52 protein-coding genes, 2 tRNA genes and 1 pseudogene (2 of these 55 running past the window's edge) are annotated in these 57,370 nt (G+C 56.3%); 26 read left to right on the forward strand and 29 right to left on the reverse strand.

The annotated features are described in order from the left end of the window. On the reverse strand, positions 1 to 287 hold the beginning of the coding sequence (locus ACR0JG_RS13350; protein ID WP_480570345.1) for a riboflavin synthase. 301 nt of this gene lie to the left of the window's left edge; only the first 287 of its 588 coding nucleotides appear in the window; it begins with the start codon at positions 285 to 287; its stop codon lies beyond the left edge, outside the window. Between the two features lie 140 nt (positions 288 to 427). Between ACR0JG_RS13350 and ACR0JG_RS13355 the strand changes: the two genes are divergently transcribed. From ACR0JG_RS13355 to ACR0JG_RS13365, 3 genes are all read left to right on the forward strand, one after another. Continuing rightward, positions 428 to 1,726: a capsule biosynthesis protein gene (locus ACR0JG_RS13355; RefSeq protein WP_480570348.1), complete on the forward strand. Its 1,299-nt coding sequence runs from the start codon at positions 428 to 430 to the stop codon at positions 1,724 to 1,726. An 80-nt stretch (positions 1,727 to 1,806) separates the two neighbouring features. Continuing rightward, positions 1,807 to 2,940, forward strand: coding sequence for a polysaccharide biosynthesis/export family protein (locus tag ACR0JG_RS13360; RefSeq protein WP_480570351.1), 1,134 nt, complete (start codon positions 1,807 to 1,809; stop codon positions 2,938 to 2,940). A gap of 3 nt (positions 2,941 to 2,943) precedes the next feature. Continuing rightward, on the forward strand, positions 2,944 to 4,941 hold the full coding sequence (locus tag ACR0JG_RS13365; protein WP_480570354.1) for a capsular polysaccharide biosynthesis protein: 1,998 nt from the start codon (positions 2,944 to 2,946) through the stop codon (positions 4,939 to 4,941). A gap of 3 nt (positions 4,942 to 4,944) precedes the next feature. Here the strand turns inward: ACR0JG_RS13365 and ribD are convergent, their stop codons facing one another. The 6 genes from ribD to ACR0JG_RS13395 form a co-directional block, all read right to left on the reverse strand. Next, positions 4,945 to 6,045, reverse strand: coding sequence for a bifunctional diaminohydroxyphosphoribosylaminopyrimidine deaminase/5-amino-6-(5-phosphoribosylamino)uracil reductase RibD (gene ribD / locus ACR0JG_RS13370; RefSeq protein WP_480570357.1), 1,101 nt, complete (start codon positions 6,043 to 6,045; stop codon positions 4,945 to 4,947). Continuing rightward, on the reverse strand, positions 6,042 to 6,512 hold the full coding sequence (gene nrdR, locus ACR0JG_RS13375) for a transcriptional regulator NrdR (protein WP_039534475.1): 471 nt from the start codon (positions 6,510 to 6,512) through the stop codon (positions 6,042 to 6,044). The genes ribD and nrdR overlap by 4 nt, the downstream gene beginning before the upstream one ends. A gap of 119 nt (positions 6,513 to 6,631) precedes the next feature. After that, positions 6,632 to 7,042, reverse strand: coding sequence for a secondary thiamine-phosphate synthase enzyme YjbQ (locus ACR0JG_RS13380; protein ID WP_480570360.1), 411 nt, complete (start codon positions 7,040 to 7,042; stop codon positions 6,632 to 6,634). 6 nt (positions 7,043 to 7,048) lie between these two features. Beyond that, the gene (locus ACR0JG_RS13385; protein ID WP_255612048.1) at positions 7,049 to 7,450 is read right to left on the reverse strand and encodes a hypothetical protein; all 402 of its coding nucleotides are present in this window, start codon (positions 7,448 to 7,450) and stop codon (positions 7,049 to 7,051) included. 77 nt (positions 7,451 to 7,527) lie between these two features. Then, positions 7,528 to 8,082, reverse strand: a complete 555-nt coding sequence (locus ACR0JG_RS13390; RefSeq protein ID WP_480570364.1) for a DUF4166 domain-containing protein — start codon at positions 8,080 to 8,082, stop codon at positions 7,528 to 7,530. Further along, positions 8,072 to 8,497, reverse strand: coding sequence for a DCC1-like thiol-disulfide oxidoreductase family protein (locus tag ACR0JG_RS13395; RefSeq protein ID WP_170403336.1), 426 nt, complete (start codon positions 8,495 to 8,497; stop codon positions 8,072 to 8,074). Before ACR0JG_RS13395 ends, ACR0JG_RS13390 begins: the two co-directional genes overlap by 11 nt. A gap of 68 nt (positions 8,498 to 8,565) precedes the next feature. Here ACR0JG_RS13395 and ACR0JG_RS13400 point away from each other — a divergent pair, with 68 nt between their 5' ends. Both ACR0JG_RS13400 and ACR0JG_RS13405 read left to right on the forward strand, forming a co-directional pair. Next, entirely contained in the window at positions 8,566 to 8,688 is a 123-nt protein-coding gene (locus ACR0JG_RS13400; RefSeq protein WP_255612047.1) for a hypothetical protein, read from the forward strand. 148 nt (positions 8,689 to 8,836) lie between these two features. Further along, positions 8,837 to 9,850 (forward strand): helix-turn-helix domain-containing protein, encoded by a 1,014-nt coding sequence (locus ACR0JG_RS13405; RefSeq protein WP_480570368.1) that lies wholly within the window; start codon positions 8,837 to 8,839, stop codon positions 9,848 to 9,850. A 183-nt stretch (positions 9,851 to 10,033) separates the two neighbouring features. On the opposite strand, the gene rpoD is transcribed toward ACR0JG_RS13405, so the two are convergent. From rpoD to ACR0JG_RS13445, 8 genes are all read right to left on the reverse strand, one after another. Further along, positions 10,034 to 12,022, reverse strand: a complete 1,989-nt coding sequence (gene rpoD / locus ACR0JG_RS13410) for an RNA polymerase sigma factor RpoD (protein WP_170396291.1) — start codon at positions 12,020 to 12,022, stop codon at positions 10,034 to 10,036. 114 nt (positions 12,023 to 12,136) lie between these two features. Then, complete coding sequence (gene dnaG, locus ACR0JG_RS13415; protein WP_170635276.1) at positions 12,137 to 14,086, reverse strand: DNA primase; 1,950 nt, start codon at positions 14,084 to 14,086, stop codon at positions 12,137 to 12,139. 80 nt (positions 14,087 to 14,166) lie between these two features. After that, positions 14,167 to 14,463 carry a hypothetical protein gene (locus ACR0JG_RS13420; protein WP_170396287.1) on the reverse strand — a complete coding sequence of 99 codons (297 nt, stop codon included), beginning with the start codon at positions 14,461 to 14,463 and terminating at the stop codon, positions 14,167 to 14,169. 35 nt (positions 14,464 to 14,498) lie between these two features. After that, complete coding sequence (locus ACR0JG_RS13425) at positions 14,499 to 15,044, reverse strand: sarcosine oxidase subunit gamma family protein (RefSeq protein WP_170512814.1); 546 nt, start codon at positions 15,042 to 15,044, stop codon at positions 14,499 to 14,501. Next, positions 15,037 to 17,970 (reverse strand): sarcosine oxidase subunit alpha family protein, encoded by a 2,934-nt coding sequence (locus ACR0JG_RS13430; RefSeq protein WP_480570371.1) that lies wholly within the window; start codon positions 17,968 to 17,970, stop codon positions 15,037 to 15,039. Before ACR0JG_RS13430 ends, ACR0JG_RS13425 begins: the two co-directional genes overlap by 8 nt. Continuing rightward, positions 17,967 to 18,230, reverse strand: a complete 264-nt coding sequence (locus tag ACR0JG_RS13435) for a sarcosine oxidase subunit delta (RefSeq protein WP_170396281.1) — start codon at positions 18,228 to 18,230, stop codon at positions 17,967 to 17,969. Before ACR0JG_RS13435 ends, ACR0JG_RS13430 begins: the two co-directional genes overlap by 4 nt. A gap of 55 nt (positions 18,231 to 18,285) precedes the next feature. After that, positions 18,286 to 19,539, reverse strand: coding sequence for a sarcosine oxidase subunit beta family protein (locus ACR0JG_RS13440; RefSeq protein WP_480570374.1), 1,254 nt, complete (start codon positions 19,537 to 19,539; stop codon positions 18,286 to 18,288). 196 nt (positions 19,540 to 19,735) lie between these two features. Continuing rightward, positions 19,736 to 21,166 carry a Glu/Leu/Phe/Val family dehydrogenase gene (locus ACR0JG_RS13445; RefSeq protein ID WP_170396277.1) on the reverse strand — a complete coding sequence of 477 codons (1,431 nt, stop codon included), beginning with the start codon at positions 21,164 to 21,166 and terminating at the stop codon, positions 19,736 to 19,738. A 424-nt stretch (positions 21,167 to 21,590) separates the two neighbouring features. Between ACR0JG_RS13445 and ACR0JG_RS13450 the strand changes: the two genes are divergently transcribed. From ACR0JG_RS13450 to ACR0JG_RS13460, 3 genes are read left to right on the forward strand one after another with little or no spacing between them, the layout of a single operon-like run. After that, positions 21,591 to 23,318, forward strand: coding sequence for a Tad domain-containing protein (locus ACR0JG_RS13450; protein WP_480570377.1), 1,728 nt, complete (start codon positions 21,591 to 21,593; stop codon positions 23,316 to 23,318). Further along, positions 23,315 to 23,932 carry a hypothetical protein gene (locus ACR0JG_RS13455; RefSeq protein ID WP_170512803.1) on the forward strand — a complete coding sequence of 206 codons (618 nt, stop codon included), beginning with the start codon at positions 23,315 to 23,317 and terminating at the stop codon, positions 23,930 to 23,932. Before ACR0JG_RS13450 ends, ACR0JG_RS13455 begins: the two co-directional genes overlap by 4 nt. Beyond that, positions 23,919 to 24,515, forward strand: coding sequence for a hypothetical protein (locus ACR0JG_RS13460; RefSeq protein ID WP_170396270.1), 597 nt, complete (start codon positions 23,919 to 23,921; stop codon positions 24,513 to 24,515). The genes ACR0JG_RS13455 and ACR0JG_RS13460 overlap by 14 nt, the downstream gene beginning before the upstream one ends. On the opposite strand, the gene ACR0JG_RS13465 is transcribed toward ACR0JG_RS13460, so the two are convergent. Next, on the reverse strand, positions 24,512 to 24,982 hold the full coding sequence (locus ACR0JG_RS13465) for a hypothetical protein (RefSeq protein WP_170422341.1): 471 nt from the start codon (positions 24,980 to 24,982) through the stop codon (positions 24,512 to 24,514). The two genes, ACR0JG_RS13460 and ACR0JG_RS13465, sit on opposite strands and share 4 nt — an antisense overlap. A 159-nt stretch (positions 24,983 to 25,141) precedes the next feature. Here ACR0JG_RS13465 and ACR0JG_RS13470 point away from each other — a divergent pair, with 159 nt between their 5' ends. Then, positions 25,142 to 26,053: a pirin family protein gene (locus ACR0JG_RS13470; protein WP_170733427.1), complete on the forward strand. Its 912-nt coding sequence runs from the start codon at positions 25,142 to 25,144 to the stop codon at positions 26,051 to 26,053. 7 nt (positions 26,054 to 26,060) lie between these two features. Here ACR0JG_RS13470 and ACR0JG_RS13475 read toward each other — a convergent pair whose 3' ends face one another. Beyond that, positions 26,061 to 26,648 carry a TetR/AcrR family transcriptional regulator gene (locus ACR0JG_RS13475; protein ID WP_170422345.1) on the reverse strand — a complete coding sequence of 196 codons (588 nt, stop codon included), beginning with the start codon at positions 26,646 to 26,648 and terminating at the stop codon, positions 26,061 to 26,063. A 100-nt stretch (positions 26,649 to 26,748) separates the two neighbouring features. Here ACR0JG_RS13475 and ACR0JG_RS13480 point away from each other — a divergent pair, with 100 nt between their 5' ends. The 7 genes from ACR0JG_RS13480 to ACR0JG_RS13510 all read left to right on the forward strand — a co-directional run bounded on the left by ACR0JG_RS13480 (position 26,749) and on the right by ACR0JG_RS13510 (position 32,587). After that, positions 26,749 to 26,997, forward strand: coding sequence for a hypothetical protein (locus ACR0JG_RS13480; protein ID WP_170396262.1), 249 nt, complete (start codon positions 26,749 to 26,751; stop codon positions 26,995 to 26,997). A 128-nt stretch (positions 26,998 to 27,125) separates the two neighbouring features. Beyond that, the gene (locus tag ACR0JG_RS13485) at positions 27,126 to 28,412 is read left to right on the forward strand and encodes a homoserine dehydrogenase (protein WP_480570380.1); all 1,287 of its coding nucleotides are present in this window, start codon (positions 27,126 to 27,128) and stop codon (positions 28,410 to 28,412) included. A gap of 71 nt (positions 28,413 to 28,483) precedes the next feature. Beyond that, entirely contained in the window at positions 28,484 to 29,467 is a 984-nt protein-coding gene (gene glpX, locus ACR0JG_RS13490) for a class II fructose-bisphosphatase (RefSeq protein WP_480570383.1), read from the forward strand. Positions 29,468 to 29,557: 90 nt separating this feature from the next. Then, positions 29,558 to 31,300, forward strand: coding sequence for a single-stranded-DNA-specific exonuclease RecJ (gene recJ, locus ACR0JG_RS13495; protein WP_480570386.1), 1,743 nt, complete (start codon positions 29,558 to 29,560; stop codon positions 31,298 to 31,300). A 109-nt stretch (positions 31,301 to 31,409) separates the two neighbouring features. Continuing rightward, a tRNA-Glu gene (locus tag ACR0JG_RS13500) sits at positions 31,410 to 31,484 on the forward strand. A gap of 22 nt (positions 31,485 to 31,506) precedes the next feature. Beyond that, positions 31,507 to 31,581 (forward strand) — tRNA-Glu (locus ACR0JG_RS13505). Positions 31,582 to 31,795: 214 nt separating this feature from the next. Further along, positions 31,796 to 32,587, forward strand: coding sequence for an inositol monophosphatase family protein (locus ACR0JG_RS13510; protein WP_480570389.1), 792 nt, complete (start codon positions 31,796 to 31,798; stop codon positions 32,585 to 32,587). A 4-nt stretch (positions 32,588 to 32,591) separates the two neighbouring features. Here ACR0JG_RS13510 and ACR0JG_RS13515 read toward each other — a convergent pair whose 3' ends face one another. The 5 genes from ACR0JG_RS13515 to ACR0JG_RS13535 are packed head-to-tail and all read right to left on the reverse strand — an operon-like array spanning position 32,592 to position 37,995. Further along, positions 32,592 to 33,158, reverse strand: coding sequence for a histidine phosphatase family protein (locus tag ACR0JG_RS13515; RefSeq protein WP_480570392.1), 567 nt, complete (start codon positions 33,156 to 33,158; stop codon positions 32,592 to 32,594). Continuing rightward, complete coding sequence (locus tag ACR0JG_RS13520) at positions 33,159 to 34,220, reverse strand: ABC transporter ATP-binding protein (protein ID WP_170511858.1); 1,062 nt, start codon at positions 34,218 to 34,220, stop codon at positions 33,159 to 33,161. Positions 34,221 to 34,231: 11 nt separating this feature from the next. After that, a complete protein-coding gene (locus ACR0JG_RS13525) occupies positions 34,232 to 36,445 on the reverse strand; it encodes an ABC transporter permease (RefSeq protein ID WP_480570395.1) in 2,214 nt (737 codons plus the stop codon). After that, the gene (locus tag ACR0JG_RS13530) at positions 36,446 to 37,471 is read right to left on the reverse strand and encodes an ABC transporter substrate-binding protein (protein ID WP_170422361.1); all 1,026 of its coding nucleotides are present in this window, start codon (positions 37,469 to 37,471) and stop codon (positions 36,446 to 36,448) included. Between the two features lie 59 nt (positions 37,472 to 37,530). Continuing rightward, positions 37,531 to 37,995, reverse strand: a complete 465-nt coding sequence (locus ACR0JG_RS13535; RefSeq protein ID WP_170396245.1) for an NUDIX hydrolase — start codon at positions 37,993 to 37,995, stop codon at positions 37,531 to 37,533. A 224-nt stretch (positions 37,996 to 38,219) separates the two neighbouring features. On the opposite strand from ACR0JG_RS13535, the gene ACR0JG_RS13540 reads away from it, so the two are divergent. Genes ACR0JG_RS13540 through ACR0JG_RS13565 form a run of 6 tightly spaced genes read left to right on the forward strand, consistent with a single transcriptional unit; the run spans position 38,220 to position 43,444 of the window. Then, entirely contained in the window at positions 38,220 to 39,074 is an 855-nt protein-coding gene (locus tag ACR0JG_RS13540) for a DeoR/GlpR family DNA-binding transcription regulator (protein WP_170403399.1), read from the forward strand. A 13-nt stretch (positions 39,075 to 39,087) separates the two neighbouring features. After that, positions 39,088 to 40,062 (forward strand): phosphate/phosphite/phosphonate ABC transporter substrate-binding protein, encoded by a 975-nt coding sequence (gene phnD / locus ACR0JG_RS13545; protein WP_170396240.1) that lies wholly within the window; start codon positions 39,088 to 39,090, stop codon positions 40,060 to 40,062. Positions 40,063 to 40,120: 58 nt separating this feature from the next. Then, positions 40,121 to 40,915: a phosphonate ABC transporter ATP-binding protein gene (gene phnC / locus ACR0JG_RS13550; RefSeq protein WP_170396238.1), complete on the forward strand. Its 795-nt coding sequence runs from the start codon at positions 40,121 to 40,123 to the stop codon at positions 40,913 to 40,915. Then, on the forward strand, positions 40,912 to 41,727 hold the full coding sequence (gene phnE / locus ACR0JG_RS13555; RefSeq protein WP_480570398.1) for a phosphonate ABC transporter, permease protein PhnE: 816 nt from the start codon (positions 40,912 to 40,914) through the stop codon (positions 41,725 to 41,727). The genes phnC and phnE (ACR0JG_RS13555) overlap by 4 nt, the downstream gene beginning before the upstream one ends. Next, positions 41,727 to 42,542 carry a phosphonate ABC transporter, permease protein PhnE gene (phnE, locus tag ACR0JG_RS13560; RefSeq protein ID WP_170396234.1) on the forward strand — a complete coding sequence of 272 codons (816 nt, stop codon included), beginning with the start codon at positions 41,727 to 41,729 and terminating at the stop codon, positions 42,540 to 42,542. The genes phnE (ACR0JG_RS13555) and phnE (ACR0JG_RS13560) overlap by 1 nt, the downstream gene beginning before the upstream one ends. Next, positions 42,506 to 43,444 (forward strand): HAD-IIA family hydrolase, encoded by a 939-nt coding sequence (locus tag ACR0JG_RS13565; protein WP_480570401.1) that lies wholly within the window; start codon positions 42,506 to 42,508, stop codon positions 43,442 to 43,444. Before phnE (ACR0JG_RS13560) ends, ACR0JG_RS13565 begins: the two co-directional genes overlap by 37 nt. 71 nt (positions 43,445 to 43,515) lie before the next feature. Here the strand turns inward: ACR0JG_RS13565 and ACR0JG_RS13570 are convergent, their stop codons facing one another. From ACR0JG_RS13570 to ACR0JG_RS13590, 5 genes are all read right to left on the reverse strand, one after another. Beyond that, positions 43,516 to 47,934: a WD40 repeat domain-containing serine/threonine protein kinase gene (locus tag ACR0JG_RS13570; RefSeq protein WP_480570405.1), complete on the reverse strand. Its 4,419-nt coding sequence runs from the start codon at positions 47,932 to 47,934 to the stop codon at positions 43,516 to 43,518. 15 nt (positions 47,935 to 47,949) lie between these two features. Next, positions 47,950 to 48,414, reverse strand: coding sequence for a hypothetical protein (locus ACR0JG_RS13575; RefSeq protein ID WP_170396227.1), 465 nt, complete (start codon positions 48,412 to 48,414; stop codon positions 47,950 to 47,952). Between the two features lie 113 nt (positions 48,415 to 48,527). Beyond that, the gene (locus tag ACR0JG_RS13580; RefSeq protein WP_480570408.1) at positions 48,528 to 49,418 is read right to left on the reverse strand and encodes an adenylate/guanylate cyclase domain-containing protein; all 891 of its coding nucleotides are present in this window, start codon (positions 49,416 to 49,418) and stop codon (positions 48,528 to 48,530) included. Between the two features lie 38 nt (positions 49,419 to 49,456). Next, the gene (locus ACR0JG_RS13585) at positions 49,457 to 50,170 is read right to left on the reverse strand and encodes a response regulator (protein WP_170396223.1); all 714 of its coding nucleotides are present in this window, start codon (positions 50,168 to 50,170) and stop codon (positions 49,457 to 49,459) included. Further along, complete coding sequence (locus ACR0JG_RS13590) at positions 50,163 to 52,394, reverse strand: ATP-binding protein (RefSeq protein WP_480570411.1); 2,232 nt, start codon at positions 52,392 to 52,394, stop codon at positions 50,163 to 50,165. The genes ACR0JG_RS13585 and ACR0JG_RS13590 overlap by 8 nt, the downstream gene beginning before the upstream one ends. 260 nt (positions 52,395 to 52,654) lie before the next feature. Here ACR0JG_RS13590 and ACR0JG_RS13595 point away from each other — a divergent pair, with 260 nt between their 5' ends. The 4 genes from ACR0JG_RS13595 (at position 52,655) to ACR0JG_RS13610 (ending at position 55,891) form a co-directional block, all read left to right on the forward strand. Next, on the forward strand, positions 52,655 to 53,494 hold the full coding sequence (locus tag ACR0JG_RS13595) for an alpha/beta fold hydrolase (RefSeq protein WP_480570414.1): 840 nt from the start codon (positions 52,655 to 52,657) through the stop codon (positions 53,492 to 53,494). Between the two features lie 63 nt (positions 53,495 to 53,557). Next, on the forward strand, positions 53,558 to 54,388 hold the full coding sequence (locus ACR0JG_RS13600; protein WP_170800215.1) for a class I SAM-dependent methyltransferase: 831 nt from the start codon (positions 53,558 to 53,560) through the stop codon (positions 54,386 to 54,388). A gap of 117 nt (positions 54,389 to 54,505) precedes the next feature. Beyond that, positions 54,506 to 54,865, forward strand: coding sequence for a group I truncated hemoglobin (locus ACR0JG_RS13605; RefSeq protein WP_170396214.1), 360 nt, complete (start codon positions 54,506 to 54,508; stop codon positions 54,863 to 54,865). Between the two features lie 3 nt (positions 54,866 to 54,868). Next, positions 54,869 to 55,891, forward strand: a complete 1,023-nt coding sequence (locus ACR0JG_RS13610) for an adenylate/guanylate cyclase domain-containing protein (RefSeq protein ID WP_170396212.1) — start codon at positions 54,869 to 54,871, stop codon at positions 55,889 to 55,891. A 123-nt stretch (positions 55,892 to 56,014) separates the two neighbouring features. Here the strand turns inward: ACR0JG_RS13610 and ACR0JG_RS13615 are convergent. Together ACR0JG_RS13615 and xylA are read right to left on the reverse strand one after the other, a co-directional pair. Next, positions 56,015 to 56,355 (reverse strand): annotated as a pseudogene (locus tag ACR0JG_RS13615) (DDE-type integrase/transposase/recombinase); the annotation flags it as partial. Positions 56,356 to 56,456: 101 nt separating this feature from the next. Continuing rightward, positions 56,457 to 57,370, reverse strand: the 3' portion of a protein-coding gene (gene xylA / locus ACR0JG_RS13620) for a xylose isomerase (RefSeq protein ID WP_480570417.1). The gene runs 394 nt beyond the window's last position; only the last 914 of its 1,308 coding nucleotides appear in the window; its start codon lies off the right edge, out of view — the gene reads right to left on this strand; its stop codon occupies positions 56,457 to 56,459.

The following is a 57,370-nucleotide window of genomic DNA, read 5'->3' on the forward strand; positions in this document are numbered from 1 at the left end:
ATGTGCCCTCCCAATTCATCCCCGACTTTCAAGGCACGTTCCAGATTGACGCGCTTGCCCACCTGCCAACTGTCCAGATTGGTTTTCGAAACCGTCTCAGCGCTGATCTGCACATCATACCAATCATCGCCCAACGCGATGACGGTTAGGCAGACGCCGTCACTTGCGATTGAAGCGCCAATATCAATGCCCGCCGTTTCATAGCTTGTCTTGATCCGTGCCCGCAGGTCTCCCTGCTGGTCCAGTTCGGTAACGGTGCCAATATCGGTGACGATCCCTGTGAACATGTCATTAACCCTCTGAACCTAGCTTCAATAGCCGAGGTAAAGGCACGCAGCTCTACCGGCAAGCCCTGCCTTGCCGTGAAAACGACAAAGAGGCATAATTTTATACAAACGCACCAAAAGTCACCACACGAGCAGACCGCATGATCCCTTTGGCCAACAGCCCTAACCGGCGTGTGTTCCTGTTTCTACAAGGACCGCATGGTCCGTTCTTTAACGCGCTTGGTCGGATGCTGCGGGCTGCGGGTGCTCAGGTCTGGCGGGTCGGCTTCAACGCGGGCGATCAGGCTTTCTGGGGCGACAAATCCAGCTATATTCCGTATCGCGGTGCGCCCGACGACTGGCCGGAAACCTTCAGCGACTTGCTCGCCCACCATGGTGTGACCGATATCGTGCTCTATGGCGACACCCGGCCCGTGCATGCACGCGCAGTTGAGATTGCCAAAGCACGCGGGACCACTGTTCATGTGTTTGAAGAAGGCTACCTGCGCCCTTGGTGGGTGACCTATGAACGAAACGGGTCGAACGGAAACTCACGCCTGATGGAACTGGATGTGGCGCAGATGCAGACGGCGCTGGAACAGTCCGAAGGGCACGCCCCCCCACCGCCTTCCCATTGGGGCGATATGCGCCAGCACATCTTTTACGGTGCCCTCTATCACTGGTTCGTGCTGTTTCTGAATCGCAGATACCGGAATTTCCGACCCCATCGAGAGCTGCCGGTCTCGAAAGAGTTTCGTCTATACTTCAAACGCCTAACACTGATGCCCATTCACAGGTTACAGCGAGTCTGGGCCACGGCTCAGGTCAGGTGGAGCGGTTTTCCCTATCACCTTGTGCTGTTGCAATTGGGGCATGACAGCTCGGTCCAATATCACTCGGATTTTTCCGGTATGTCCGATTTTCTCGAACAAGTGATCGCCGGATTCGCCAAAGGCGCCCCTGCGCATCACCACCTTGTCATCAAGGAACATCCGCTTGAGAACCACCGTGAACCGCTGCGGCTGCGGGCGCGCCAGCTTGCAGCACAGCACGGCATCACAAACCGAATTCACTATGTGCCCGGTGGTAAGCTGGCCAGGCTGCTAGACGATGCAAAATCCGCCGTGACGGTGAATTCCACGGCAGGCCAGCAGGTTCTGTGGCGCGGCATTCCTTTGCGGATTTTTGGGCAGTCGATTTATGACAAGCCCGAATTCGTATCTCGGCAATCGATTGAGGCATTCTTTGCCCAGCCAGATGCCCCGGGCGGCAAGGCCTATCGGGCTTATCGCCAATTTCTTCTGGAAACCTGCCAAGTCCCCGGGGGGTTCTATTCTCGCCAAGGGCGTCGTCAATTGCTGCGGCGAGCGGCTGATATGATGCTATCGGCTCAGGACCCCTATCAAGGGTTGCTCTCCGATAAAGAGGCCACAGCGCCACAGTTGCGCGTTGTTGAATGATCGCGGGCAACCTGCTGCTGGATGTTTCGAAGCGATGCGGGTAACCTTCCCAAAACAAAGATGATTGAGGTAAATCGGCTGTGCAGCGCTTTCCTACCCGATGGATCCGGGGGGTTTCCCTTGTGGCGGCCCTTGGCCTGCTGGCAGCATGCCAGCTTCCCAAATCCGGACCGAACAAAAACGAAATTCTAGCCGGGTCGGTCGAAAACGGGGGTAACGCCTTTGTGGTTGAGGTCGACGACCGTGTTGCGCGGGCCACATCGGTGATTCCGCAATACGGGTTCTCGAAATCCTTCCGCAGCGCGCAAAGCGTCGCATCCGATACCGTACGCCCCGGCGATATTCTGAGCCTCAGCATCTGGGAAAATGTCGAGGATGGGTTGCTAAGTTCCGCAGTCGGTGGCGCCACCGTTCTGGATCAGGTGCAGGTCGACAGCGAAGGTTACATATTTGTCCCTTATGCCGGGCGGCTGCGTGCGGCGGGCAATACGCCCGAACAGCTCCGCACGTTGATTTCCTCGAAGCTGGAAGAACAGACTCCGGATCCGCAAGTCCAAGTGTCGCGTACCCCGGGCGATGGGTCGACCGTTTCTCTGACCGGAACTATCGGCGCGCCGGGAATCTATCCGATTGAGCGACCGACTGGCTCGTTGTCGACCATGCTCGCGCAAGCAGGCGGGGTGGCAGTTGCATCCGATATCGCATTGGTCACTGTGATCAGGGGCAAGCAAAGAGGAACCATCTGGTACGACGATCTGTTCCGCAACCCGGAAACCGATATCGCCCTGCGCGGCGGCGATCGCATTCTGGTCGAACAGGACAGCCGCTCATACATCGCGCTGGGTTCGACCGGCGGGCAATCCCGCGTGGCCTTTGAAAGTCAGGACCTATCCGCCCTTGAGGCGCTGGCACAGGTCGGAGGCCTACAGCCGCTATCCTCAGACCCGACCGGTATTTTTGTTCTGCGTGAGGAACGGCAGGATGTGGCGCGCAATGTCATGGGACGTCCCGAGCTACAGGGTGATCAGCGCATGATCTATCTGCTGAACCTGACCGCGCCCAATGGCCTGTTCATCGCCCGCGATTTCGTGATCCGAGACGATGACACGATATACGTCACCGAGGCCCCATATGCACAGTGGAGCAAATCTGTCTCACTGATTGCCGGAGGTCTGACGCCATTTGCGAATGTGGCGACGCTTACGGGTAACTGATGAATGCTCTCTGAACCGGAGAACACGGCCGGGGGCGAACGCTCCCGGCTTTTTGTTTACAACGGTGGGTTCCTGACACAGTCGCGGCTGCGTCGTATATTGTCTCTGGCCGGGTATGACATCCGGCTTGGTCTGCCACAGCCAGACGATCTGGTCGGGGTCTGGGGCAACAGCCCGACAGCCCATCGGGGCATGGGTATCGCGCAGAAACGCGATGTGCCCGTCCTGAGGGTCGAAGACGCGTTCCTGCGGTCTCTGCACCCTGGACGAAGCGGTGAGGCACCCATGGGTCTGTTGTTGGATCGATCGGGTCTGCATTTTGATCCGAGTGTGCCTTCGGATCTGGAAACTCTGTTAGCCACGCATCCGCTGGATGACACCGCCCTGCTGGATCGCGCGCGAGGCGCAATCGCGCGCATCCGAGAGCTGCATCTGAGCAAATACTCGGCCTTTGACCTTGATCTGACGCCTCCCGATCCTGGCTACGTTCTAGTGATCGACCAGACGCAGGGAGATGCTGCCGTCACCGCAAGCAACGGCGACTATGCACGGTTCCGCGAGATGCTGGTAATCGCGCAAGAGGAAAACCCCGGCGCGCGCATCCTCATCAAAGGCCACCCCGAAACCACGGCAGGCCACCGCAAGGGATACTTTTCCGATCAGGATCTGAGTGACAGAATATCGATCCTCAACAGCCCCATCAGTCCATGGTCGCTGCTTGAAGGGGCCATCGGGGTTTACACGCTGTCCTCGCAGATGGGATTTGAGGCGATATTGGCCGGGCACAAACCTCGCGTGTTCGGGCAACCATTCTACGCTGGGTGGGGGCTGACGCAAGATGATGCACCCCTGCTCCGTCGCCAACGGAATCTTACGCGGGCGCAGCTTTTTGCAGCTGCGATGATCTTGTATCCGCGTTGGTATGATCCCTACCATGATCGCCTGTGCGAATTGGAATGCGTGCTCGATACGCTTGAGGCGCAAACCCGGGCCTGGCGGCAGGACCACAAAGGCTGGACCGCCTCCGGGATGCGGGTATGGAAACGCCGCCACCTGCAACGCATTTTCGGCCAGCACCATAAGGTGCGTTTCGTGGCCGAGCAGCCAGAGAACACCAAACAACCCCATATGGTCTGGGCCAGCCGGGCCGGTGAGACGCTGAATGCAACCCGGATTGAGGATGGCTTTTTACGATCCCGTGGGTTGGGCGCGGAGCTGGTTCCACCGCTGTCGCTGGTGACCGATGATATCGGCATCTACTACGATCCAACGCATCCCAGCCGCCTGGAAGAATGGATCACCACGCGCGAAACCTTGCGCCCTGATCAGAGGCTCCGCGCCGAGCGGCTGACAGCCCGGCTGCTGACCGAGGGCCTAAGCAAGTACAACATCGGCCACCCCGCCCCGGACCTACCGATGGGGCATCGTATTCTGGTGCCAGGTCAGGTAGAAGATGACGCCTCGATCCGGCTGGGAGCAAGCAATATCCGCACCAATCTGGACCTGCTGCGCGCGGCGCGCGAGGCCAATCCCTACGCGGTTTTGATCTATAAACCGCACCCGGATGTCGAAGCTGGTCTGCGCGACGGCAAGATCGAAACCGATCTGGCCGATGTCATTGTAGAAGGCACCGATCCTGCCACCCTGCTTGGACAGGTGGATGAGGTCTGGACTATGACCTCTCTGCTGGGGTTCGAGGCTTTGCTGCGTGGCGTCCGGGTCACCACTCTCGGTGCGCCGTTCTATGCCGGTTGGGGGCTGACGAATGATCTGGGGGCGGTGCCTGCGCGACGTGGCGCGCGGCCTTCGTTGATGGGATTGGTGCACGCAACGCTGATCGACTACCCGCGCTATCTCGATCCGGTGACAGGACAGAACTGCCCCGTCGAAATCGCGGTCGAACGGCTTGCGCAAGGTACGCCATCCCCTACCGGACCCGTAAATCGCATCTTGTCCAAATTTCAGGGCGCACTGGCGACGCATGCGCATTGGTGGCGCTGAAGGCTAGTGCGTCACGCGCGCCCAGCGATGTAGGATATCGCCGCCAACGACCTGTGTTTCGATCAGATCAAATCGGGGGGCAGTATCCAGAGTATCAAGCCTCAGTGCGCCGATCGCGGACAGACCTTCGGCCCCGATGGTCAGCCCCGCTGTAAAACCGACCAACTCATCGACCAGATCGCCCTTTAGCAAAGATGCAGCCAATGCTGATCCGCCTTCGCAAAAGACACGCGTCAATCCGGCCTGCCCAAGCTGTTGCAACAGATCAGCCGCATCCACGTGATGACCATCCAGCGCACAAGGGATCAGACGGGCACCCAACCCCTCCCACGCACGCGCACGCTCGGGGTCTGGGTGGGGGCCGTGACAGAGCCAGACAGGGATATCGGACGCGGTTCGCGCAAGTTGCCCCATCAAGGGCAAATCCAGATGGCGCGAGACCACCACGCGCACCGGCTGATGCTGCACGCCGAGATCACGAACCGTCAGCGACGGGTCATCGGCGCGCGCTGTCCCTGCCCCAACCATCACCGCATCGTGGCGCGCACGCATCGCATGCACCGCGCGGCGAGCATTTAGACCTGTGATCCACTGACTGTGCCCGGTTTCCGTGGCAATCCGTCCATCAAAGCTGCTGGCCATTTTCAAAGTCACAAACGGGCGGCCTTGCTCGGTTTTCAGAAAAAACCCTGCGTGATCGCGGGCCGCCTGTTCCGCCAGAACGCCGGTGGTGACCTCAATCCCGGCCTCGCGCAACATGGCAAACCCTTGCCCAGCGACCCGAGGATCGCTGTCTTCGATCGCCGAGACCACACGGGTAACACCGGCCGCAATCAACGCTTCGGCACAGGGCGGCGTCTTTCCGTAGTGTGAACAGGGTTCAAGCGAGACATAAGCGGTGGCACCTCGCGCGGCCTTACCCGCCTGCGTCAGAGCCATAGGTTCTGCATGCGGACGACCCCCGGGCTGCGTCCAGCCGCGACCAACGATGCGTCCATCGCGCACGACGACACACCCGACGGACGGATTCGGCCAGCAGGTGCCTTGGCCGCGCCGCCCCAATGATAGGGCCAGCGCCATATATCGCTTATCTGTATCGCTCACTCATCCGTCGAAGGTTGCGGCGGGCGCAACTCGTGGACAAACTCCTCGAAATCATCGGCCGCCTGGAAATTCTTGTACACACTCGCAAAGCGAACATATGCGACCGTATCAATCCGGGCCAGCGCTTCCATTACAATTTCACCGATTTTATTCGAAGGGATATCGGTTTCCCCCATACTTTCAAGACGGCGCACGATACCGGAGATCATCTGATCAATCCGATCGGGATCAATGGGCCGCTTCTGCATCGAAATACGGATCGAGCGTTCCAGCTTGTCGCGGTCGAAGTCTTCGCGCTTACCGTTGGTTTTGATGACGACCAGATCACGCAGTTGCACGCGTTCATAGGTGGTGAACCGTCCGCCGCAGGCCGGGCAGAACCGCCGTCTACGGATCGCGACGTGATCCTCTGCCGGGCGTGAATCTTTGACCTGAGTATCGATATTTCCGCAAAACGGGCAGCGCATCCGCCGTCTCCTCGTCCCTAGCTGGCCACTTTTTGTAAGCGCTGCGGCTTACTTATCCACAACTATAGGACAGCCTCTAGAGTTTGGGTAGTCGGAATTTTCCACCCCAATATAAAGCGTCACCCAAAATGCGCAGCGACCTTTCTTTCATGCGGCGCGTTGCGGTGTTCAAACAGATATATCCCCTGCCATGTGCCCAGCGCAGGTACCCCATCTGACACCGGTATCGACAGCGAAACAGGCATCATCGCGGCCTTGATATGGGCTGGCAAGTCGTCCGGCCCCTCATAGGTGTGGCGCAGATAAGCCATCGACGGATGATCCGATTGCGGCACCAGCCGATCAAAGAATGCGCGCAGATCAGTCTGCACCTCGGGGTCGGCGTTTTCCTGAATAAGCAGCGAACAAGAAGTGTGGCGCACAAAGAGCGTCAGCAAACCGTCCGAAACCGGCCTCAGCCAACTGCGCACAGGGGCGGTAATCTCATAGAGCCCCACGCCCTGTGTCTGGATCGAGAATTCTGTCTGCATCGCAGGTCAATTGATAAACGGACGGACGCCGCACCGTGCATTTGCGCCCTGTACCGACATGCTGTCACCCGGCTGGAACCCGGCTGTGACCGAAAAGCTGCCTTTCTGCGGGACATTGGCGGGTTGTTTCAGTGTGAACTGTACCGCCGTCCGGCGTCCCGTTGTCACGCTGGGGCCATAGCCGCGCAGAACGTAGATTTGTTGCTGCCACCCAGCACCCAATTTCCGGCGGGCAAAATCAGCAGCGGCGCACCAATATCCATCAGTATCCTGACGTGTCCTTGGAATGACCTCGAAGTCTGTGCCGCTCATCGGTTCTGTTCGATAACCGTTCGGCGCTGCATCGACAACGCCCGCAGAGCTGGTCATAAGCAGTGCTGCAAATGCGCAAAGTATTGTCTGTTTCATCGTGACCATCTTCCTGTTTCCATGTGAAATATAGACTAGTGCGTCGCCATCGTCAGCAAAGCGAACTAACGATCATGTCAGCTTGACCCACGTGGTTCGTGAACAGGCTCTAACCATCCCTGATAGCGGATCAGGTGTCCCAATCCCGGTGCTGTCGCCGAAATGTCAAAGCGAAACCTCAATTGTGCGTCCTCAGCCTCGGTCGATCCGGAACGTGGCAAAAGAAACCCCGGACACGGAATGCCAAATAAAGCGAGGCGGCGGATCTCAATGGTCAGCCCCTTATCAGTTCGCACCGGCTGCAACCATATTGTCAGCCCGCCGATCTGTTCCCGCACCATGCCACACAGCGGACCAAAAGTGATCCGTGAACGCGTTTTGTGGCCTGCGAAATCCCGTTCCCATTGCCAATATGCGCCGGGCTTTCGGATCGTAAGGGTGACCGGCAAATCTTCGCCCGCAGGTGGAAATCGCCCGATGCGAAGTGCCAGAGCGACCAAAACGCCTCGGCCACGCTGAATGCTGCATCGACCAGAGTAGCGACCTTCCCCGCTGTGCAAATCCCTGACCAATCCAGGCACAGCTTCATCTATACCCAGCGCCTGCAGGAATGGATCACGATCAGAATCCATCTTGGGCAAACCGCGATCGGAGAGAAGGATCAGGAACTAGGCACTCATCCCGCCGCCCAAATAGCGCATATCTGTTACGGGCAATCATCCGGTACAGCGGGTTCTTCAGAAACCTCGGCAGGTATCGACACAAGGACAATACCCGCCACGGAACATATAATGCATGCATCGCAGCGGCAAATGCGTCGAGATTTTGGTGCACCTTTCCTTTGACGATCACCAAATTGGTTTCAAATTCGTCTGTCGGCAGGTTCAGGAGAGTATAAAGCTGCTGCCCAAGCGGTGACTGCGCAGTTGCAAATAGAAATTTCTGATCTCGATCATGGCGCAACATGAAGTGAAAAAACCCTGAACACAGCACGCATTCACCGTCGAAGACGATCAAATCTGTATCGATGGAAAGATCATCAGCCACGAGAGATCAAGAAATAACAAAAGGTTCCCCGTGATGCTGTCACGTCGAATGCGCCGCAGCAATGCGACATGACTGACCAGAAGAATGAGAGGGGCGTGCCGGGGAACCCGTTGAAACGGCTTGGTGGACCGCTCGCTCAGGCTCTGACCTTTTCCCCAAAAGGCGCTGACCCGACAACACCGGTCATGTAGCTATTGGCCAAGGCTACGGACATGGCCATTTCTGCCATATCTTTGTGAGTTGCGGTCAATTCCTGGGTATCAGCACCGAGGCTGGCGCATTGCCACGGTTTGCCGCTAGGGTAACGGTATTACAGTAACGCGTTTTTTGGGCTGGGTGATGGACGTCGACATTTCACGCATTCAATTGCTGACACGGACCCTTGAGGATCACGCAAGCGCGACCGTGGTGGAACAGGTCCTGAGTGACTGCGCATTGACCCGCAGCGATATTGAACCGCCTGCCAAAAGGTACAGCGCCCACAAAGAAGCGCTGTTTGTCCGACACGCCTGCGATGCACTTGGCGATATCACCTTTGGGGCACGGGCGGGTCTGGAATTCAGTTCTTCTTCCAGCATTACGGCCTATATCAGCAAGTACTCTCGTGATCTGAAGCAGGTGATCGAGAATACGGCGCGGTTTCATGGCATTATCGACCCGGCCCTGGCCTTCAATCTGCGCCTTTCAGGTAACGCTGCCTCGCTTGAGGCCGATTGGAAAGACCCGAGCTTTTCCCGCTATCATCGGCGGACCGAGTTCCTGCTGTTTGGCGCGATCGCCCGGATGCGGGCGTTGACTCAGTTGAATCTGAATCCGATTGAGATACGGTTTCAGCACACAGTTGGGCAACACCAAGCCACCTACCAGAAGATCGGAGGTTTCCCAGTTACCTTCGGGGCCGAACGCTTGGAAATCATCTTGTCGCTGCCCTCGCTGGAAACACCGATCCCAACTTACGACCCTAGCCTGCGCGCGCATTTGGTTGAATTTGGCGAACGCCTGCTGGCCGAAAGACAGTCGCCAAGACAGAAAACCCGAACACAGATCGAAGGGTTGATCACAGATGCGATGCCGGGGGGAATCGTACAGGTGGACGACGCCGCCTCCCAGCTCGGCCTAAGCCCTCGAACATTGACTCGCCGCCTAGCTGATGAAGGCACTTCATATCGTGAGATTGTTGAAGATTTACGATGTGACCTGGCGCAGACCTTTATCAAGAACGGTATGCATCTGTCCGAAATCTCGTATTCGCTCGGTTATTCCGATCAGGCTGCGTTTTCCACCGCCTTCAAACGTTGGACGGGTCAGGCCCCGACTGCTTTTCGCAAACGTGTCTCTCATCCGCTTTCATGAAGCTACAACGTGGCCGGGGGTCATCAGCCCAATCACCTCGCCCCGGCCTGTCCATGAGTGGACAGCGGCGATATAAAGATGGCATCGCCGGACTCCTTGCGAATTCCCGCCAATTTGATTTGAAGTTCAGTCATTGTGAGCGGGCGAAAGAAAAAAGCGCCTCGGGATGAGGCGCCTTTCGATTTACTGATCTAGGAAGGACCGCAATTTACGCGACCTACTCGGGTGTTTCAGCTTACGCAGCGCCTTCGCCTCGATCTGGCGGATACGTTCGCGCGTCACGCTGAACTGCTGACCGACCTCTTCCAGCGTGTGGTCGGTGTTCATGCCGATGCCAAAGCGCATCCGCAGAACCCGCTCTTCACGCGGGGTGAGAGAGGCCAGAACCCGTGTGGTGGTTTCCTTGAGGTTTTCCTGAATGGCGCTGTCCAGTGGCAGCACGGCATTCTTGTCTTCGATGAAATCGCCCAGCTGGCTGTCTTCCTCGTCACCGATTGGTGTCTCAAGGCTGATCGGCTCCTTGGCGATTTTCATCACCTTGCGCACCTTCTCAAGCGGCATTTGCAGCTTTTCGGCCAGTTCTTCCGGCGTTGGCTCGCGGCCGATTTCGTGCAGCATCTGACGACCTGTCCGGACCAGCTTGTTGATCGTTTCGATCATATGCACCGGGATACGGATCGTGCGCGCCTGATCCGCGATCGAACGCGTGATCGCCTGACGGATCCACCAGGTCGCATAGGTCGAGAACTTATAGCCCCGGCGGTATTCGAACTTGTCCACCGCCTTCATCAGGCCGATGTTACCTTCCTGAATAAGATCAAGGAATTGCAGGCCGCGGTTCGTGTACTTTTTGGCAATCGAGATCACCAGACGCAGGTTGGCCTCGACCATTTCCTTCTTGGCTTGCCGCGCCTCTTTCTCACCCTTCTGAACCTGCTGCACGATGCGGCGGAATTCAGGGATATCGAGACCGACATATTGCCCGACTTGGGCCATGTCGTTGCGCAGTTCCTCAACCTTTTCGGTCGAGCGTTCGATGAACATCTGCCAGCCCCGGCCCGGCTTCTCAGCCATTTCAGCCAACCAGTTCGGATCCAGCTCGCGCCCACGATAAGCATCAATGAACTCGCGACGGTTGATGCGAGCCTGGTCAGCCAGTTTCACCATCGAGCTGTCCAGTGACATAATCCGGCGATTGATGCCATAAAGCTGGTCGATCAGAGCTTCGATCCGGTTGTTGTGCAGGTGAAGACCATTCACCAGTTCAACAATCTCAGCGCGCAGCTTCTGATAGGTTTCTTCGTCCTTCGCGCTGAAAGTGCCATCCTCATTCAGCGTCGCAGAAATCCGGCTGTCCTGCATTTCGGACAGCATAGCGAAGTCGGTCGAGATGCGTTCCAGCGTGGTAAGAACCTGATCCTTCAGCGCTGCTTCCATCGCGGCCAGGGACATGTTGGCCTGATCGTCGTCATCATCGTCATCATCATTGGCAATCGGGTTGCCGTCAGCGTCAAGCTCCGGCCCCTCATCCTTGGCAGGCTTGGCCGCCTGCACCGATGAGGTATCGACAACCGGCTCTTCAACCTCGCCGTCTTCATCCATCTGGTTGCCGAAAGTGGTTTCCAGATCGATGACGTCCCGCAGCAGAATGTCTTCGGACAAAAGTTCGTCATGCCAGATGGTGATCGCTTGGAAGGTCAGCGGGCTTTCGCACAGACCAGCGATCATGGTGTTCCGACCGGCTTCGATCCGCTTGGCGATAGCAATCTCGCCCTCGCGGCTCAGCAGTTCGACTGAACCCATCTCGCGCAGATACATGCGTACGGGGTCATCGGTGCGATCCAGCTTTTCGGTTGCAGCACCAGCCAGCGCAACCTCGCGCGGACCTTCGGTGGTGACCAGTTCGGTCGAGCCTTTGTTTTCTTCTTCTTCGGCTTCTTCATCTTCGATGATGTTGATGCCCATCTCGGACAGCATCGACATAACATCTTCGATCTGTTCCGAGCTGACCTGATCAGGCGGCAGAACCTGATTGAGCTGGTCGTAGGTGATGTAACCTTTCTCGCGAGCCTCGGCGATCATCTTCTTGACCTGGGCCTGGCTCATGTCCAGCGAGATTTCCTGTTCCTGCTCGTCGGATTTGCGGTCTTCGTTCGTATCCTTGGCGGCCATTCAATGCTCCTGCAGGGATGGGTGATTCGTTTGAACCGAATCATTAGCGCGTAGAAGTGATTCGGCCACCCGTTTACCCGTTTTTCTTTTCCAGTGCCTTACGAAAACACCACTTCATCGATGTTTCCGTTCGAATTTGATGCCAGACGTGATGGCCTCAAACGCGTCTTTCTCATCGCGGTTGATTCGCGCACCATTGTCGGCGATGTCGAAAACGGCCCTGTCTTCGTTCTGGCTGCGGCTTGTACGGTTGCGCTCTTCGGCGGCTTGCGCCAGCCGATATGTCAGCGCCTCATCGGCCAGATCAGACAATTCCTCTGCCGCTTCGGCAATCTCAGCATCCAACCCCTGGAGCGCTTTGATCTTTGCGAGTTCCTCGGCCAGCGTCATCTCGGCCTTTTCAACGTCGCCCGGTTTGTACACACAGGGGATCACTGCGACATGGCGAAGGGCCAGCAGGTTTTCAAGGGGTTCCGGTCCCAAAGTTTGCATGATGTGATCCTGCAGATTGTCCGGATCGTCGATGGCATGGCGCAGGATTGCTCCCCGCAAGGCCGCATGATCAGGGTCGTGGCAATCCATTTCTTCCAGCTGAGTTTCGAATTGCACGACAACTTGTGGATTCAGGATGGCAATCGCGAGAATTGCCGCTTCGCGCAGTTGAATATCCGCATTCTCAGCCGAGGCCAGAAATGACGCCCGTGCGCCTGGCGTGGCAGGCTGTGCCTGCGGCTGCCATTTTCCGCGCGGTTGCCACGGGCGATTTTGCGATTGTCGCTGTGGGCGAAACAATTGCCAGCGCAGGTCCTTAATTTCCTGCCCGTAGTGCGATCGGATCGAGGGGTCGCGGATCAGCTTGATCTTCTCTCGCAGGGATTTATCCAGCGCCGCTTTGCGTTCGGGGCTGTCAAAGACCTTGCCTTCCGTCTCGCGTTGCCAGAGCAGTTTGACCATCGGGATTGCAGCATCCAGCACACCCTGCACCGCCCCCGAACCTTCGGCGCGCAGCAAATCGTCGGGATCCTTGCCTTCGGGCATCAAGGCAAAACGCAAGGATTTGCCCGCTTCCAGCAACGGCAGTGCCAAATCGACCGCTCGCATCGCCGCACGCAGCCCTGCCGTATCGCCATCCAAAGCGATGATCGGCTCGTCAGAGATGCGCCAAAGTAGTTGCAACTGATGCTCGGTAATCGCAGTCCCCAATGGCGCAACCGACGCGCCAAACCCGGCCTCAGCCAAAGCGATCACGTCCATATAGCCCTCGGCCACAACCAAAGGCTGCCCCTTGCCTGCCGCCTGTCGTGCGGGGCCATGGTTGTAGAGGCTGCGGCCTTTGTCGAACAGATCGGTCTCGGGCGAGTTCAGGTATTTGGCGTTGTCATTGGGATCCATCGCCCGGCCACCAAACGCAATGCACCGCCCGCGCGGGTCGCGGATCGGGTACATGATGCGGTTGCGGAACGTATCATAGGGTTTCTTACCTTTGTTCGACGGCTTGGCCAGCCCGGCCCCAAGGATCAGGTCCTCGGAGACACTCTTACCGGTTAGATGATCCCACAGAGCCTGCCAGCCCTCGGGTGCGAAACCGATTTCCCAACGGTCCAGCGCCTTCGCGTCAAGACCGCGACGTGTCAAATAATCACGTGCCGCCGCCCCTGCCCCAGTCTTGAGTTGCAAACGAAAGAACTGCACAGCCTGTTCCATCACCTCGGCCAGCTGTGAACGGCGGTCCTGCTTTTCCTGCGCCTTGGGATCACGCGCGGGCATCGGCATCCCGGCCTCGCGCGCCAGAATTTCCACGGCTTCTATGAAAGAGACATTCTCGGTCTCTTTCACAAAACTGATCGCGTCCCCTTTGGCGTGGCAGCCAAAGCAATAATAGAATCCCTTTTGGTCATCGACGTGGAACGAGGCGGTCTTTTCGTGATGAAAGGGGCAAGGCGCCCACATATCCCCCTTGCCCTGATTGGATTTGCGCTGGTCCCACATGACCTTACGCCCAACAACCTGAGACAGGCTGAGGCGCGTGCGCAGTTCATCCAGAAATCCGGGGGGCAAAGACATGGGTCAAACCTGCCAGAAATGAAAACGCGCGCCAAGGGGATGGCGCGCGGTTGTCCACAGAGAAATGATCTGACTGTGGATTATTGTTGTAAACACAACTCCAGCCACGCAGCTCCGAGATCCTTCTTACGCACGTCGCGCATCTTCTGCTCATATACCCAAGGCGTGATCAGCGGAACAGCGGCATTGTAGTTCTCGGGCCAGGTAGGACCACTGTCGGCCACCGCCTGCGCCACATCGCGTTCCTTGACCCGGTCAAGTCGTGCTTTCTGTATCGCTGCAACAACGTCGGCCTGATACTTGCAGCTCTGTTCCTTGGTTTCCTGTGCAACCACTGGCGTGGCCAGCACGGCCGCAACGATAGCGATACGCAACATGGGGATCTCCCGGGATTCGTTTCTTTCAGCGCAGCTTACCCGCGCGCGGCGGTGCCTTCCATCGCCCTTTTCAAATCGTGAACCAATGTCTCAGCCATTGAACGGAAGACCATGATCTGAAACGCGTTCTCTCCAACGCGCGTGATCGAAGCAGTCATGTGGAAGAGCAGGGTGCGGGCGGTATGGCCGCGCTTGAAATGCACCTTGCGCAGATCAACCGGCACTACGCGCGCCAGTACGTCTTCGACATCAGCACCCTCTAACCGGACCACAGCCCAGGCATCTGATTGGTCCACAATGGCAGCATTCTCGGTCAGGGTCGCATCAGGAGACGGTCCGATCAGCATCGCATGCGCCGGGCCGAACCAGATCGCCCGCGCGCCAGCCTTACCCGTTGCGCGGTTGGCCGATGGATAGGCCATCCCGTGCGCTGCTTTCAAAGCTTCGGATAGCGCCTTTTGCTTACCCTTGAAAGGTGAGATCGAATGGATCGCGCCCGCATCCTCTTCGCTGAGCGTTACAGAGCCGAAGGTCAAAGGCAGCAACCCGTCGCAGGGTGTTTTGGCGGTCAGATTATCCACGGACGCGCCCTCCTTCGGGGTCAAAGAAAACCGGGTTCACCACTTCACACAGGGTTGTCACGCCGCGCAGATGATCGACCATTTTCACGATTTCTCCATACCTCTCAGGCCCGTCCGCCAAGAAGCCCAAGCCCAACATCGTTTCCAGCGTCGGGGAATAACACACGGAGGTCAGATAGCCCTGATCATTGATGCGCACCGGCTCGGCCTCTTCCCGGTAAAGATGCGCACCCGCCAGCAATTCCTTGCTTTCGCCAATGGGTTTGAGCCCGACCAACCGCTCGCGCCCCGGCTCTTCAAGGCCCGGACGTTGCGACATCGTTTTGCCGATGCAATCCTTCTTCTGCGACACCATCCGACCCATGCCGATATCATAGGCAGTTGTCCGTCCGTGGATCTCGGAATGCGTAATAAAGCCCTTTTCGATCCGAAGAACGTTCAGTGCCTCCATCCCATACAGACCACCGCCCAGTGTCTCAGCCCGGTCGGTCAAAACATCGAACAGGCTCGCGCCATAGCGCGCAGGCACGGCGATTTCATATGCATGCTCGCCCGAGAACGAGATCCGGAACAAACGCCCCTGCACACCCAGCACCGAGATCGATCCGCAAGCCATGAAGGGCCAGCTTTCTTCATCAAGAGGTGTGTCCAGCAGATCGTTCAACAGTTCACGCGATTTTGGTCCGGCCACGGCAAACTGTGCCCACTGTTCAGTGACCGAGATGAACGAGACATCCAGATCAGGGCGCAGTCCCTGATGAACGAACTCCAGATGCTTCATTACATCGCCAGCACCTGCTGTGGTGGTGGTCATCAGGTAATGCGTCTCTCCCAGCCGCGCGGTGGTGCCATCATCCATGACGAATCCATCCTCACGCAACATCAGACCATATCGCGTTCGGCCAACTTTGAGGGTCGAGAACATGTTCGTATAAACGAAGTCCAGAAACGCCCCCGCATCCGGCCCCTGTATGTCAATCTTGCCAAGCGTCGAGACATCGCACACCCCGACGGCCTGACGCACCATGTTGACCTCACGGTCACAGGATTGCCGCCACGTGGTTTCTTCACCCTTTGGGAAATAGCTGGGGCGATACCACAGCCCGGCCTCAACCAACGGAGCTTTCCGCGCTACGGTCGCTTTGTGCGAAGTGATAAAACGTTGCGGTTTGAAACCCTTGCCTTCAGCCCCAGCGCCCAGCGCGGCAATGGCGATAGGAGAATACGGAGGGCGGAACGTCGTGGTTCCGGTTTCGGGTATCGCGCGCCCGGTGACGTCCGCAAGAATGGCCAACGCCGCCACGTTCGAATTCTTGCCCTGATCCGTCGCCATACCTTGCGTCGTATAGCGCTTCATGTGCTCGACTGACCGGAAGTTCTCAGTCGCGGCCTGTTTGACATCTTTCACTGTAACATCGTTCTGGAAATCCAGCCACGCGCGCCCTTTGCCGGGAACGGCCCAAAGCTGCGTGATCTCGTATGGCGTATCCTCGGCCTGCGGTGGCACAGTCTTCGAGGCCTTGTAGCCAAGATCGCCAAGCACGCATTTGGCTGCCTCAATCCCTTCACGAAGGCAGGCTGTAGTTGAGAAAGATCCGTTGCACGCACCCGCTGTCACCATGCCCGGCACGGCCCCCGGCGTTGGCACAAAGGCTTCGATCTCACGCTTCCAGATCGGGCGGCTATTCATGTGACAGGTTAGATGAACCGAAGGATTCCAGCCCCCTGTCATGGCAAGGCAATCCGTGTGTATCCGTTCTTCTCCACTGGCGCGGCGCACTGTAATCGCCTCCAGCCCCTTACGGCCCGAACTGTTACAAACTTGCGCCCCGCGTAGAACCTCGTAGTCGTCAGACAAGGGCGCGTCATGGCGGCTATCGATCACAGCCGCCACATGGACACCAGCATCCAACAAATCACGAGCAGTGCGATGGATATCGTCAGTATTTCCGAAGATCGTCACATTGCGGCCCGGGCTGACACCCCATCGGTTTAGATACGCCCGCACCGCGCCAGCGGTCATGATCCCCGGGCGATCATTGTTGCGGAATGCGACCGGGCGCTCCAGCGCGCCTGCCGCCAGAACTGACCGCTTGGCCACGATCCGCCAATAGGTTTCCAACGGCGCCCCGTTGGGGCGGTGATCCGTGTGGTGAAAAACGCGTTCCAACGCCGCAAAGGTACCTTGGTCATAGGCGCCTGCGATAGTGGTCCGGGTCATGATGCGGACATTGTCCATCGCGGCTAACTCGGCCAGCACTTCGTCAACCCAAACGGGACCCGGTTTTCCGTCGACCTCATAGGTCTCGGCCAGCAGACGCCCACCCACGCGACTGTTTTCGTCGGCCAGAATGACGTCCGCGCCGGCACGACCAGCGACCAGTGCGGCCATCAGCCCCGCAGGCCCTGCCCCGATAATCAGCAGATCGCAAAAGGCATAAGCGCTTTCGTACTTGTCGGCATTGTCTTCGCCCGACAGTGCACCCAATCCGGCGGCACGTCGAATGATCGGCTCGTATAGCTTTTCCCAGAAGCTTTTCGGCCACATGAAGGTTTTGTAGTAAAAACCCGCGCCCAAAAACGGGGAAGCCAGATCGTTGATCCCCATCAAATCGACACTCAGGCTGGGCCAGCGATTCTGGCTGCGCGCTTCAAGTCCCGGATAGATCTCTTGCATCGTGGCGCGAATATTTGGTTCTTGACCTGCGCCTGCCCCCACGGTCATCAGCGCATTCGGCTCTTCGCTGCCTGCGCTCAGCACACCCCTAGGCCGGTGGTACTTGAACGAACGCCCCATCAGTCGTACGCCATTCGCCAAAAGCGCTGAGGTCAGGGTGTCGCCCGCATAGCCGCTATAGCTGGCACCATCGAAAACAAACGGAATCGACTGCGTACGATCGATAAGACCCTTTCCATCGATCCTCATGCCCGCTCCTCCGATGCCGGCTGCGCGTCGATCATCTCATGCGTGACCGTGTTTCGTGTGACCACGATCCATGCACCGCACCCGCCTTCGTGATACCAAAGCTCTCGTGTCGGCCCTGCCGGGTTTTCCCGTTGGTAGACAAAATCATCCCAAGCCGCCTCACCGGCATCCGGGGCCGGTCGGTCCAGATCCACTGCCGCCCCGCGATAGTAGAATTCGCGCCGATCCCGTTCGCCGCAATATGGACAGGTGATCCTCATAGCCGCGCGCCCTTCTTGATCTTTTCAATAATACCCAAATCCAACATCGCGCCCCTCAATGCAGATTGTGCTGAGAGCCCTTGCCCTCTTCATCGATAATCCCGCGCCCGGTGCGGAAACGATCCAGTCGGAAGCCGGTGGCATTCTCGTGATACCGATCCGTCGCAATCAGATGCGCAAACACATTCCCCGAACCTGGAACCGCCTTGAAGCCACCATAGTTCCAGCCGCAATTGAGATAGAGCCCATCAATATCCGTTCGGTCTATGATCGGAGAGCCATCGGGCGACATATCCATGATCCCGCCCCAGGATCGCAGCACCCGTGCCTTGCCGATCATCGGCATCAGCGCCATCCCGGCCTCCATCACGCTTTCGACGGTGGGCAAATTACCTCGCGCCGCATAGGAGGTGTAAAAATCCAGATCACCGCCAAAGACCAGACCGCCCTTATCTGACTGGCTGATATAGAAATGCCCCATGCCAAACGTCACCACATGATCGATGCAGGGCTTCAGACCCTCGGTCACGAAGGCCTGCAAGACATGGCTTTCAATCGGCAGCCTCATTCCAGCCATCGCCGCCACCTGACCTGAACGCCCGGCAGCAACCATCGCCACCTTCTTGGCCCGGATCGGCCCGCGCGAGGTCTGAACACCGCGCACCACGCCATTCTCGATATCAATACCGGTCACTTCGCAGTTCTGGATCAGATCCACGCCGCGCTGGTCCGCTCCGCGCGCATAGCCCCAGGCCACTGCATCGTGTCGCGCTGTACCTCCGCGCGGGTGGTAGAGACCGCCATACAGAGGGAACCTAAGGTCATCGAAATTCAGAAAGGGCACCATCCGCCTCAATTCATCGCGATTGAGCAGGATAGCATCGTCACCCTGACTGATCATCATGTTGCCCCGGCGCGCAGCGGCATCACGCTGCCCGTCCGAATGGAACAGGTTGATGATCCCGCGTTGCGAATGCATGACATTGTAGTTCAGATCCAGCTCAAGACCTTCCCACAGCTTCAATGAGTGCGAGTAGAACTCGGAATTGCCCTGCAAAAAATAGTTCGCGCGCACAATGGTGGTGTTGCGCCCGACATTGCCCCCACCGATATAGCCCTTTTCCAGAACAGCGATATTGGTCAGACCATGTTCCTTGGCCAGATAATAGGCCGTGCTCAACCCATGGCCTCCGCCGCCGATAATGACGATGTCATATTCGGATTTCGGTTCAGGCTCGCGCCAGTGCGGCGTCCAGCCTTTGTTGCCGGTCAGGCCCTCTTTCAGGACACGTAAGCCGGAGAAACGCATTCAGAACTCCCTACAGGTGTGTCGGCATCAAACCAACTTCACCCAGCAGTAACAACGCCGGAATCTGGTTCCACTCCTGTTTTCGACGAAAACTTGTCGCTGGGCGACCAATCCACACACTCTGACGACTTCGACCTAAATGAAAAATGGCCAACCCGATGGTTGGCCACTCAAGAATCTTCTGTTGTCTGTGCGCTCAGAGGCCCTTGGCGCGATAGCTTTTTGAGACGCGGTCGATCGCAACGATATAGGCCGCCGTGCGCAGATCGTCGACATCCGCGCGATCATGCCAGACTTCGCTCATCGACTGATAGGCAATGCGCATCGTGTCATCGAGCCCCGAACGCACCAGCTCCAACTCGCCAGCGCCCTTTAGGTACTTGGCCTTGAAATCCGGAGACATCGACCAAGCGTCACCCAGATACCGATCCAACCGTTCCAGTTCGCTGACGATCAACTCATGCCGAGCTTCTTCCTGACGCCGCTGCATCCGGCCAAAACGGATGTGGCTGAGGTTTTTGACCCATTCGAAATAGGACACGGTCACACCACCCGCGTTTGCATACATGTCAGGAATGATCACCGTGCCTTTCTTGCGCATGATCTCATCAGCACCCGCCGTGACAGGCCCGTTGGCGGCCTCGATGATCAGTGGTGCCTTAATACGTTCGGCGTTGGATAGGTTTATTACCCCCTCCAGCGCCGCCGGAATCAGGATGTCACACTCGGCTTCAAGTACCGCGCCGCCCTCGGCGGAATGCGTGGCGTCGGGATAGTCCTTCACGCCGCCATGCTTGACGATCCACTGCCGCACGGCTTCTACGTCGATGCCATCGGGATTGTACAGAGCGCCATCCCATTCGATGATGCCGACCACACGCGACCCGTCTTCCTCGCTGAGGAACTTGGCTGCGTGATAGCCCACGTTACCCAATCCCTGCACGACGACGCGCTTTCCGTCCAGCGTGCCTGACAAGTTCGCCTTCTTGACGTCTTCCGGGTTTCGGAAGAATTCGCGCAACGCGTATTGGATGCCGCGCCCGGTTGCTTCGACCCTGCCCGCGATGCCCCCCGCGTTCAGCGGTTTACCTGTCACACAGGCTCGCGCGTTGATATCGGTCGTATTCATCCGCGCATATTGGTCAGCCATCCACGCCATTTCGCGCTCGCCTGTTCCCATATCGGGCGCAGGCACGTTCTGTGAGGGGTTGATCAGATCGCGCTTTGCCAGCTCATAGGCAAAACGACGCGTGATCTGTTCCATCTCATGTTCTTCATACTGGCGAGGATCAATGCAAAGGCCCCCTTTCGAGCCACCAAAGGGCGCTTCGACCAGTGCACACTTGTAAGTCATGAGCGCAGCGAGCGCTTCGACCTCATCCTGGTTCACCGCCAAGGCATAGCGAATGCCACCCTTTACCGGCTCCATATGTTCCGAATGAACCGAACGATATCCGGTAAAGGTGTGGATCTGCCCCCGCAGACGCACCCCGAACCGAACGGTGTAGGTGGCATTACAAACCCGTATCTTCTCTTCTAGCCCGGGCGGCAAATCCATCAGAGACGCCGCTCTGTTGAACATCAAATCAACACTCTCACGAAAGCTGGGTTCTTTAATGCCGGTCATAAAATCCTCCGTGCCGGTAGACGAGATACGTCACGACTTTTTGTCGCACTGCTTGCCCAATACCGCAATCAGTAACTGCACGTATTTTCATCAGTTTGTGAACTTTACTTTTGAGCTCCATTGGTGAGTCGGGCGTTAACGAAAGCCGCGCGATTGTCCAAAGGCGCGAAACAAAACCACCAATAACACCGGGAATAAAGCTGAATCTCGTTAAAAACGAGCAGCATAGTGTCCACTGCGCCCAAATCTCGCCACGATCCGTGGGTAAATTATTAAAGTTGCGAAGTGCTGGCATCAGTGTGTCTGATCGACCGAGGAACCAATTATGCGCAAGTTTGATTTGAAGGCCCAATTCAACCGTCTCTGCCGCGAAAACAGTTGTTCGCGGCACTTGCGGCACTTTGTTTCTTCGACAGAAGGCACGATGACGATCCTTGCGCTTTTCCTGATCATGATTGTCTTCACCGTGGCCGGGTTCGCGGTCGACGTCATGAGGTATGATCGCGAAAGGGTAAGGCTACAATACGCACTGGACCGCGCGGTCCTTGCCGCAGCTGACCTGGACCAAGAGCTTTGCCCACGGGTCGTTGTGAATGATTACATTCGCAAAGAAGGTTTCGATACGAACATCATCAAAAATATCAAGGTTGAGCCCGAGACATGCACGACAAACGACGACGGAACCGTGACTCAGGTTGCAGAACTTGAAGGAAAACGGAAAGTCGAAGCCAGCGCCGACATGAGCATTGAGACACACTTCATGAAATGGAGTGGCGTCGATTACATTGATACAACCGCCACCAGCATCGCCGAAGAATCGATTGGTAACGTCGAAATTTCATTGGTTCTGGACGTCTCGGGTTCGATGCGCGGGACAAAGCTGACCAACCTCAAAAGTGCCGCTGAGGACTTTATCGATGAGATGATCCTGAAATCTGAGGATGGTAGATTGTCGATCTCAATCGTGCCCTACTCGGAACAGGTGTCGGTGCCTGACTATCTTATGAATGCTTTGAACACGATCGGGGCTAACGAAAGGGCCAATTGCATCGATTTCCAGGCTTCGGACTACACAACGACCGATTTCAACTATTACGACATCGTGGACGACGAAGGAAACATCATCACAAAAGGGGATTATGTCCCGCAAACTCTTCATTTCAAGGATAATGGCTCCAGCGACAAAAGGTTCAACGACACGTTGGTAACCAGCAATACGTGCCGTCTTGAAACCACCACAGATCGGCGAGAGATGACGGTAATCCAGAATGATCCTGACATTCTGAAAGGTCAGATCCAGAATCTTGTGGCAAGCGGCTGGACTTCGATCGATGTGGGCCTCAAGTGGGGTCTAACTTTGCTTGACGATAGTATCCAACCGCTGATCGCTCAGATTGCGGACAGTTCAGAAATTCCGGACTCGTTCGCAATTCGGCCAGCCCCTAACAAGACCACGGACACCCTCAAGGTTCTGGTGCTGATGACGGATGGTGAAAACACTTATCAGCACAAAGTGAATCCGCCTTATAATGACGGCCCCTCGGACATCTATTGGAATGAAGATGCCGAAACTTATTCTATCTACGATGAAGAGTATGACCGCTGGGCTTGGCCTAATGTCGCCACAACTGTACGGGACAGTTCGTACAGGCGCTGGACCCGCGACAAATACCAAGATCATGCCCATGGCAATGGGACTTATATGCGCTACCGCTGTACGGATTACTACGACGGCACCTGCTATTCGATGGATCGATCGCAAACACGCGAGGACTCCGAAGGGCTTTCAACAGATTCCGATCCGGTAGAACTGGAATGGCCCGATGTCTGGGCGCATACTGAAAAATACGCAATTCGGAATATGTTGCGTCACGCTTATGGCTGGGATCGCGGCGAAGAATTTGCAGCTGACTCCACGACCGAAATTGGTCCTTCGACCAAAAATCCAAATGTTGTAGATCTCTGCGAAGAAGCTGAAGAAGATAATGTCATCATCTTCTCGATCGCTTTTGAGGCACCCTACGGTGTTAAGCAGATGCTGAAAGACTGCGCGATCAAACCTGCCCGTTACTATGAAGCGACCGGCAATCAGATTGAACGCGTCTTCGATTCAATCAGCACCTCCATTCAAAACCTGAGGCTGACCCAATGACAAAGACACTGCGGAATCGGCTTCGGAGATTTCGAAAGAATGAGGATGGAAACTCGTCTATCGAGTTTATCTTCTGGTTTCCATTCTTCCTGTATGTCGCTTATTCAGGCATGGATCTGGGATTGCAGTCCTTCCACCATGCCGATCTTGAACGATCTCTGGATATGACAATTCGGGAGGTTCGGCTTAATCGCCTTCCTGACGGGGAAGATGAATGGGATCACGCGCTGCTGAAGAAAATGATCTGTGACGAAGCGCTGATAACCAATTGCTCGGAAAACCTCGCGCTCGAGATGAAGTCCATTGATCCGCGGGTCGGCAATCAGTTGGATCCAACCCCCTACTGCGTCGACACTCCGGAGACAATTCGTAAGCCGGACGAAGTTGTTTTTGAACAAGGGACTTCAAATGAGCTTATGATTATCCGCGCCTGTCTTGAGGTTTCACCTGTTTTTGGGCTTTCGATGCTGAGCGGCATTGCGAAGCAGGACAACGACGGCCAATGGGAACTGCAGGCGACGACCGTATTTGTTCATGAACCATTTGGTGGTTCATCAGCTGATCCTGACGATTCATCTGACACAACAGTGGATGTGGCCGATGCCTCGAATTAACAAAGAGAATCGCAACCTTCCCAAGGCACTGCTGAACCGCTTTCTCAAACGAGAAGACGGCGCCTTATCGGTCGAGGCAATGCTGATATTGCCGCTGCTGTTCTGGTCAATGTTTGCGTCTTACACCTATTATGACAGCTATCGCCAAAGCGCGATCAACATCAAAGGAGCCTACGCAGTTGCGGATGTGCTCTCACGCGAAGCTGAAGATGTTAACGCCGCGTATATCAACACCATGTACGACCTTCTGGAAAACATGGTTGATACCAGAGCACCAGTCTCGATGCGTGTGACCTATCTGACCTATGATGGTGATAACGATCTCCACGATGTTCTATGGTCCTGCGTGCGGGGCACTGGATATCAGAAATGGACCGACGCAGAGATCGTGAAAATCAAACAACGGCTTCCGGTAATGCCTGATAACGGCTCAATGATACTGGTCGAAACCAACAATACATACAAAGCGCCATTCCAGATGGCATTCAAATTTGCTGACTTTGAAATGGATAATCTGGTCTTCACACACCCGCGTGTTTTCGACCAGATCGTCAATACCGACCCTGCTTGCTTGGGTGTCTAACTCTTTTCAGCAAGCATCGCCGACAGCATTTCCGACATGTATTTGGTCTCGGCGGCGGCTGTCATGCCGCCTATGCCAATCCTTCGTCCGACACGCCACCAAAGACCGGGCGCCCACTGGTTTGAGCTTCGTGCATGAGTGATTACCAAGAAGCCATTTGATGGCTTAAATGCGAACACGCCCCGGTCTACGCCTTCGACATCCTCGATATTGCAGATCACCTGCCCCGAGCCTGTGCGCAATTGGGACTGGGTCAGCTCGATCCTGTCTTCGGTCGCGTACCACATGCGACGGGCTAACCAGAACGCAGCTGCCCCGGAAACCAGTAAGAAGACCTGCCAGCCAAACTCAGGCGGCGATGCCAACGCGACGTAAATGACCAACGCCCCGACCGTGACCAGCATCCCTACCCCAGTCCAGCGCCGCGGTGCCGAGGCCGCGACCGTAGCCAGCACTTCTTCTTGCATATTGTTCTCCTGATTGTCCGCCCGCTTTAACCGCTTTGATACGCAAAGGACAGCACCGCGTCACCTGTCTGAGCATCTTCGCACAGCTTCAGTGTTCCTGCGCAAATTGACTGCCTCAGGCCGACGCATAAGTTCCGGTCAAAGGATCAGGAGGCTTTTATGTCACTCAGACCAACTTTGGAATTCCGCAAGGCGGTCCCGACGATGGAAGGCGCGGGCGTCAAACTGCACCGGGCGTTCGGGTTTCAGGACCCGTCGGAACTGGACCCGTTTCTGCTGTTCGATGATTTCCGGAATGACAACCCATTGGACTATATGGCCGGTTTTCCGTGGCATCCGCATCGGGGCATCGAAACGATCACTTATGTCCTGTCCGGCACAGTCGAACACAGCGACTCGCTGGGCAATAGCGGCACGCTGGGTGCCGGAGATGTCCAGTGGATGACCGCCGGGTCGGGTATCCTACATCAGGAAATGCCCAAGGGGTCGGCCAGCGGTCAGATGCATGGGTTCCAGCTGTGGGGCAATCTGCCATCAGATCAGAAAATGGCCACCCCGCGCTATCAGGACGTTCAAAGCACTGATATTCCGGAAATCATCGATGATGATGGGACAAAGGTCCGTGTGATTGTCGGTACATTCTGGGGACGTACGGGCCCAGTGGACGGTATCGCTGCCGATCCGCAATACCTGGATATCAGCATACCGGCAGGGGTGAAAAAAACCATTCCGATCGACACATACCGCCGGGCCTTCGCCTATATCTTTGAAGGCAGTGCTGCCTTTGCTGATGCGTCTCAGCCAACCGGTGTTCTTTTGGAAAAAGAAGTTGCCGGGCAAGAGGTCAACATCCGCGACATGTCAGGCGACAGGACGTTGGTTCGGTTCGGAACCGGAGATGAAATCACGGTTCAGGCCGGGCCCGAAGGTGTACGGTTTCTTTTGATCTCGGGCGCTCCGATCGATGAACCCGTTGCGTGGCATGGCCCGATCGTAATGAACACGCAGGCAGAATTGCAGCAAGCGTTTCGGGAATTGCGGAACGGAACGTTCATCCGCCCGGCCCACTAAGGGCTGGTCAGGCGGTAACCGCTTTGCGGACCATGTCCCAGTACACCTGCTCGACCTCATCCAGCGACAGGCGGCCACCGCTGCGATACCAAGTGATCACACCATTCAGCATGGCAATCACCGCTAATGTGGCGATCTTAGTATCGGTGACCGAAAATTGACCCGATTGCTGCCCGTTACGCAGAATATGCTCTAACGAGTCCTCGTAACGGCGGCGCAGGGCCTCGATTTCGGCAAAATTTTCGGGGTTCAGATTGCGCAGCTCCATGTAAGCGATGAACACCTCGTCGGGACGCTGCAGGTGAAAACGGATGTGGAACCCGACAAACTGACGCAACGCATCTTGTGGATTATCAAACCGGTCGAGATCGTCATAGGCGGCCATCAGATCCTGCATGTGATCGCGCATCAGCCGAAACAGCAGGCTCTGCTTGTCGGGCGTGTAATTATAGAGTGCCCCAGCCTGCACCCCCACCTCGCCTGCGATCTGCCGCATTGAAACCGCAGCATAGCCATGACGGGCAAACAGCCCCAGTGCGGCCTCGCGAATACGGGGGCCGGTGATATCGGAATGAGAACCTTGTGTACGCGCCATGCTTCGATCGTATCTGAACAGACGTTCAGATAGAACCCCGCTTGAACCATTCCGACAAAACGTGCATCACGGGATACACGCTGCGACCCGAAGGACTACGATGAAGCTTTTGCTGCCCATTCTCTTTGTGCTGGCCACCGCCGGCTGCGCAAATATCCCTGAGTTGGAAGGCAGCGAAACCGCCGCATTGCGCAAGGCACCCTACCCCAAGCTTATTGCTTTAGATCCCGCCCTCGGCCCTCCGACCGATCCAATCAGCGAAGCGGAAGAGGTAGAAGAAGACCTGACAGCACGCAGCGAAGCGTTGGCGGAAAAGGCCGAAGCGCTGCAGAATGCCGAGATTAACTAGGATTTCGGCCACGCCACTAGCTCCAAAAGATTAGACGGATTGCACCCCTGCCTCGAACCCGCTAAGGCAGCCCGCAAAGGACACTTCGCCATCGCGGGCGGTATTGCGAGCAGAAAGGACCCAAGGGAATGACACAGGCGCTGAGGCTTGGAATTGCCGGATTGGGAACCGTTGGCGTGGGTGTGGTCAAAATTGTGCGTCGTCATGCCGATTTGTTGCACGCCCGCACCGGGCATCGCATCGAGATCACCGCAGTTTCGGCCCGTGATGCCAGCAAGGACCGTGGCGTAAACCTCTCGGATTATGCATGGGAAACCGATCCCGTTGCATTAGCCAAACGCGAAGACATCGATGTTTTTGTCGAACTGATGGGCGGGGAGAACGGCCCCGCGAAAGCTTCGGTCGAGGCGGCGCTGACCAGTGGCAAGGATGTCGTCACCGCAAACAAGGCGCTGCTGGCGATTCACGGGCAGGAATTGGCGGAATTGGCCGAAGCCGCAGGGCGTGTAATTCGCTTCGAAGCGGCTGTCGCGGGTGGTATCCCGGTAATCAAATCTCTGACCGAAGGACTGGCGGGTAACGAGATCACGCGTGTCATGGGCGTCATGAACGGTACCTGCAACTATATTCTGACCCGGATGCAATCGCAGGAGTTGGGCTATAACGCCCTGTTCGAGGAATGCGCGCAGCTTGGCTATCTTGAAGCCGATCCGAATCTGGATGTTGGCGGCATCGACGCGGCGCACAAACTGGCGCTGCTGTCTTCGATTGCCTTTGGCACCAAGCCGAATTTCGATGGGATCGAGATCGAGGGCATTCAGCATATTAGCCTCGATGACATCCATCAGGCCCACGACATGGGGTATCGCATCAAGCTGTTGGGTGTAGCACAGCGAACGGCGCGCGGACTGGAACAGCGGATGCAACCCTGTCTAGTGCCGAGCAATTCTCCGCTAGGTCAGTTGGAAGGCGGGACCAACATGGTTGTGCTGGATGGGGACGCAGTTGAACAAATCGTTCTGCGTGGCCCCGGTGCCGGTGAAGGTCCCACTGCCAGCGCAGTGATGGGCGACGTTTGCGATCTGGCGCGAGGCTTGCATATGCCGACATTTGGCCGCCCCGCGACGACCCTGCAAGACGCAGCCTCCGCCGTTACTGGCCTCCCTGCACCTTACTATCTGCGGCTAGGCCTTCTGGACAAGCCCGGCGCGCTGGCAAAGGTCGCGGCGATTCTGGGCGATGCTGGCGTCTCGATCGACCGGATGCGGCAGTATGGGCACACAGAAAGCACAGCGCCCGTGCTGATCGTGACCCACAAAACCACGCGGGCGACGCTGGACCATGCACTGGATGGCCTGCGCGCCACCGATGTGGTGGCCGGAGAACCCGTCGCCCTGCGTATCGAACAAGTCTGACCCCTTGCGGCCTATGCTGCGCGCAGGCTATGCCGGATAAAACGCCTTAGCTGACCAAAGGATATGCGAAGATGAACGCTGCCAAGATCGATTTCAACGACCGCCTGCTGTCTCTGGGCCTTGCACGGGTGGCAGAACAGGCCGCGCTGGCGTCCGCCTCTCTGGTTGGCCGGGGTGATGAGAAAGCTGCCGATCAGGCTGCCGTCAACGCTATGCGTGAACAACTGAACCTTCTGGACATTGAGGGTGTCGTTGTCATTGGTGAGGGCGAGCGTGATGAAGCGCCAATGCTCTATATCGGCGAAGAGGTTGGCACTGGTAACGGCCCGGGCGTAGACATTGCGCTGGACCCGCTTGAAGGCACAACCCTGACCGCCAAGGATATGCCCAACGCGCTGACCGTCATTGCCATGGGCCCGCGCGGCTCAATGCTACACGCTCCGGACGTATACATGGACAAACTGGCCATTGGTCCGGGCTTTCCCGAAGGTGTCGTAAGCTTGGACATGAGCCCGCGCGAGCGAGTTGAAGCGCTGGCCAAGGCCAAAGGCTGTGAACCTGCGGATATTACCGTATGCATATTGGAGCGTCCCCGCCACGAAGCGATGATTGCTGAAGTCCGCGATACCGGTGCGTCGATCCGCCTGATCACAGATGGCGACGTCGCAGGTGTGATGCATTGCGCCGAAAGCGAAGTGACCGGCATCGACATGTATATGGGTCAAGGTGGTGCGCCCGAGGGTGTGCTTGCCGCAGCCGCGCTGAAATGCATGGGTGGACAAATCTATGGCCGCCTGTTGTTCCGTAATGACGACGAACGTGGCCGGGCGGCCAAGGCGGGCATCACCGATCTGGACCGTGTTTATGCGCGCGACGAGATGGTAACGGCGGATGTCATCTTTGCCGCTACTGGGGTCACCGGAGGCTCACTGCTGCCGCGCATCAAGCGGGAACCGGGTTGGGTTGAAACAACGACGCTGCTCATGCGATCAAAAACGGGCTCGGTGCGGCGGATGTCCTACCGCACGCCGATGTGGCCACACAACGAAGCATAGCGGCTTGCGCCAGCGCCTTCAGCAAGAGTATTCATAAAAGACCAAGAGGCCGGATCCGCAGGGGTCCGGCCTTAGTGCATGAGGTGAGATGTGGCATTTCTGGGCGTAGAGCAATCTCTGACGGGGCGACGCTGGATCGGACCGGGGATTGAGGTCGAGCGGTCAGCAGAAATGATGGCGCAGCAGACAGATCTGCCTCGCGCCGTCTGTCAGGTTTTGGCACGGCGTGGTGTTCCGGTGATGGAGGCCGCCGGTTTCCTGGAGCCTAAGTTGAAGGAACTGCTGCCCGACCCGCGATCGATGAAAGATATGGAAGTCGCTGCGGCCCGGTTTCTACAATCTGTGCGCAAGCGCCAAAAGATCGCAGTTTTTGCTGACTATGATGTGGACGGGGGCAGTTCGGCTGCGTTGTTGTTGGTGTGGCTGCGCCAGATGGGGCTTACCGCGACGCTTTATGTGCCCGACCGGATTGATGAAGGCTATGGGCCAAATGTGCCTGCAATGCAGGAACTTGCGGCTAGCCATGACCTGATCATCTGCGTGGATTGCGGAACGCTGAGCCACGAACCTATCGCGGCGGCGAAGGGTGCGGATGTGATCGTTTTGGATCACCATTTGGGAGCAGAAACCCTGCCGGATTGCGTCGCCGTGGTGAACCCGAACCGACAGGACGAAAGCGGCGATCTGGGCTATCTCTGCGCTGCTGCGGTGGTGTTCCTGATGCTGGTCGAGGCGGGTCGTCAGTTGCGTGAGGCCGGGGCCAAGGGGCCGGATCTGATGGCAATGCTCGATCTGGTGGCGCTGGCCACGGTGGCGGACGTTGCGCCGTTGATCGACGCCAACCGGGCGCTGGTTCGACAGGGCCTGAAAGTGATGACCCAAAGGCAAAGGCCCGGCTTGGTCGCGTTGTCAGACGTGGCGCGCATGGATACCGCGCCCAACAGCTATCATCTGGGGTTTCTGCTGGGGCCGCGCGTCAATGCTGGCGGTCGCATTGGTCAGGCTGATCTTGGCGCGCGGCTGCTGAGCACGGACTCGATCACTGAGGCCGAAGCCTTATCCGAGCGGCTGGATGCCCTGAATTCGGAACGGCGCGAGATCGAAAACGCGGTCCGCGCGGCGGCTTTGGCGCAAGCCGAGGACCGTGGGTTGGATGCGCCGCTGGTCTGGGCCGCAGGCGACGGTTGGCATCCCGGGGTGGTAGGTATCGTTGCTTCGCGGCTGAAAGAGTCGGCAAACCGGCCCGCTATCGTGATCGGGTTCGACGGGGATGAGGGCAAAGGTTCAGGCAGGTCGATCTCGTGCGTTGATCTGGGCGCGTCGATCCAGCGACTGGCTGCCGAAGGGCTGCTGGTCAAGGGTGGTGGCCACAAGATGGCGGCCGGTCTCACGGTGATGCGTGATCAGTTGGAGCCTGCAATGTCGCGCCTGTCCGAGCTTCTGGCCAAGCAGGGTGCAGGCCAAGGCGGTCCCGCCGACTTGAAACTGGACGGGGCGCTGATGCCCGGGGCCGCGACAGTCGATCTGATCGAACAGGTAGAGAAAGCGGGTCCTTTCGGGGCCGGTGCCCCTGCCCCGCGCTATGCGCTGCCTGATCTGCAAGTGCGCTTTGCTAAACGCGTGGGCGAAACACATTTGAAGCTGTCACTTTCAGATGGAATGTCTGGCGGACTGGATGCCATCGCCTTTGGCGCGTTCGACGGCCCGTTGGGGGATCGCCTGTCTAATCACGGCGGCGCGCGGTTCCATTTCGCGGGTCGGCTTGAGGTGAATACCTGGGGCGGACGACAGAGCGTGCAGCTGCGGCTGGAAGACGCGGCAGAAGCTGTCTGACAACCGTTTCAACGCCGCTCAGGAACGGCCAAAAAAGTTTCACAGCCTTGCGTTTTTCGTCTTGCGGGGGGGGAAGGTAAACCGTAAAAGGCCCTCCACAAGCCAGCGTGGCCCGTTCGTCTATCGGTTAGGACGCCAGGTTTTCAACCTGGAAAGAGGGGTTCGATTCCCCTACGGGCTACCACTTGTGCTTGTCTGGTCTAAATGGCCCGTTCGTCTATCGGTTAGGACGCCAGGTTTTCAACCTGGAAAGAGGGGTTCGATTCCCCTACGGGCTACCATTTTCTTCAATGCTACAATCGTTCCCGGCGACGTATTCTTACGGCATCGTGTTTAGCACGAAACCTGCGCGCCCCGTTTTGAAGACGCGAAATGCGGTTGAAGGCACGCCTGTCAATGGCGGCCCCGGACCGAGTTCACCAGCATTTGGTATTTGCCATTCCATCACCAAGCCTGCACAGTTTTGGCCAACAACAGATATGATTTGGATTCCCAATGGATTACCTCAAAGAACGCAAAGACTTCGCGATCGCGATCTGCAAGGAAGCTGGCACAATCGCCTCCAGATATTTCTCCGACCGGGGCGGTTTGATCGTCGATCAAAAAGGCGCACAGGATTGGGTCAGCGAGGCAGACCGGAATGTCGAAACCTTCATCCGCCAGAGGATCGCCGAGGCTTGGCCCAACGATGGCATATTTGGCGAAGAGCATGGTGAAACACAAGGTTCAAGCGGATTTGACTGGGTGATCGATCCAATTGATGGCACCACGAATTTCGTCAATGGCATTCCGGCCTGGACCATCGTTCTGGCGGGCGTCGCTGAGGAAAATACCGAGATCGGTGTAATCCATGACCCAAATATCAATGAGACCTTCGTAGCCTCGCGCGGAGGCGGGGCAACACTGAATGATGCGCCAATGAGGGTCTCTTCGGGTGTTGCGCTGCATCAAGGAACGGTGGCAGTGGGTTATTCGAACCGGGTGGATAACCGTAACATTGTTCCAATCGTCGCGAACCTGATCGAGCGTGGGGCCATGTTTCACAGAAACGCCAGTGGCGCGCTGTCACTGGCCTATGTCGCAGCGGGCCGGCTGCTTGGCTATGTCGAAGAACATATGAACGCCTGGGATTGTCTGGCTGGTCAATTGATGATTGCGGAAGCAGGCGGCGTGGTCGAAGATCAGGACGCAGGCGCAATGACCCGCAACGGCGGTCGGGTGATCGCTGGTACTCCGGATGTGTTTGATACTTTGCGTGAAATCTCGGAGAACGCGTGGCAGGCCTGACAATCTAGTCGATTGAGCGCCATCCGCTCAGCGGTTTAAGGTCCGTTAGATCGGCTTGCCAATAATGGCCTTGCCCGGGCTGATCATACCTCCGATCAATGGGGCGGCCCGACAAGGAGCACCACAGAAGGGTCCCGACGGCCCCATGGGTAACGATGGCGAGGTCACTGCCATCATGCGTTTCGATAATTGAAGTTACTGCTTGGTTTATACGCCGCCGGGCGGCAACGGCAGTTTCCCAGCCGCGAAAACTGGTGTTGGGGTGGGCAAAGAATGCGTCAGCGGCAGCTTCGAACCGGTCACGCGGCAGAAAACCGGTGGCGCTTCGATCATTCTCGCCAAGTGCGGCATCTTGTTTTATCCGCAGGCTTCGGGGCGCGGCCAGGATGTCGGCCGTCTCGCGGGCCTTTTGCTCGGTGCTGGCCCATAGGTGGGTAACTTCTGCAAAAATTCCGCTGGTTGCGAAGGCCGCAGCGCGGCGGCGGCCTTCCGCGCTAAGCCCCCAGTCCTGAATGGGGGTGTTCGGGTCAATGATGACCTCGGGGTGCGTGATGATTAGAAGACAGGGCATCTATTCGGGCAAAAGCACCGGACCTTTCTCGGCGAAGGCCATCTGTACTTCTGTACCCGGCTCTAGCGGCGCATCAACATCGTCATGGACTGCAAAGACCTGGCCGAACGCACCGGTCAGAGTGTACTCCATTCGGACACCCACATAGGTGGCTTTGGAGACGGTCGCCGCAACTCCTTGCGCGGCCCCGATCACAAGTCGAGAAGGCCGGATGGCGACGGTCGCAGGCCCTTCGGTCAAGCCACGGGATGCCAAGGTATGGCGGTAGCCTTCGATCTCGATGGTGGCCATGTCGCCGTCGACCGAGATGATCTGGCAGGCAAGCAGATTTGCCTCACCAATAAAATCAGCAACAAAGCGATCATTTGGGGCGTCGTAAAGCTGGCGGGGCGTGCCAATCTGGGCAATCGCGGCATTCCGCATCACGACGATTTCGTCGGACACCGCCAGAGCCTCTTCCTGATCGTGTGTTACGTAGACGACGGTCAGGCCAAGGTCTTGCTGAATGGCCCGGATGTCCTCACGCACCTGGCGGCGTAGTTTCGCGTCGAGGTTCGAGAGCGGTTCATCAAACAACAGCACCTGTGGTTCCAACACCAAAGCCCGCGCTACAGCGACGCGCTGCTGTTGGCCACCAGACAGTTCTGACGGGAGACGGCCGTCAAAACCTTTCAGGCCAACCAGCTCTAAACCGTCCAATGCGCGGCGGCGGGCCTCGTCTTTAGCAAAGCCCGAGAACGTGAGGCCATACATCACGTTCTCAAGCACGCTCATATGAGGAAACAGCGCGTAGGACTGGAACACCATGGATACGTCGCGGTCCGTCGCGGGCAGTTTGGTCACATCGCGATCCCCGATGGTGATCTTTCCCGAGGTGGCCATTTCGAGCCCCGCGATCATCCTCAACGTCGTCGTCTTGCCGCAGCCCGACGGGCCCAACAGCGTGACCAGCTTTCCGGCTTCGACATGCAGGTTAATGTTGTCTACGGCAACGACATCCTTGCCAAACATCTTTGTCACGGACTCGAACCGAACCGGCGCGGCTTTGGACTGCAGGCTCATGTCAAACTCTCCTAAACATTGGTCCGCGACTGCGTCATTCGTCGCCCGATCTTGGTCCGGCCCACGATCAACTGCATCAGGGCAACCACTGACAGCATCACAAAGATCAGTGTGGTGGAATAGGCGATGGCGAGACCATAGTCGTTATTCTCGACCCGCCCGATGATATAGCTGGTCGCCATGTCATATTCCGCGCTGACCAGAAAAATCACCGCCGAAATCGCCGTCATGGCCCGCACGAAACTGTAGACAAGGGCGGCAAGAATTGCCGGGCGTAGCAGAGGCAGGATGATCCGGCGGAAAGTCTGCCAGGAATTTGCGCCCAGCGTCAGCGAGGATTCGTCCAGGCTGCGATCCAGTTGCGACATGCTGGCGATGCCGGCCCGGACACCGACCGGCATGTTGCGGAAGATGAAGCTGACAACAAGGATGACACCCGTGCCCGTGATCTCGATCGGTGGCACGTTGAAGGCGAGAATGTAGCTGACACCGATCACGGTACCGGGGATGGCAAAGGACAGCATGGTGCCGAACTCAAAGGCATCTTTACCCGCGAAACTCTGTCGGGTCAGAAGGTAGGCCGTCACGAGCCCCACGGCAGCCGTCAGTGGAGCAGCAATTGCGGCGATGGTGATAGTCGTCCAGAAACTGTCCCATGCGGCTCCTGTCCAGCGAATACCCTCTGCTTCAAACCGAACCGAGAACGCAGTGACGTAGTGCTTGAACGTCAGGGAATTGTTGACCCCCCACAGCTCGACCACACTGCCGTAGACGATCATGGCGTAGACGACGATGGTAAACACGGCCCAGCCAAGGGCGACGGTTAGCACCGGGATGGAAAGGCCGGTTGGCATCAATGGATGTACGCCAGCGTCACCTTTGCCCGTGACTGTGGTGTAGCTTTTCTTACCCAGCCAGGCTCGCTGCGCGTAGAAGGCTGAAAGCGTGAAGAACAGAAGCACCATGGCCAGAACCGCAGCGCGGCCTTGATCATATTGCGCACCAACAATTGCAAAGAAAATCTCGGTCGACAGCACATCGAAATTGCCACCTAGCACAAGTGGGTTGCCGAAATCGGCCATGCTTTCGATGAAGCCCAGAAGGAAAGCATTAGCAAGGCCCGGGCGCATCAACGGCAGGGACACAGTTTTGAACGTCTGCCACCTGCTGGCGCGCAGTGTCTGTGCCGCTTCTTCCATCGAGGGAGACACCCCTTCAACGACGCCAATCAGTACAAGGAAGGCGATGGGTGTAAATGCCAACGTCTGCGCAATCAGAACACCCGGCATGCCATACAGCCAGCGAGTGGGTTGGGTGCCGAACAATTCGGCAAAGAACTGCGTTACTGAACCCGACAATCCAAACAGCAGGATCAGCGCTAGGCCGATCACGAACGGTGGCGTGATAATCGGCAGAACCGTCAGTGCGCGCAACGCGCGCTTGTACCGAAAGCCCGAGCGGGTCACGACAAGCGCAAAGCACAAGCCGAGCGCAGTGGTGATGAAGCCGACGAGGATGGCCAGAAACAGTGAGTTCCATGCCGCCCCGCATCGTGCGCCCCAGAAACAACCCAACCCCCATAGCCGGTCGTCAAAGAATTTCGAGAAGAACACTGCGATGGAGTACGCGCCCTCTTCCGTCACAAAGGCAGCGAACAGCATCTTGGCGATAGGAAAGAATACAAACGCGGTGACGATGGTGATCACACCACCGATGGCGCTGACCACGAAGACGTCTCCGTTAATCGCCCCACGTGCGGCGACACCCTGGGTCAGAAGGAACAGAAAACTCGACGCGCAGATCATCGCGCCATAGCCCATGCCGAACTGCCGATCACCGAGCTCTCCGAACAAGGCTTCCAGCCAATCGAAGTTGAAGCCTCGGATACCGATGCTGAACCCTTGTGCGATCAGCCAGCCGAAGCCCAGCGCCCCTGACAGGATCAAAATTCGGGCATAAAGCGGATCTGATTTGGCTCGCCTCAATACCAAAAACGGCAGCAGAAGAGCGATAAGAAGCGGCGCAAGCCACAGCTTTTCACCCTGCCCGATCAGTAAGGCAGCTGGCGCATAATCTTCGTCGAACGGGTAGCCGTCCAAAAGCCACTCGAACGACCACAGCCCACCGTCAACCATGTACCACGGCAGCAGGCAGAATCCGACCCACCCGGCGATGACCCAGAAGATCAGAACCGGATGGGTCGTTTTTGTCGTGTCGTCAGTCATTTACTGCGGCAGTACCGAAACCTCTTCGTCCCATTTCTGCAGCAAGCGCTTGCGCTCATCCGACGAGCCGTATTTCTTGAAGTCATAGTCGATCAACTTGATCTGGCTCATGTCAGGCGCGCTTTCCGAAGTTTCAGCACCTTTGTTTGACGGCACCTGAAATGCGTTGACCTGAAGGGCAAGGTTCTGTGCCTCGGGCGACAATGCCCAGTCATAGAACTTTTTGGCCTCATCTTCGTTGCGCGCGCCTTCGATGATCGACATCGAACCGATTTCGTAACCAGTACCTTCACATGGCGCGACGACTTTGATCGGGAAACCCGATACCGCCTGCTTTACTGCGTCATGCATGAAAACGATACCAATTGTATTCTCGCCTCGACCAGCAGCCTTGATCGGTGCCGAGCCCGACTTGGTGTATTGGTTGATGTTCGAATGTAGCCCCTTCATGAACTCAAATCCTTCGTCCTCGCCGAAGATTTGCACCATCGAGGCCAGAGTCGTGTAGGCCGTACCTGATGAGTTCGGGTTCGCCATCTGAACGTGCCCCTTGTACTCGGGCTTCAGAAGGTCCTTCCAGCAAGCAGGTTCGGGAAGGTTGTTCGCGGCGACAAGATCGGCATTGTAGCCGTAACCAAGCGCACCTGAATAGATGCCGATGGTCTTGTTACCAGCGCTTTCCGCCTGAGAAATCGCCCAATCATGAAGCTGGTCACGCATCGGCGACATGTATTCCATCGTCAGGCCCTCTTCTGCGGCCTGTAGATGTGGATCACCGGTACCACCCCACCAGACATCACCCTTGGGGTTGGAGCTTTCTGCACGGATCTGAGCAAATGTCTCACCTGAGGATTTACGGGTCATGTTGACGTCGATGCCGGTCGCGTCCTCAAAACTGCGCGCCATAAGCTGGCACCAATCCTCTTGCGCAGAACAATAAAGTGTCAACTTGTCAGCCTGTGCCGCTGACATCGATGCGGCAAGGGCAATAAGCGATCCCAACGTTGTGGATGTAAATTTCTTCATTGATTTCTCTCCCTTTAAGTTCACTGCGTCCGGATTTCCCGGCTCTTATATGCCCTTCCTCATGCGGCCTTTCGCAATTTCTCGATAACAGCCAACGTCTCTTGATTATCTGACAGGCTCTTTAATAAACGCGCCAGTTCTTTCTCTTCGACAAGCTTTGCGGCCTTGGCAGGTGAGAACCAGTGGCGCTTGCGTTCGTCGCGTTCCTTCCAACGGCGTTTGAGCCGTTCCACAATCAACGGATAAAGCGTTACGCGGCAAGGCACGCTGCTTTTACCCTCGTATCGCTTGTCATAGTGAAAGCACCCGATCGATTTCTTGGAGATAAAGCCAACCGCTCCGGCCTCTTCCAAAGCTTCGATTTCAGCGGCATGCCAAGGCTTCTTACCATCCATCATCCAACCTTTGGGGATGACCCACCGCCCCCGGTCACGCGAAGTGACCATGAGAACCCGCAGCTTGTCGGATTTGTCCCATCGCACCGGAAGCGCACCGATCTGATCTGTGAATTCGGTCTTGCTCATGCGCGCGCTCTTGGCTCTGGCACTACGCAAAGGGCAATGGCAACACATACGTGCTGTTGAACAAGGTGGCTACATCCAGAACGCCGGTGCACTTCGATTGCTACGCCTCGAAATAGAAACAGTTCTTTGAAGTCTCACAATGAATCGTGGGCTTTGCAACAGAAATTGTTGCAAAACGACTGAAACGCCACAAAAGTGAGATTGAAACCGAGTCGGATTGCCAGATGCCCAAAGCGGAAACGCGCGATAAGAAAACCAACAAGGGCCAGAGTCGGTTCAAGAAATCCGACCGCCGCCGTGAGATATTGTTGGAGTTGAAGCTTCGCCCGCACGTCCGGATCAGCGAATTGGCGCAGCGTTTCAATGTTTCGGCGGAAACGGTGCGCAGGGATTTTGATGCCCTGGCCGATGATGGGCTGATCTCGCGGGCGCATGGCGGTGCCTCTGCCCCGATACAAGGACGTTATCCAAGTCTGGATGAGCGCACCCACGCCCGCCTTGATGAGCGTGAAAAGATCGGCAAATGCGCAGCTGACCTGATTCAGGAAGGCGAGACGGTGATGATCGATTCCGGCTCAACCACGATCGAGATGGCCCGTATGTTGGCGTATCGGGGCATTCACTGCACGGCAATTACGAATTCGATACCGGTGGCCATGACCCTTGGTCACGCACCCGTTGAAGTCATTCTATGCCCAGGCGAATATCTGACCGCCGAGTCCGCCACGATCGGGACAGATACACTGGATTTCCTGTCTCGTTTCAACGTCGATCGCTGCATGATTGGCGCGTCCGGCCTGTCAGAAGAAGGGCCGTCAGAAACCGTGCGCGGTTTCGCAACCGTCAAACGGATGATGCTGGCACGCGCCGCGACGCGACATCTTCTGATCGGGTCCGAGAAATTCGACCGCAAAGGTTTGACCCGTGTGGGCGACCTTGACGGGCTGAATTCAATCGTAACTGATACCAAACCAACAGGGGATTTGCTTGGCGCGATCAACGACGCCGGGGTGAAGATTCTTGTCGCTGAGCAGTCCTTGCAAAGAACGACAAACCGTGGACAGAAAAGCCACGCATGACTGGGAGGAAGAAATGAAATTTGATATCAAACTACTGATCGGAGCTTCCGCAATCGCGCTCTTGTCACTGTCGGGCACGGCTTCGGCGCAAGACTGCCCGCGCGGTGATCTGGATGCGCGGTTCTGCGATGCCGATGGCGATCTGATCGCGGATATCCCCGCTGATCCTGCCGATCAGATTGATCCTGATACTCTGATCTTTGCCTACACCCCGGTTGAAGACCCTGCCGTATACAAAACTGCTTGGTCGGACTTTCTTGATCATCTGAAAGCGGAAACTGGCAAAGACGTTGTTTTCTTTCCAGTTCAGAACAACGCGGCCCAGATTGAGGCCATGCGTTCGGGGCGTCTGCATATTGCGGGCTTCAATACCGGTTCAAACCCGTTGGCCGTGAACTGTGCTGGTTTCCGACCCTTCACGATCATGGCGTCGAAAGACGGAAACTTCGGATACGAGATGGAGATCATCACCTATCCCGGTTCAGGCATCGAAAAGGTTGAGGATATCAAGGGCAAGCAATTGGCCTTTACTTCTCCTACTTCGAACTCGGGCTTCAAAGCGCCGTCAGCGATCCTGAAAAGCGACTTTGATCTGCTACCCGAACGCGATTTTGAGCCGGTTTATTCGGGCAAGCACGACAACTCGATCTTGGGTGTCGCCAATAAGGACTATCTGGCTGCCTCGATCGCTAATTCGGTCAAATCGCGGATGATCTCGCGCGATGTGATCAACGAAGACGACGTCATCACGATCTACAAGTCGCAGACCTTCCCGACGACAGGCTTTGGAACCGTGTACAACCTGACGCCGGAACTGCAGGAGAAAATCCGCAATGCCTTCTTCAGCTTCGACTGGGAGGGAACGACGCTTGAGGCTGAGTTCTCGAAGTCGAACGAAGGTCAGTTCCTTGAGATGACATATCAGGAGTTCTGGGACGTCATCCGCAAGATTGACGCGGCTAACGGCGTTTCCTACGCCTGCCAGTAATCGATACTACATCCAACGGGCCCTGCGGGGCCCGTTACCACCCGAACCGGGGGCATAAATGCTGCGGCTTCAAAAGCTTACAAAAACTTATAAAACCGGCGATCAGGCCCTGAAGGCGATCGATCTAGATGTGCCAAAGGGCCAGGTTCTGGCGCTGATCGGGCCTTCTGGTGCTGGCAAATCCACCATGATCCGCTGCATTAACCGTTTGGTTGAACCCACAAGTGGCGAGGTTCTGCTGGACGACGTGGACCTGGTCAAACTCGGCTCGGGCGCGCTGCGGAAAGCACGTCGTGAAATGGGGATGATCTTTCAGGAATACGCACTGGTTGAACGCCTGACCGTCATGGAAAATGTACTGTCGGGACGGCTGGGATATGTTGGGTTTTGGCGGAGCTTCCTGCGACGTTACCCCCAGTCTGACGTGGATGATGCATTCCGCCTGCTGGATCGCGTGGGTCTGTTGCATATGGCCGACAAACGCGCGGACGAACTGTCAGGTGGTCAGCGTCAGCGGGTTGGAATATGCCGGGCGCTAATCCAAAATCCCAAGCTTCTGCTGGTCGATGAACCGACCGCCTCACTGGACCCAAAAACCAGCCGTCAGATCATGCGCTTGATTACCGAGCTGTGTCAGGAACGCGGATTAGCCGCGATAATCAACATTCATGACGTGGCCCTTGCGCAAATGTTCGTACCGCGCGTCGTTGGCCTACGCTTTGGTGAAATCGTATTTGACGGCCTCCCCTCTGGGCTTACGCCTGACAAGTTGACCGAAATCTATGGCGAAGAAGACTGGGAAGCGACCATAGAGAAAGTTGAAGACGACGAAGAGATCGAGGCCGCGGAATGAGCCATCCCGAACTTGATGACCTGCTGGGCAAAGGCTGGCGGAAACCGGCCTTCGTCAAAAACGCCTTACTGCGCTGGACCTTGATCGTTGGATTCGTCGCCTATCTGATTGCGGCATTTATGACCATCGAGGTGGATTGGGGCCGGGTTTATGAAGGCTTGGATCGCGGTTGGGCTTTTGTCCTTGCTTTCACAAGCCCGGATTTCATATCGCGCTGGAGCGATATCTGGAGCGGTCTTCTTGAGAGCATCGTGATGACGGTTGCAGCGTCGGTGGTGGGCATCCTGATATCGATCCCGATCGGACTGGGCGCTGCACGCAATATTGCGCCTCTCCCGGTCTATGTGATCTGCCGAGGCATTGTTGCGATCAGCCGCGCCCTGCAAGAGATCATCGTCGCCATTCTTCTGGTTGCCATCTTTGGGTTCGGACCTTTGGCCGGCTTCATGACACTGTCCTTCGCCACTATCGGTTTCCTGTCCAAGCTCTTGGCCGAAGACATCGAGGCCATGGACAAAGTGCAGGCCGAGGCGATCAAAGCCTCGGGCGCGCGATGGACGCAATGGATCAACTACGGCGTGCAGCCACAGGTCATGCCGCGACTGGTCGGGCTGTCGATGTACAGGATCGATATCAACTTTCGCGAAAGTGCAATTCTTGGGCTTGTGGGGGCCGGCGGCATTGGGGCCACGCTGAATACGGCGTTTGACCGTTATGAGTATGACACTGCGGCAGCCATTCTGATCCTGATCATCGGGATCGTCATGGCGCTCGAATACCTCTCGGGTATCATCCGCGCGAGGGTCCAGTAATGCCAGTGCTTGAACATGAAGGTACGCAAATCTGGCGCAGACGCACGACCGGTCAAAGCCTTGTGCGTTGGTTTTGCTGGCTGTTGGGTGTGGCGGTCTTTGTCTACTGCTGGCAGATCATCTCGGCCTCGACGACATGGTTCTTTGTGTGGGACGCACCCCGGATCGCGAACGATATCTGGACCCGCGCGACACCACCAAAGTGGGACTACATCACGCAGTTAGGCCGCCCGATCTGGGACACGCTGAACATCGCCACACTTGGTACGATCATTGCGCTGTTCCTTGCCGTACCGGTCGCCTTTCTGGCCGCCCGCAACACCACGCCGTCGGCCGTGTTCATCCGCCCCATCGCGTTACTGATCATCGTCTCAACCCGCTCGATCAACTCGCTAATCTGGGCGCTTTTGTTAATCGCAATCATTGGACCCGGAGTATTCGCAGGTGTTATCGCCATAGCCATTCGTTCGATCGGCTTCTGCGCCAAGCTTCTCTATGAAGCCATCGAGGAAATTGATCACACCCAAGTCGAAGCCATCACCGCCACCGGCGCATCCCGCTGGCAGGTCATGGCCTATGGAATCGTCCCGCAAATATTGCCCGCCTTTGCCGGGATCGCCGTATTCCGCTGGGACATCAATATTCGCGAGTCTACGGTTCTTGGCCTTGTGGGCGCAGGCGGCATCGGGCTGCAATTGTCGGCGTCGCTGAACGTTCTGGCATGGCCGCAGGTCAGCCTTATCCTGATCGTCATTCTGATTGCCGTCATGATCAGCGAATGGGTGTCTGCCAAAGTACGAGGGGCAATTATTTGAGCCGCTTCACGACCCAAGAGGCTTTCGACGCCTACGAGGCCGTTCGGCATCGACTTCCAGCTGCTGAACCGGCTGTTCAATCCTATCAGCATGCGAACACTTTGATGGATATTGCTGAAGGCTTCGATGTATTCCTTCTGGATGCGTTCGGTGTCCTCAATATCGGCGAGACTGCGATTCCCGGTACAGCCGCGCGGATTGATCAGCTCAAAGCCATGGGTAAACGTGTTCTGGTCGTCTCGAATGCAGCCGGTCACCCTCATGCGGCGCTCGTCGAGAAATACGCCCGGCTGGGATATGATTTTGCGTCAGAGGATGTCATCACAAGCCGCGCAACACTGCTGGCTGAGCTAGGCGGTCAACGCGCGCTGCATTGGGGTTTGATGGCAACACCCAGCACCGGCCTTCGCGATCTGGAAGATTTGAACCTGACTTATCTCGATGACGATCCCGAGCCTTATGACTCGGTTGAGGGTTTTCTGATGATCGGCTCAGCCGTCTGGTCCGAGGCACGTCAGGCCCATTTGGAAGCAGCCCTGCTAAAACGCCCGCGTCCGGTATTGGTCGGAAATCCGGACATAGTCGCACCACGCGAGCACGGATTTTCAGACGAACCCGGTCTGTTCGCGCACCGTCTTGCCGATCGAACCGGCGTTGTACCCGAATTCTTCGGCAAACCATTTGAGAAAATTTTTGACTTGGCTTTTAAGCGACTTGGCCGGGTCGATAAAACTCGCGTGCTTATGGTTGGTGACAGCTTGCATACCGACATATTGGGGGCCCATGCTGCCGGAATCGCCTCGGCCCTGATTTCGGGGTACGGTTTTTTCGCAGGGCATGACGTCGATGACGCAATCACACAGGCGCAAATCATGCCCGATTTCGTTGTGAACCGACCATAATCTGATCACGCCTGCTTAGTTCCGCTTCAAATCCAAGCGCCCGCCCGTGCTTTTCAATACTCGCCATGTGATCAATTCGCAAAGGCATCACAGGTCGTTGTTGGCTCATCGCTTCCCAAATACTGAACCCTGCGCCCTTCATCGAAGGTTGGACTGCCCAACGCACATGCGATCTCTAAGCTCAACCTGTCCCAAACCCGAACATCACCGGCTTCGCTGGTTGTCGCAAAAGAATTTCCGTCTGGTGCCAGCGCGATACGCCAGGTCGGGCCTGCATGGATCTTTTCGACAGGCATGAGCCGACGGTGCGTCGCGGTATCCCACCAATGCAGTTCCCCAGATCGGTCGATCGCCACCAAGGTTGCCTCATCCGCCAAAAAGGCAACATCCGTCGCCCCACCCTTATGGCCACCATAAGCGGCAAGCTCTTCGCCGGTTTCAACATCCCACACCTTGACTACCTCATCGCTGGAAGCAGTTGCAGCCTGTGTGCCATCACGACTGAAAGCAACACTCCAAAGCGTGTTGTCATCAGCTTCAATCACTCTGATCAACTGACCGTCGCCAATCGACCAAATATAGACCTTACCATCCACCGAGGCCGCTGCCAGCATGCCGCCATCTTCAGAGACGGCGACACGATTTGCCTGAATGTCAGCTGGCGCAAAGCTCTTGACCAAATCAGCCTCTGAGATATCGATTTGCAGCACTCCATCTCCTGTCGCCACAAAGACCTCGGGACCTGACCCCGGCATGATCGACCAGACGGGAGCCTGCCCCAGATCGAGTTGATTTTTCAGCCGCATGGCAGCCATGTCCCAGATTTTCAAGCCGCCTTCGCGATCACCAGTCACCATGGTTTTGCCATCCAGCGAGAGAGAGATCGCCCACACCTGGCTTTCATGCCCCTTCAGCTGCATGGGTTTCATGGAAGCCCCCATCTTCCAGACCCAGATATTCCCCTCACTGTCACCGATGGCTATAGACTTTGCATCCGGCGTATAAGCGATGCCCAGCGCCTTTGCCCCGTTCTGCAAAACAAGCGTGTCTTTGCCGCCGGGGTCGATCCCAATCCGCCAGAGACGTACCTGCTGATCCCGGCCCAAAGTCGCCAGCAACGGGGCATTTTGGGCGACTTCAAGGTCCACAACCCTCTGACTGTGCGCTTGCACCACGTCGCCAACACTTTCCATGTTTGAATTTTCCAATCGCAGCGTTCCGTCTGCCCCTGCCCCTACCAGCAGATTGTCCGGCGCGGTAAATGCTGCTGCTACGATATCGGTACTATCTGAAAAACGATCAACAATTGGAGAACCATCCGGAAAACCAATCGTCGTGACCTTCCCATTCGTATGGGATACCGCGAATGTTCTCCCGTCGCGGCTGAAGGACAGGTGATCGGGGTCAGGCCCCAGCGGACCGCCCGGTATCGGCGGAAATGCAGGCGTAGCCTTTGCGTCGACCCAGCCGAATATGCCACCATCGACATTTCCGGCTACAAGTCCTTCTGAAACGGGCGAAAACGCGACCTTTTTGAAGCCCAGCGGCATTTTCGCCAATGGCTCTCCAATTTGCATTCCATTGGAAACGTTCCAGAGGCGAACGGTCCCGTCACCGGTCGCCGACGCGATACGCTTGCCGGTGGAATCAAAGGCCACGCCAAATGCGACGTCATTGCCAGAGAACAGTGTCGTGATCGGGCCGTATCTGGCCGAACCAACATTCCAAAGGCGGACATCCCCATCCGTTGCCGCTGAAACCAACAACTCTCCATCGGGAGAGAATGCAACATCCCTTATCCCGCCGGAATGCCCCACCAGTTCAGCAATAACCGCTCCGCCGGATTCAGCCCTATGAACCACGATGCGCCCATCACGCAATCCAACCGCAACACGCGTACCGGATGCATCAATAGCCATCGTCTGCGCGTCACCAACCGTAAACGGGCTGCCCAGTGGGACAAGCCCACCCTCACCCAGATTTTGCCGAGCCATCAGCATCGCCGCCCTCGCTTCTGATGTCGAACCAGCAGTTTCGGCTCGGACAATCGCTTCGGCGCTGAGTGACAGGGCAAGCAAGGGATCTGTATCCGATAACCCGTTCGCCGCAGCGCCTAGCGCCCTTGCGAACCTTTCATTGGCTTCAGCTGTTGCGGCAACGGCCATCTGTCTGTTGCTTTCGGCAAGGTTGGACGCGCGGATAGCCAAGAAAGACGAAACCGTTGCGCCAATGGCCAGCAAGGCAAGGGCAGCAACGGCAACTTGATTGATACGTCGACGCCGACGCCGGCGCATCTTGGATGCAGCCTGCGCTTGGTCACGCGCGTCTCGTGCAGCGCCCAGAAATTCCCGCTCTAACGCACCGAGGATATTCTGGTTCTTCACCGACCATTCTTCAGCCGACAACAACCTTGTGCCGCGATAAAGTAAATCGGGCTCGCGATTTTCAACATCCCACTCTGCAGCGTCATGCTGAATACGCTGACGCATGCGCAGATCATCGCGGCTTTCTTCGATCCATGAATTAAGTCGCGGCCATGTACGCAGCAGCGCCTCATGCGCAATCTGAACATTTTTGTCATCCAGCGTCAGCAACCGCGCATCTGTCAAAGCTTCAACGACCCGCCGCGTTGTATCCGGGTCCGAGTCGCGCTCGATCTCATCGATCGGCAACAACCGCCGTGTGTCCGGAGTCCCCTCGCCGGGCGTAACCAGACGCAAGAATAGCCGCCGGGTTGCCTCTTGCTGAACTTTGTCAAAAACGTCTGTAAAAAGTGTCTCTGCTGTCTGGCTGATTGCCCCTGTGACACCACCGGACTGACGGTAGCCGTCCAGAGACATGACCGCACCTTTACGTCGGCTCCATGTTTCATACAGAGAATGCGCCACCAGCGGGAGCGAACCCGCTTCGCGCCCGGCCTCATCAACGATCGCATCAATAAGGGACCTGTCCATGTGCAAACCAGCTGCATGTGCCGGTTCGCTGATTGCGCGGCGCAGCTCGGGCCGTGTCATCGGCCCGACCAAAAACTGGTTTTCCGAGATTCGATCCGCAAGCCACGGTATCTCTGCACAGGATGCATAAAAGTCCGCACGGATTGTCAGCACGATACGAACACGGCTATCTGCGGGGTCTGTCATAGCTGACAAAGCTTCGATGAACTTGCTTCTGCGTTCCTGTTTGACCAGCGTGAACAATTCTTCGAACTGATCAATGCAGATCAACAACTCTCCTTCATTCGCGGTGGCCAAACGGCGCGCCGCACTCGGATAGGCGATGAAGTCGTTGAGCGAGACCTGAGCCGTAAGGTGAGAATTGTCGCCGATGAGTTGAAAGTACAAATCGGTCATTGGATCGCGCCCGGGAGTAAAAACACAAACGCGCCAGTTTTCGCTACCGGATATCGCGTTGGCAGCGATCGCTGGCAGCAGCCCTGCTCGCAGAACGGATGATTTACCACTACCGGATGAGCCACCCAGAACCAATATCCGGCTCTGTTGAAGCCGGGTCACAAGTTCCTCAACAAGATCCTCGCGTCCAAAGAAATAGTCGGAATCCTCTGGCTGGAACGCGGCGAGCCCTTTGTAGGGGCATTCCACCCTACTTTCCGATATCTGCGTCACCGCTTCGGATGCGGCCTCTCGCCGGTCACGATCCAACGCATCATTCATTGCACTGCGCCAGGACACCATATCCAAAAAACGCGCCTGCGGGTCCATTGCCATCCCGTGCTCAATGCAATCACGCCACATTTCTGGCAGGCTGGAAAGATACTCGGTAACGCGATGGAATGGCGGCGGCGCCTTTCCCGTCAGGACATGCCACATCAGCGCGCTGGCCGAATAAATGTCGGTCATCGGCGTCACGGGTTGCCCGTGCTCAGCTTGTTCTGGCGCTTGGTAGAGCGGTGTCCCAGCCATCATGGTCGCGCCGGTCACACCGATCGCTAAATCCTTTGCAATACCGAGATCCGCCAGAAAAACCCTCTCGTCTAGGCCGACCAAAGCATCAGAAACCGTCGTGCTGTTATCGTCTTTGGACCGCTTCACTCGTTGCAGAAGGACATTTGCGGGTTTGACGTCCCGATGCACGACATTCGCGTCGTGAACCGCAGACAAGCCATCTGCCATTGCATCAATCAGTATTTCCACACCTTCGCGTTTGGCCAAAGCAGCGGGGCTTAGACGCTTTAGTCGGTCGGCCAATGTGCCGCGATCCGCGTAGTCCATGACAAAATAGGGCCGCCCGTCCTCCAAACGCCCCACGTCATGCACGGAGACAACGCGCGGAGATCGAATGCGCCGCAACAGACGGGCTTCTTCGAGAAAATGGGTGATGACTTTGTCATTTGTCGCAAGGTTGGCGTGCAGAATCTTGAGGGTTACCGGAACCTCCAACTCGTCATCCCGCGCAAGGACAACCGCCGCGAACCCACCGCTCGCGATTTCACGGTCAACAGCGTAACGGCCGATGAACGCAGGAAAAGTCATGATATTCTTGGCGCTTCAGAGGTGCTCTTGCACATCCACGCAATGATACTTGGTCGCATCCAATATGTTGTGGTCCCTATCGGCAGCAGTAACGCACAGTGTCGTCCCTCCCTCTCGCGCCGATGTCGAGGCCGCCTCCTTCGTCACATAGCTTGGGTAATCATCGTGCCGATGCCACCTGCCCTGAACGGCATTGAATTCGCTTTGGGCATTTCTGCCGACTTGCTCAACGGAATAGCTTTCGCCCCACCATGTATGGAAATGGTTCTTCGATACGTCCGGAGTGAAATTCGCATCGTAGTTTACAAGCAGTTCGTCGCCCTCTTTGGCGACCGATACAATCTGCACCTCACACCCATCCACAGGGCAGGCATTGGGCATCGCTGACTGGGCAGTTGCATCAGCACCAAACAAGAGTGTAGCTGCACCCAGGATCAGGGCGCCCTGACGAAGCTGGTTTCCTGAAGTATTCAATGACATCATTTCCTCCCAATCTTGGTTGAAATACGCAATTGGTGCCGATTCTAGCACAATCGCGAGTTTCTTTCTGAGACTTTCACCACAGAAGCCAGAATTCAGGCGTGCCACGTCGTTTATCGGCGGACGACCTCAAACTCTAATGGGCGCGCATCAGAGTGCAAAATTGATAGTGCAGGCGATATCAGCCCGCTATCGGCCAGCATTATGTTCTCGCGCTTAAGCTGGATTTCACGCGCATTCTCGAATTGTACATAAGTTCCCGACGAACTGCGATCCGCCAGCATCAGCTTCCCACCTTTCATGCTGAGTACCGCATGCAGTCGCGAAACCCACGGCTCAGGCAGGATGACATCGCATTGACTGGATCTGCCGATCGTTAGCTCCCCGCCTTCCCGACACCGCCAGGTATGATCGTCGTGATAAAGAATGAGCGCAAAGCTTTCATTCTGTTGCATGCCCTCAGATCCGCTGGCCGTCTGCGTCGGCAGATGCATCACGGTGCTTAACCCGTCCGTTGAGGCCAGGACTGAATAAGCTTTGACCGGTTCACTCACACCTTTCAGGCGAAGCGATCCGATTGGGGTGAGCATCTGGAGACTTTCGGGGCTTAGATCCTTCGCGACGCTTTCGCTGACACAAGCTTCACCCGGATTGGCCGCGGCCGCCAAACGAGCGGTCAGATTTACTGTTTCGCCAAATACCCCATTATCGCCAATAACAACAGGACCTTGATGAACACCCGCGTGGACCGACAGTAATGTTCCAGGCGGTTTCTGAATCATCTCTACAACCGCGTTTACGGCGGCGTCGGGTTCCTTGAAATAGGACAAGACGTCATCGCCTTTCTGCCCCACAGGAACTCCGCCAAACCCAAGTAGAACCTCACGCAATCGATCGATTTCAAACTGAATCAACTGCTGCGCCTGATCGTCCCCCATTTCTTCGTAGAACGGGGTGCTGTCAGAAATGTCAGCAATTATGGTCGTGACGAGCTTGGTTTCCACGGTGCTTCTCGCAATGTGTTCGTCCGGAACGGCAAACCCTATTTGGGATCATAGACATAACCTATACCGCGCACGGTTCTGATGATTTCCGGCTTTTCCGGGTTGGTTTCAAGCTTCCGGCGCAGTCTGGATATTCGGATATCAATGCTGCGATCGAACGGGTCCCAGGACCGGTCATGCGCTTGTTCTAGCAACTGATCACGGTTCAAAACACGCCCTTTGTTTTCAGCAAACACCTTGAGCAGACTATACTCCATCGCCGTTAGCGGGACCTCGGATCCATCCGGCGCAAGAAGTTTGGCTGCCTCTTTATCCAGCGTGTAGTCGCCAAAAAGGGCCAAATTGCCTTCGGAGGCATCTGCAGGCAGACTTTCGTTGATGGCCCCTCGGCGCAATAGGGCCTTGATCCGCGCTTCCAGTTCCCGAAGATCAACCGGCTTTCCAAGATAGTCATCTGCCCCCATCTCAAGCCCGATGATCCGGTCCACTACATCGCCTGCTGCAGTCAACATGATCACGGGCGTCGTGTTTTCAGGACGAAGCGATCTGAGGATCGAAAGACCGTCTTCCTTTGGCATATTGATATCCATGATCATGACATCAACAGCACGAGAGGAGATGACAGACCGGAGCTCTTCTCCGCCAGCGGCTGCAGAAACCTCGTACCCGCGTTTGCTCAGATATTCCTGAAGCATCTCGCGCACGTCGATCTCGTCATCGCAAACCAGGATATGGGTTTTCTGGTCATTCATCCGTTTGATCCTTCTGATCGGCGAGCAGCTTTCCGACAAGTATTCTCAGTTCCGAAGGCGAGACGGGTTTTTCCAGATAGGGCAGACCGGATTCCTTCAGCAGTCCCAATGAGCTTTCACCCATGGTGTCCCCGGTGATGTAAGCTGTCCGGGTCAGCATTTTCGGAAAACGCGCCACCAGCGCCTCATAAATCTTGCGTCCGTCAACACCGGGCATGTTCATATCACTTAGGAATACATCGTAGTTGGCGGACTGCAGTTGCCTGAGCGCCTCTTCCCCTGAGGTAACGAAATCAACGTGAAAGCCGTCCTTCCGCAGTATCTCGGCATTGATCTCACCCACTTCGACCTCATCATCCACGACCAATGCACGGTGCTTGGCAAAATTCGCGGCGGGTTCGGGTTTTTCTTCAGCCACATCATTTTGCATCTTTGCGACGGGCAGAGTTATCCGGAAGCAGGTACCGGACGCTGCCGCCTGATCAAGCCTGATCTGACCGCCATGGGACAGAATGATCCTGTGACAGAAGGCAAGCCCGATCCCGGTGCCGTCACCCACCTCCTTTGTGGTGAAGAACGGCTCGAAGATACGTGCGCGTATGGCTTTAGGGATACCGGGGCCATTGTCCTGAACCGTGATCTCAACCATTCCGATGGCAGGCTTGACCTCGGCAGACAGCATGATCTGGTCGCCGATGCCGGAGGCGGTCATGGCCTGCTCGGCATTGATGATAAGATTCAAGACGACTTGCGTAAGCTGGTCCGCATCCCCGGCAACTGCGGGCAGGTCTTCTGGCACACTTTGCTCAATGCGAATTTCGCCTGATGAGCTACCGTACCCGGCGACATCCGCAGCTGTTTCGATCATGCTGGGAACATCAACCTGCTCGATCTTGCTGGGCTGCTGACGCGCCATCGCCAGAAAGGTCTTAACAATCTTCGCGCAGCGTTCTGCGGCATTGCCGATTTTTTCAATCCTGACACCGAGATCGGGGTCGGAAATTTCTTCCTTCAACATCAACGAATGACCCACAACAACCGACAACGGATTGTTAAGCTCGTGCGCCACACCCGCGAGTAGTTCGCCAAGCGCAGACATCTTTTCGTTCTGGAACAGCAGCTCTCGTTGCTTTTCAAGCTCAGCCTCAATGGCCAATTCATCGGTCAGATCGCGGGTATTGGAAACGATTACTTCTTCACCATTGAACTCGATCAGCCGTGAAGAATCCGCCCCCCAGAACTTTCGCCCGCTTGCATCGACGAACTCCATACGCCGATCCTTAAGCGCCCCCGCTTGCCGGAGGTCTTTCAGGTACCGCTCGCGCTCATTCGGGTCCGCATAGTAGGATTTCGAACTTTCTGCTTCACCAAACAGCGCCTTTATCTCGGGCGTAGCAAACAGCACCTCGCCGGTGTCGGCATGCGTCATGTTGATGGCTGCTGGATACGCCTCCATGACCTGACGGATCAAGGCATCAGCCTCTTTCTGGACGGTTAGATCGATCACGCTGGTCACGATGACTTCTTCGCCTTTGTAATCGATCAATTGAGACGAAATCGACGCAGGGAAGGTTTTGCCAGCCGCATTAATCAAGTCGAGCTTGTAGTCATCGACACGACCATCGGCCAAAAGCTGGGTTACAAAATCCGCGCGCTCTTCCGGCTTTTGATAATGCTGTTTTGCGGATTTGGAAGGTCCGAACATCTGCAGCGCAGCAGGCGTGCGATACAGTATCTGACCATCACCAATCCGCGCCATAGTTACGATTGCCGAACTGGCATCCAGCACCTTTCGGATCAATAGATCGCCGTCGCGCTCTTCGACCTCGGCTTGTTTGCGTTCGGTGATATCCTCACGCGTGACGACAAATCCGCCGAACTTGGTGGGATGAACAGAAACCAGATAGGTGCGCCCATCCGTTTCCGTCAGCTCAAAGTCTTGGATGAACTCGACCCCATTAGCCAAACGGTCCGAAACCCACTGCTGTTCATTGCCAATCGCATCAGCGTAAATTCCCCGGCGCGCCGTCTCACGCATCAGGATTTCCCAGTCCAGTCCGGGTTGCAGCAGGTCGGCAACCCCCTTGTTCATCTCGGCATATCGTTGATTGAACAGGACAAGGCGGCGATCATCATCATAGAGGGCAAACCCTTCTTTGAGAGATTCGATCGCATCACGAAGAAGGTCCCTCGCCTTCTCGATTTCTTCAAATTCGTTCGCCATGCCCATCGTCATCCTGAATTTTTAGGATACCATTGTTTCAATGCCATTTCAAAATTAGCATCGTGTGTTTCAATTGTTTCAATAGGTGCCAACTCAGCCAAGTACCGGCCGATAAACCTGTTTGTTTTTGAGCCGGATAGCAAGTTGTGTGACCTGCTTCACAGAGCAACAACTGAAACACTTGGCACCGCTTCCAGACATCACAATGAAACATAGAAAGGTCAGTTATTGCCCATCTTAAGTGCGATTGGGTAAGAAAGATGACTATTTCTTTTAGAACTACTGAAATGATTAACGCACCTATTTTTGCGTTGCATTCTTCGGCGTCCAATAGTGGGCAATGGAACCAACTGGCGGCGGATCTGGAAGGTCGCTTTAGTGTTCACGCTGTTGATCTTCCCGGGTACGGTCGTAGCCCGTTGACTGGAGATAACTCTCAAAACGGTGCGGCGTTTTCTGCCATACCGGTAATCCGCGAAATCGAAGCGCTGGGACGCCCCGTGCATCTGGTTGGGCATTCCAACGGCGGAGGCGTCGCCATCAAGGTCGCGTTGATGCGTCCTGATCTTGTCAAAAGCCTGACGGTATATGAGCCTGCAGCCTTTCATTTTCTGCAGGCTGGCAATGATGTCAGCAAGAAACTGTTCGGGCAAATCCAGCTTCTCGCGGGTGTGGTGAGCGCCGCAGCAGCGGATGGCGATGCCGCTGCTGGTATGCATCACTTTTTGGATTTCTGGAACGAGAAGGGGTTTTGGATCTCGCTGCCCGCGCAGGCCCGAGACCGGTTCATTGGGATGATCCCATCAGTCATGTCTGATTTTGCAAAAGGTTTTGCTGAAACCTGGCAACTGAAGGACCTGTCCAAGCTTGATATACCGACGTTGGTAATGACTGGATTGGAGTCACCTGAGATTGCGCAGCACGTCTCGGTTGAGATCGCGAAGGCTTTGCCCAATGCGCGGATCGCGTTGCTGCCCGAGCTGGGCCATATGGCGCCGGTCTTCCAGCCCGAATGGATCAACTCAAGGATTTTCGAACACGTGGCCAATGTGGAGCGGCCCGTTGAAACTGTCAGCTGGCCAGAACGTCAAGCTGCCTGACCGGGGCCGCATTTAGCAATGCGGCCTTCATCAAACCACTGCTACATCAAAAGGAGCAATATCATGGGTATTCAAACATCGATCAACGCCACCACAGACTTTGCGGCAATCAAAGCAAAGCAAAACGTCGCCTGGGGCTCCGGCGACTACAGCAAAGTGGGTGTCACGCTGCAAATCACGGGCGAGGAACTGGCTGAAAGCATGGATCTGATGCCCGGTTCCAAGGTACTGGATGTCGCCGCCGGGAATGGTAATGCCACCCTGGCCTTCGCCCGGCGCTTTTGTGATGTTACATCGACCGACTATGTAGAAGCCCTGCTGGACGCCAGCAGCCAGCGCGCCAAAGCGGAAGGTCTGTTCGTGACCTACAAGGTTGCCGACGCCGAAAACCTGCCTTTCGATGATCAATCCTGCGACGCGGTGGTTTCGACGTTCGGCGTGATGTTCACACCGAACCAACAACAATCAGCAGCAGAGCTGCAACGGGTCGTCAAAAGCGGCGGCAAGATTGGTCTGGCCAACTGGACGCCTGACAGCTTCATCGGCCTTCTGTTCAAAACGATCGGTAAACATGTGCCTCCACCTGCTGGCGTAAGCTCTCCGGCTATGTGGGGCAGCCGGGACTGGATTGAAGAAGCCTTCGGATCGCACAGCACCATCGTTTCGTTCCGACGCAAGAACTTCATGTTCCGCTACCGTTCAGCCGAACACTTCCTAGAGTACTTTCGGACTTTCTATGGCCCGATGCAAAAGGCCTTCGATGCACTGGACGCATCGGGACAAGAGGCGCTGCAGCGCGATATCATGGCCCTGATCGAGAAGTTCGATATCTCAGGCAATGACACACTTTGCATCTCATCCGAGTACGCTGAAATTGTCATGCAGCGCGGTTGAGATCGTGAACCACTGGCTCATCGTTCTTTGACCCAACCGTCAGAGAACGATGAAGATCACCCGGTGTAGTCGATCCACCATTTTCTTGGTATTAGTTTGTTTAAGGGGGATTTTGTTATGGCCGAGCGCACACTTTATGAAAAGTACGGTGGGTTTTCACAGATCAGCAAGATCGTGTTCTCGTTCTATGACATCCTGCTGGACAATGACGAGGTTGGGCCATTCTTCGACAACGTGGATATGAGCCGCATGGTCGACCATCAGACCAAGTTCATAGCGTCGCTCCTTGGTGGTCCGGCCTCCTACACCGACAATCAACTGCGCCAGTTACACTCTCATCTCGAAATTACCGACGACCATTTCGACGAATTGGAGGTCGTGCTCCGTGACGCTTTGCAAAGACACGGCGTGGATGCCGAGGACATCGATATCGTTGTCGCGGAATTCAGTAAACGTCGTCCCTTGATTGTTGGATAAATCATGACCATCGAAGCCATCAATGAACAGCTCCTTCGCGCGATTGGTGTGGGCGTTGCCCTACTGGACCGTCAATCGCTGAAGTTTGGGTTCCGCAATGATACGTTTGACGAGTGGTTCAGTGCCGATGGCCCTTCAGACCAATTGCAGCAGCTCTTTCCTGATCTGGATATCGACACAGTGCAAACAAGCCTGTCCGGCACCGGGCGACATACATCAGAAATCACGTTCAAAAAGAAACGCCGCACACTGGTGATCGCACTCGATTTCACGGTCGCGCATGACGATGTGCTGGTTCTGGTATGTCAGAACATCACCCGCATCAAAGAGCTGGAGTCCATGATCGACTCCTATTCGATGATGGTGGAACGGAACACCCGCGAGTTGAAGCGGGAAAAGGAGCAGGTTGAAAAACTGCTGCTAAATCTGATGCCCCGGTCGGTCTACGAAGAGTACAAGACTTTCGGCGTGGTCACGCCACAACTCTATGACCCCGTCTCCGTCCTGATGCTCGATTTCGTGGGGTTCACGGATATGGTCGCCTCGCAGGACCCAAGCGTCACCGTCACTGAGCTGAACGATATTTACAGCGCGTTTGATCGCATAGGTGAGCAATTCGGTTGCGAACGGATCAAGACGATCGGAGACGCATATATCACCGTCGCTGGTCTGCCCGATCCGACTCCGGATCACGCCAAGGCAATCGCAAACACAGCCATTCGTTTCGTACGCTATTTGACCCGCCGAAACCTGAGCCATCCGCATCAGTGGCGGTGCAGAATTGGACTGGCCACGGGATCGGTAGTCGGGTCGGTCGTTGGCATCCAGAAGTATGTGTACGATATCTTTGGTCCGGCTGTGAATCTGGCCTCCAGACTTCAGGAATTCTCTGACCCGATGCAGATTTCAGTCCAGGACGAAGTCGCGCAGGTCCTCAAAGATCAGTTTGACCTTGAGAATGTCGGCGCGCGAACAATCCGTGGGTTTGGAGAGCAAGACATCTGGCGCTTGTCCGACGATAGCTAAGCGTCAATGCCCGCTGTAATCCTTTGTTCGCACTAAATGGTGACTGATCGCTGCAGTGAATACAGTAGGCTGTTTACCCAGTCCCAAAACCACTGATCTTGATCCCGAAATAAGCGGCTACTCGTTTCGGCGTTTGGTGACAACGGTTTCCAGCACCTCGCCTTCGTGATCAACAACCCGCCAGAGGCAATGTCTCTTACCATTCACCTTCACAAAATCTCGTCGGCGTGCCACTTCCATATCGAGAGTGCGCGCAGTTGTTGCACCCGCATTCTTCGGATATCAAAGGCAAACATCGGACCGAACCTGTCCCAACAGTAGCAGTCGGTTTCTTGACTCAGGTCGATGCCTCGCTCGTGCAACAGATCTACGGCATTCCGAAGCAAGAGCGGGAATCGGATGTACAGCATCACAGTCAAGCGGATGATCTCAGAACCGGTTATTATAGTATTTGAAAGATGCAGATCTGGTCATGGGCAAAAGCTACGCAACACCCCTACCCCGCCCAAGCAAAGTTCTTCTGACAAGACTCTTTTGACAGTTCCCCGATTGCAGTTTTCCTTGGTCACACAAACCTGTTCACATAATTCTCCAGAATCTCCTGACGCCCAGATTGTGGTTTCGGGTTGGTATTTTCCTGCAGAACCCGGGCAGAAATCTCTTCCAGACTGCTACCCAACATAGACACTGCTTCCGGCGTGTTCCAACCGGAATACCGTTCCGTCAGCGCGTCCTCCAAGCCACCGTCTTCAATCATAGCAGCCGCAGCTTTCAAGCCCCGTGCACAAATGTCCATTCCACCGACATGGGCTGCAACAAGATCTTTTGCATCAAGCGATTGCCGACGTATTTTGGCGTCAAAATTTGTGCCCCCAGTTGTAAAGCCACCAGCTTTCAGGATGTGGTAATATGCCAAAGCAACCTCTGGCGTGTTATTCGGGAACTGGTCCGTATCCCATCCGGATTGGTAATCGTTTCGGTTCATGTCGATCGAGCCAAGCATCCCTTCGGCAGCGGCGACCGCAATTTCATGCTCGAAACTGTGTCCGGCCAGGATCGCATGCCCCTGCTCGAGGTTCAACTTGACCTCGTCCTCCAACCCGTACTTCCTGAGAAATCCAATACAAGTCGCGGCGTCGTAGTCGTATTGGTGTTTGGACGGCTCCTGAGGCTTGGGCTCAACGAGAATAGTTCCTTTGAACCCAATCTTGTGTTTGTATTCAACGACCATGTTCAAGAAACGGCCCATGTGGTCCAACTCGGTTTTCAAATCCGTGTTCAACAGGGTTTCATAGCCTTCTCGGCCACCCCATAGAACGTAGTTTTCTCCGCCGAGCTTGTGGGTCGCATCCATGCAGGATTTCACTGTCGCAGCTGCAAACGCAAAAACGTCGGGATCAGGATTGGTACTGGCACCAGACATCCAGCGACGATGGCTGAACATATTGGCCGTGCCCCAAAGCAGCTTGGTACCAGACA

It is taken from the genome of Ruegeria sp. AD5 (assembly GCF_056542345.1).

Coding starts and splice junctions, on each gene's coding strand:
- ACR0JG_RS13355 (WP_480570348.1), top strand. CDS start 428: ATGATCCCTTTGGCCAACAGCCCTAACCGGCGTGTGTTCCTGTTTCTA.
- ACR0JG_RS13365 (WP_480570354.1), top strand. CDS start 2,944: ATGCTCTCTGAACCGGAGAACACGGCCGGGGGCGAACGCTCCCGGCTT.
- nrdR (WP_039534475.1), bottom strand. CDS start 6,512: ATGCGCTGCCCGTTTTGCGGAAATATCGATACTCAGGTCAAAGATTCA.
- ACR0JG_RS13380 (WP_480570360.1), bottom strand. CDS start 7,042: ATGCAGACAGAATTCTCGATCCAGACACAGGGCGTGGGGCTCTATGAG.
- ACR0JG_RS13385 (WP_255612048.1), bottom strand. CDS start 7,450: ATGAAACAGACAATACTTTGCGCATTTGCAGCACTGCTTATGACCAGC.
- ACR0JG_RS13390 (WP_480570364.1), bottom strand. CDS start 8,082: ATGGATTCTGATCGTGATCCATTCCTGCAGGCGCTGGGTATAGATGAA.
- ACR0JG_RS13400 (WP_255612047.1), top strand. CDS start 8,566: ATGACTGACCAGAAGAATGAGAGGGGCGTGCCGGGGAACCCGTTGAAA.
- ACR0JG_RS13405 (WP_480570368.1), top strand. CDS start 8,837: ATGGACGTCGACATTTCACGCATTCAATTGCTGACACGGACCCTTGAG.
- rpoD (WP_170396291.1), bottom strand. CDS start 12,022: ATGGCCGCCAAGGATACGAACGAAGACCGCAAATCCGACGAGCAGGAA.
- dnaG (WP_170635276.1), bottom strand. CDS start 14,086: ATGTCTTTGCCCCCCGGATTTCTGGATGAACTGCGCACGCGCCTCAGC.
- ACR0JG_RS13420 (WP_170396287.1), bottom strand. CDS start 14,463: ATGTTGCGTATCGCTATCGTTGCGGCCGTGCTGGCCACGCCAGTGGTT.
- ACR0JG_RS13430 (WP_480570371.1), bottom strand. CDS start 17,970: ATGAGGATCGATGGAAAGGGTCTTATCGATCGTACGCAGTCGATTCCG.
- ACR0JG_RS13435 (WP_170396281.1), bottom strand. CDS start 18,230: ATGAGGATCACCTGTCCATATTGCGGCGAACGGGATCGGCGCGAATTC.
- ACR0JG_RS13440 (WP_480570374.1), bottom strand. CDS start 19,539: ATGCGTTTCTCCGGCTTACGTGTCCTGAAAGAGGGCCTGACCGGCAAC.
- ACR0JG_RS13445 (WP_170396277.1), bottom strand. CDS start 21,166: ATGACCGGCATTAAAGAACCCAGCTTTCGTGAGAGTGTTGATTTGATG.
- ACR0JG_RS13450 (WP_480570377.1), top strand. CDS start 21,591: ATGACGATCCTTGCGCTTTTCCTGATCATGATTGTCTTCACCGTGGCC.
- ACR0JG_RS13455 (WP_170512803.1), top strand. CDS start 23,315: ATGACAAAGACACTGCGGAATCGGCTTCGGAGATTTCGAAAGAATGAG.
- ACR0JG_RS13460 (WP_170396270.1), top strand. CDS start 23,919: ATGCCTCGAATTAACAAAGAGAATCGCAACCTTCCCAAGGCACTGCTG.
- ACR0JG_RS13465 (WP_170422341.1), bottom strand. CDS start 24,982: ATGCAAGAAGAAGTGCTGGCTACGGTCGCGGCCTCGGCACCGCGGCGC.
- ACR0JG_RS13470 (WP_170733427.1), top strand. CDS start 25,142: ATGTCACTCAGACCAACTTTGGAATTCCGCAAGGCGGTCCCGACGATG.
- ACR0JG_RS13475 (WP_170422345.1), bottom strand. CDS start 26,648: ATGGCGCGTACACAAGGTTCTCATTCCGATATCACCGGCCCCCGTATT.
- ACR0JG_RS13480 (WP_170396262.1), top strand. CDS start 26,749: ATGAAGCTTTTGCTGCCCATTCTCTTTGTGCTGGCCACCGCCGGCTGC.
- ACR0JG_RS13485 (WP_480570380.1), top strand. CDS start 27,126: ATGACACAGGCGCTGAGGCTTGGAATTGCCGGATTGGGAACCGTTGGC.
- glpX (WP_480570383.1), top strand. CDS start 28,484: ATGAACGCTGCCAAGATCGATTTCAACGACCGCCTGCTGTCTCTGGGC.
- ACR0JG_RS13510 (WP_480570389.1), top strand. CDS start 31,796: ATGGATTACCTCAAAGAACGCAAAGACTTCGCGATCGCGATCTGCAAG.
- ACR0JG_RS13515 (WP_480570392.1), bottom strand. CDS start 33,158: ATGCCCTGTCTTCTAATCATCACGCACCCCGAGGTCATCATTGACCCG.
- ACR0JG_RS13520 (WP_170511858.1), bottom strand. CDS start 34,220: ATGAGCCTGCAGTCCAAAGCCGCGCCGGTTCGGTTCGAGTCCGTGACA.
- ACR0JG_RS13525 (WP_480570395.1), bottom strand. CDS start 36,445: ATGACTGACGACACGACAAAAACGACCCATCCGGTTCTGATCTTCTGG.
- ACR0JG_RS13530 (WP_170422361.1), bottom strand. CDS start 37,471: ATGAAGAAATTTACATCCACAACGTTGGGATCGCTTATTGCCCTTGCC.
- ACR0JG_RS13535 (WP_170396245.1), bottom strand. CDS start 37,995: ATGAGCAAGACCGAATTCACAGATCAGATCGGTGCGCTTCCGGTGCGA.
- ACR0JG_RS13540 (WP_170403399.1), top strand. CDS start 38,220: ATGCCCAAAGCGGAAACGCGCGATAAGAAAACCAACAAGGGCCAGAGT.
- phnD (WP_170396240.1), top strand. CDS start 39,088: ATGAAATTTGATATCAAACTACTGATCGGAGCTTCCGCAATCGCGCTC.
- phnC (WP_170396238.1), top strand. CDS start 40,121: ATGCTGCGGCTTCAAAAGCTTACAAAAACTTATAAAACCGGCGATCAG.
- phnE (WP_480570398.1), top strand. CDS start 40,912: ATGAGCCATCCCGAACTTGATGACCTGCTGGGCAAAGGCTGGCGGAAA.
- phnE (WP_170396234.1), top strand. CDS start 41,727: ATGCCAGTGCTTGAACATGAAGGTACGCAAATCTGGCGCAGACGCACG.
- ACR0JG_RS13565 (WP_480570401.1), top strand. CDS start 42,506: ATGGGTGTCTGCCAAAGTACGAGGGGCAATTATTTGAGCCGCTTCACG.
- ACR0JG_RS13570 (WP_480570405.1), bottom strand. CDS start 47,934: ATGACTTTTCCTGCGTTCATCGGCCGTTACGCTGTTGACCGTGAAATC.
- ACR0JG_RS13575 (WP_170396227.1), bottom strand. CDS start 48,414: ATGTCATTGAATACTTCAGGAAACCAGCTTCGTCAGGGCGCCCTGATC.
- ACR0JG_RS13585 (WP_170396223.1), bottom strand. CDS start 50,170: ATGAATGACCAGAAAACCCATATCCTGGTTTGCGATGACGAGATCGAC.
- ACR0JG_RS13590 (WP_480570411.1), bottom strand. CDS start 52,394: ATGGCGAACGAATTTGAAGAAATCGAGAAGGCGAGGGACCTTCTTCGT.
- ACR0JG_RS13595 (WP_480570414.1), top strand. CDS start 52,655: ATGACTATTTCTTTTAGAACTACTGAAATGATTAACGCACCTATTTTT.
- ACR0JG_RS13600 (WP_170800215.1), top strand. CDS start 53,558: ATGGGTATTCAAACATCGATCAACGCCACCACAGACTTTGCGGCAATC.
- ACR0JG_RS13605 (WP_170396214.1), top strand. CDS start 54,506: ATGGCCGAGCGCACACTTTATGAAAAGTACGGTGGGTTTTCACAGATC.
- ACR0JG_RS13610 (WP_170396212.1), top strand. CDS start 54,869: ATGACCATCGAAGCCATCAATGAACAGCTCCTTCGCGCGATTGGTGTG.